General features: G+C 33.7%; 28 protein-coding genes, 1 tRNA gene and 1 pseudogene (1 of these 30 cut by a window edge). 20 read left to right on the top strand and 10 right to left on the bottom strand.

Features of this window, described 5'->3' with window-relative positions; all coding sequences use genetic code 11:
* The 11 genes and pseudogenes from PQO00_RS17115 to PQO00_RS17165 all read left to right on the top strand — a co-directional run.
* Positions 1 to 56 (top strand): annotated as a pseudogene (locus tag PQO00_RS17115) (DUF4202 family protein) (its annotated part extends 88 nt beyond the left edge of the window); the annotation flags it as partial.
* Between the two features lie 477 nt (positions 57 to 533).
* Positions 534 to 1112, top strand: a complete 579-nt coding sequence (locus tag PQO00_RS17120) for an RNA polymerase sigma factor (RefSeq protein ID WP_274186081.1) — start codon at positions 534 to 536, stop codon at positions 1110 to 1112.
* Between the two features lie 131 nt (positions 1113 to 1243).
* Positions 1244 to 2380 (top strand): FecR family protein, encoded by a 1137-nt coding sequence (locus tag PQO00_RS17125; RefSeq protein WP_274186082.1) that lies wholly within the window; start codon positions 1244 to 1246, stop codon positions 2378 to 2380.
* Positions 2381 to 2586: 206 nt separating this feature from the next.
* Positions 2587 to 6063, top strand: coding sequence for a TonB-dependent receptor (locus PQO00_RS17130; protein WP_274186083.1), 3477 nt, complete (start codon positions 2587 to 2589; stop codon positions 6061 to 6063).
* A 16-nt stretch (positions 6064 to 6079) separates the two neighbouring features.
* Complete coding sequence (locus tag PQO00_RS17135) at positions 6080 to 7963, top strand: RagB/SusD family nutrient uptake outer membrane protein (RefSeq protein ID WP_274186084.1); 1884 nt, start codon at positions 6080 to 6082, stop codon at positions 7961 to 7963.
* 27 nt (positions 7964 to 7990) lie between these two features.
* Positions 7991 to 9226, top strand: a complete 1236-nt coding sequence (locus PQO00_RS17140; protein ID WP_274186085.1) for a DUF4959 domain-containing protein — start codon at positions 7991 to 7993, stop codon at positions 9224 to 9226.
* 46 nt (positions 9227 to 9272) lie between these two features.
* Positions 9273 to 10433 (top strand): DUF4998 domain-containing protein, encoded by a 1161-nt coding sequence (locus PQO00_RS17145; RefSeq protein WP_274186086.1) that lies wholly within the window; start codon positions 9273 to 9275, stop codon positions 10431 to 10433.
* Positions 10434 to 10583: 150 nt separating this feature from the next.
* The gene (locus tag PQO00_RS17150; RefSeq protein WP_274186087.1) at positions 10584 to 12086 is read left to right on the top strand and encodes a trehalase family glycosidase; all 1503 of its coding nucleotides are present in this window, start codon (positions 10584 to 10586) and stop codon (positions 12084 to 12086) included.
* 75 nt (positions 12087 to 12161) lie between these two features.
* Positions 12162 to 13004 (top strand): T9SS type A sorting domain-containing protein, encoded by an 843-nt coding sequence (locus PQO00_RS17155; protein WP_274186088.1) that lies wholly within the window; start codon positions 12162 to 12164, stop codon positions 13002 to 13004.
* 343 nt (positions 13005 to 13347) lie between these two features.
* The gene (locus tag PQO00_RS17160; protein ID WP_274186089.1) at positions 13348 to 16752 is read left to right on the top strand and encodes a LamG-like jellyroll fold domain-containing protein; all 3405 of its coding nucleotides are present in this window, start codon (positions 13348 to 13350) and stop codon (positions 16750 to 16752) included.
* A 270-nt stretch (positions 16753 to 17022) separates the two neighbouring features.
* Entirely contained in the window at positions 17023 to 20610 is a 3588-nt protein-coding gene (locus PQO00_RS17165) for a glycoside hydrolase family 2 TIM barrel-domain containing protein (RefSeq protein WP_274186090.1), read from the top strand.
* Between the two features lie 358 nt (positions 20611 to 20968).
* On the opposite strand, the gene PQO00_RS17170 is transcribed toward PQO00_RS17165, so the two are convergent.
* Both PQO00_RS17170 and PQO00_RS17175 read right to left on the bottom strand, forming a co-directional pair.
* Positions 20969 to 23347 carry a TonB-dependent receptor gene (locus PQO00_RS17170; RefSeq protein ID WP_274186091.1) on the bottom strand — a complete coding sequence of 793 codons (2379 nt, stop codon included), beginning with the start codon at positions 23345 to 23347 and terminating at the stop codon, positions 20969 to 20971.
* A gap of 515 nt (positions 23348 to 23862) precedes the next feature.
* Positions 23863 to 23935, bottom strand: a tRNA-Lys gene (locus tag PQO00_RS17175).
* Between the two features lie 140 nt (positions 23936 to 24075).
* On the opposite strand from PQO00_RS17175, the gene PQO00_RS17180 reads away from it, so the two are divergent.
* Positions 24076 to 24597: a shikimate kinase gene (locus PQO00_RS17180; RefSeq protein WP_274186092.1), complete on the top strand. Its 522-nt coding sequence runs from the start codon at positions 24076 to 24078 to the stop codon at positions 24595 to 24597.
* Here PQO00_RS17180 and PQO00_RS17185 read toward each other — a convergent pair.
* Positions 24589 to 25092: a phosphoribosyltransferase domain-containing protein gene (locus PQO00_RS17185; RefSeq protein WP_274186093.1), complete on the bottom strand. Its 504-nt coding sequence runs from the start codon at positions 25090 to 25092 to the stop codon at positions 24589 to 24591. The two genes, PQO00_RS17180 and PQO00_RS17185, sit on opposite strands and share 9 nt — an antisense overlap.
* A gap of 382 nt (positions 25093 to 25474) precedes the next feature.
* Positions 25475 to 25861 carry an RNA-binding S4 domain-containing protein gene (locus PQO00_RS17190; protein ID WP_274186094.1) on the bottom strand — a complete coding sequence of 129 codons (387 nt, stop codon included), beginning with the start codon at positions 25859 to 25861 and terminating at the stop codon, positions 25475 to 25477.
* 197 nt (positions 25862 to 26058) lie between these two features.
* On the opposite strand from PQO00_RS17190, the gene PQO00_RS17195 reads away from it, so the two are divergent.
* Positions 26059 to 27081 (top strand): FKBP-type peptidyl-prolyl cis-trans isomerase, encoded by a 1023-nt coding sequence (locus PQO00_RS17195; protein ID WP_274186095.1) that lies wholly within the window; start codon positions 26059 to 26061, stop codon positions 27079 to 27081.
* A 76-nt stretch (positions 27082 to 27157) separates the two neighbouring features.
* Here PQO00_RS17195 and PQO00_RS17200 read toward each other — a convergent pair whose 3' ends face one another.
* Positions 27158 to 27802: an outer membrane beta-barrel protein gene (locus tag PQO00_RS17200; protein WP_274186096.1), complete on the bottom strand. Its 645-nt coding sequence runs from the start codon at positions 27800 to 27802 to the stop codon at positions 27158 to 27160.
* 208 nt (positions 27803 to 28010) lie between these two features.
* Between PQO00_RS17200 and tgt the strand changes: the two genes are divergently transcribed.
* From tgt to PQO00_RS17230, 6 genes are all read left to right on the top strand, one after another.
* Positions 28011 to 29141, top strand: coding sequence for a tRNA guanosine(34) transglycosylase Tgt (gene tgt / locus PQO00_RS17205; protein WP_274186097.1), 1131 nt, complete (start codon positions 28011 to 28013; stop codon positions 29139 to 29141).
* Between the two features lie 5 nt (positions 29142 to 29146).
* Complete coding sequence (locus tag PQO00_RS17210) at positions 29147 to 30223, top strand: LptF/LptG family permease (RefSeq protein WP_274186098.1); 1077 nt, start codon at positions 29147 to 29149, stop codon at positions 30221 to 30223.
* Between the two features lie 130 nt (positions 30224 to 30353).
* Positions 30354 to 31265 carry a DMT family transporter gene (locus PQO00_RS17215; protein ID WP_274186099.1) on the top strand — a complete coding sequence of 304 codons (912 nt, stop codon included), beginning with the start codon at positions 30354 to 30356 and terminating at the stop codon, positions 31263 to 31265.
* 246 nt (positions 31266 to 31511) lie between these two features.
* A complete protein-coding gene (locus tag PQO00_RS17220) occupies positions 31512 to 32465 on the top strand; it encodes an acetyl-CoA carboxylase carboxyltransferase subunit alpha (protein WP_274186100.1) in 954 nt (317 codons plus the stop codon).
* A gap of 168 nt (positions 32466 to 32633) precedes the next feature.
* Positions 32634 to 34172: a replicative DNA helicase gene (gene dnaB, locus PQO00_RS17225; protein WP_274186101.1), complete on the top strand. Its 1539-nt coding sequence runs from the start codon at positions 32634 to 32636 to the stop codon at positions 34170 to 34172.
* Positions 34173 to 34528: 356 nt separating this feature from the next.
* Positions 34529 to 35713 (top strand): asparagine synthetase B, encoded by a 1185-nt coding sequence (locus PQO00_RS17230; protein WP_274186106.1) that lies wholly within the window; start codon positions 34529 to 34531, stop codon positions 35711 to 35713.
* A gap of 11 nt (positions 35714 to 35724) precedes the next feature.
* Here PQO00_RS17230 and PQO00_RS17235 read toward each other — a convergent pair whose 3' ends face one another.
* Positions 35725 to 36156 (bottom strand): hypothetical protein, encoded by a 432-nt coding sequence (locus PQO00_RS17235; protein WP_274186102.1) that lies wholly within the window; start codon positions 36154 to 36156, stop codon positions 35725 to 35727.
* Positions 36157 to 36282: 126 nt separating this feature from the next.
* Here PQO00_RS17235 and PQO00_RS17240 point away from each other — a divergent pair, with 126 nt between their 5' ends.
* On the top strand, positions 36283 to 36705 hold the full coding sequence (locus PQO00_RS17240) for a secondary thiamine-phosphate synthase enzyme YjbQ (protein WP_274186103.1): 423 nt from the start codon (positions 36283 to 36285) through the stop codon (positions 36703 to 36705).
* A 777-nt stretch (positions 36706 to 37482) separates the two neighbouring features.
* Here PQO00_RS17240 and rplT read toward each other — a convergent pair.
* The 4 genes from rplT to thrS all read right to left on the bottom strand — a co-directional run bounded on the left by rplT (position 37483) and on the right by thrS (position 40818).
* Complete coding sequence (rplT, locus tag PQO00_RS17245) at positions 37483 to 37827, bottom strand: 50S ribosomal protein L20 (protein WP_109308747.1); 345 nt, start codon at positions 37825 to 37827, stop codon at positions 37483 to 37485.
* 147 nt (positions 37828 to 37974) lie between these two features.
* Positions 37975 to 38172, bottom strand: coding sequence for a 50S ribosomal protein L35 (gene rpmI, locus PQO00_RS17250; protein ID WP_019388182.1), 198 nt, complete (start codon positions 38170 to 38172; stop codon positions 37975 to 37977).
* 123 nt (positions 38173 to 38295) lie between these two features.
* Positions 38296 to 38805 (bottom strand): translation initiation factor IF-3, encoded by a 510-nt coding sequence (gene infC, locus PQO00_RS17255; protein ID WP_274186107.1) that lies wholly within the window; start codon positions 38803 to 38805, stop codon positions 38296 to 38298.
* Positions 38806 to 38883: 78 nt separating this feature from the next.
* On the bottom strand, positions 38884 to 40818 hold the full coding sequence (thrS, locus tag PQO00_RS17260) for a threonine--tRNA ligase (RefSeq protein WP_274186104.1): 1935 nt from the start codon (positions 40816 to 40818) through the stop codon (positions 38884 to 38886).
* Positions 40819 to 41730 lie beyond the last annotated feature (912 nt).

Raw genomic sequence — 41730 nt, forward strand, 5'->3', positions numbered from 1 at the left:
TAAAGCTAAAACTTTCAGATAAAAGCTCATCACTTATAAAACAAGCTATTTCATAAAAACATATGATCTGATTAAAAATGGTAGTTCATGAGGCCAACGTACGGTTTATATGCCAAGCTGTTTATACATAACTATTTTAAGTACTATTGTACTTTCAGTCATGTTTACTAAAAGCAGGCTTTTTATAGTTTATTACTATATCTTTTATTACGATAATTGAAGAAAATTTGACTTCCGATTATAGCAATTAAAAACCCAAAAGATCATTCAATGGTTCATTGCTCAACTCGACTGCTTTTTGTTTAAATTCTAAGGTGTAATGTTTTGATTTTCTTCTTACTAATAGCTAAATAATAAATAGTAAACAGATGCTCTCATCTTTATGTCCAGTCTAATATAGGAAGTCCAAATAATAAATGTGTTTTATTAATGAATTGATGGCAAAAGGACCGTATATTTCTCTTTACCATCAACCTATTAATAAAAATTACTTAATATTGTACACACTTCAATAATAATTTTTCAGTTCAAAAATGTTAAAATCATATAGCGACAAAGAGCTTCTTGAACAAATATCCCTTGGTAACTCGCATGCTTTTAGAGAGTTACATTACAGGTATTCGGCTAAAATGTTTACATATGGATTTAATGTTTTAAGGAACAAAGAAATTTGCGAAGACCTTGTTCAAAACATATTCATAGATTTTTGGACAAAACGTAAAAACAATAAAATAAAAAATATTAAGTCCTATTTATTTGGAGCTGTAAAATACCAATTGTTCAATTATTTTAGGGACCAAAAAATGACCTATGAGGATATAACAAGACTTAATATTATTGATGTATCGATTGGTGTTTCAAAAGAAATGGAATATCAAGAACTAGAAGAAGCCATTCGTACATCATTTTGCAAGTTACCAAATCGATGCAAGGAAATTTTTGAATTGAGCAGATACCAAAATAAATCCCATAAAGAAATTTCAGAAGAATTAGAAATCTCAATCCAAGCAGTTAAAAACCAAATCTCAAAAGCTATTTCCAGTATAAAAAAGGATCTTCATAAGCATGGGTATGTTATCAGCGTTATTTTCATTTTAGCAATTTTAAAATAAAAAAACCTTCATTTTAGCAGTTTTAAATACACTTTTTTAAAGAAAAATTAAAAAAAGTATGTTTTTAACGTGTACCATGTCCTCTATTTTGTTACTTAATAATAACAGCACAACCTTTCTAATAGATAAAAATGAATAAAAAAGAAGTAAAAGAGCTTTTTGAAAAGTACATCAACAACAAGTGTTCAGCTGAAGAAAAGAAACTTTTGAACAACTTTTTAGACTCTTACCAAAATAAAGAAGATTTATGGAACAGTTCTATATTGGGTGAAAAGGATGAATTTATAAAAACATCATGGTCAAAAATTGAAGCTAAAATTAATGCTGAAAATAAGAAAACCTATTCATTGCTGCCATATTTAAAATATGCAGCTGTAGTTGTTGCTTTTTTAAGTTTGGGTTATTTTCTACAGCAAGCATTTTTCTTAAAACAAACAGAATTAATAGTGCCCAATGAAAATATAACCATTGAATTGGACAATGGAAATATTGAAATAATTGATGAACAAGGGGCTTTGGACATTGTTGATAATAAAGGTAACTTGGTTGGCACCCAAAAAGGCAACAAAATAGTTTATGCTAATAAATTGAATAGCCCAGTAAAAGAAGAGCTGGTCTACAATACCTTAACAGTACCTTATGGAAAACGTTTTGAACTATTACTTTCTGATGGTACTGCGGTTAATCTAAATGCAGGTTCTTCATTAAAATACCCTGTTAAATTTATTAAAGGGGAAAATCGTAAAGTGTTTTTAAATGGAGAGGCATATTTTAACGTAAAAAAAGATACCGAACACCCTTTTATTGTAAACTCTGATGAAATTAATGTTAGAGTTTTGGGTACACAGTTTAATGTAACATCATATCCAGAAGACAAGAGCATAAATACAGTATTGGTTGAAGGTTCAGTAAGTATTTATGAAAAAGATTTAGAATACAACTCTGAAACGTCAAATATGCTAGCTCCAGGTTTTAAAGCAGTTTGGAATAAAACCAATGACGATTTAAATATTGAAAAGGCTGATATTGAAATGAGTACTGCATGGCTGGATGGTAGAATTATTTTTCGCCATACATCATTTAATAATATTATTAAAAAATTAGAACGTCATTATAATGTTGAAATTATTAATAACAATGTAGCTCTAAACAAAAAAAATATAGCGGCCAGTTTTGATATTGAAACCATTGACGAAGTGTTTGAGGTATTTAAAGAATATTACGGAATAAGTTATACCATAAACGACAACAAAATAATAATTAACTAAAACAAACAAGTGCCTATGCAATAAATACGAAAACGAACTAAACACAATCAATTGTAAAAAAAGACAACCACTATTTTATCTACTTATTCACTATAAGTTCAACAATTAGGTTTTAGAGATAAAAAAAATCGAAAGATGCTGCGAACATCTTCCGATTTATGAGTAGTGGTTAATTAAACTAAACCACATAATTACATTACAAAAATATGAAAAAAATACTTGGGTTAAAGAGGATTATTTCTTATCCACTAAACTTTGAATTAAAAATGAAGTTAACCACCTTATTTTTATTGATTTCTTTGTTTCAACTACAAGCAAAAGAAAGCTATGCTCAAAAAACAAAAATAACCTTAAACCTTGAAAACGTTAGCATAGAAAAAGTATTAAATGAAATAGAATCTAAAACAGATTTTAAATTCATATACGATTACGATTACGTTAATCACAAAAAAATAGTATCTATAAATGCCAATAACGAAAAACTGTCTTCAGTTTTAGAAAGGCTTTTTAAAGGCACTAACATTTTGTATAAAACTGTTAAAAAGCAAATAATACTAAAGCAAAACGAAAACCCTTTTCCAAAAGAAAACAAACCAACAAATGAAAATAAACCGCCTCAGCAAGATCTAATAGTAGAAGGTGTAATAACAGATACCGAAGGAGTACTGTTACCTGGGGCAAGTATTCTAGAAAAAGGCACCAAAAATGGTACACAAACGGATTTTGATGGCAGATTTTCATTAAAACTATTTAACGACGATGCTATATTGGTTATTTCATACATTGGCTACAAAACAAAAGAGATTTCTGTAAAAAACCAATCAAGCCTAACTATTGTATTGGAGATAGATACCGCGAACCTTGACGAGATAGTAATTGTTGGGTTTGGAACCCAGAAAAAAAGAAATCTTGTAGGTTCAGTGCAATCAATAAGTCCGTCGGAAATTCGAATACCTTCAAGTAACTTAACAACAGCTTTAGCAGGAAGGCTTTCTGGATTAATTTCTTATCAAAGAACTGGTGAGCCAGGTGCAGATAATGCAGAATTTTTTATAAGGGGTGTTACAACTTTTGGTTATAAAAAAGACCCTCTTATATTAATTGATGGCGTTGAATTATCAGTAGATGATCTGTCAAGGTTACAAGTCGAAGATATAGCAAGCTTTTCTATTCTTAAAGATGCCACTGCAACGGCCATTTATGGTGCTAGGGGCGCAAATGGAATTATATTGGTTACAACAAAATCTGGTGTGGCAGGCAAAGTAAAAGTTTCTGTTCGCTACGAAAATTCAATTTCCTCTGCTACAAGAAATATAGATTTTGCAGACCCGATTACTTATATGAGATTGCATAACGAGGCCGTGAGAACTAGAAATGCTCTACCTGGTAATAGTTTTTTGCCTTTGCCCTATACCGAGAAAAAAATCCAAAATACTATCGCAGGCACTAACTCAATGGTTTACCCTGCAATAGATTGGCAAGAAGAACTATTAAAGGATTACACACAAAACCAAAGAGTTAATTTAAACCTTAATGGTGGTGGTGATAAAGTTAGATACTACCTGTCTTTATCTTACACTAATGACACGGGATTACTTAAAGTAGACAAAAGAAATAACTTTAACAACAATATTAATCTTAACAAACTATCTGTTAGATCTAATATCAATATAGATTTAACTCCAACTACCGAAGTTATACTTAGATTCAATGGTGCTTATGACGATTATACCGGACCACTTTTTGGAGGAGCAGATATTTATACCAGAATAAGAGAGACAAACCCAGTCTTGTTCCCTAAATATTTTGAACCAGATGAAGCTAATCTAGAAACCAACCATATTTTATTTGGTAATGCCGGTGATGGAAATTATTTAAACCCATATTCAGATTTAGTAAGAGGTTACAGGCAATATAGTAAAACAATACTTTTATCCCAATTTGAGGTTAAGCAAGATTTGTCCATGATAACAGATGGTCTTAAAGGAAGGATGTTGTTAAACACAACCCGTAATTCTGATTTTGATGTTAACAGACAATACAATCCATACTTTTATAGAATTAACTTTTATAACGAAGATACCAATGAATACACATTGGCACCTCTTAACATAGAAGACGGGACTGAATATCTAAGTTATGGTGAAAATGCTCCAAATGTATCCACATCTTTTGACTTTGTTGGTACAATTGATTATAACAGAACATTTAATGAAAAACATGAAATTGCTGGGTTATTGGCTTTAAATGCAAGATCATCTTTAAGAAACAATACAGGCAGTCTTCAAAACTCATTACCTTACAGAAACTTGGGAGTTTCCGGAAGGTTTTCGTATGCTTTTAACCGAAAGTATTTTGTAGAATTTAATTTTGGCTATAATGGTTCTGAAAGATTTGATAAAAACCACAGGTTTGGCTTCTTCCCCTCAGCAGGTATTGGGTGGACTATATCTGAAGAACCTTTTTTTAAATCTTTAAAACCAACTATTAGTTATCTTAAAGCTAGATTAACCTATGGCGAAGTTGGTAACGATGCCATTGGAGACATAAACGATAGGTTTTTCTATCTATCAAGAGTGAATGTTGATAACGGGGGAAGAGGGTATACATTTGGTACTGATTTGGATTATTTCAGACCTGGCGTAAGTATTGACAGATATGAAAACAGTTTGATTACTTGGGAGCTTGCCAAAAAAACCAATTTAGGTCTAGAGCTCAATCTGTTCAACGATAAAGTAAAAATCTTAGCTGATGTCTTTTCCGAACAAAGGGAAAATATTTTGATGGACAGGGCTTATATACCACCTAGTCTGGGTCTAGAGGCTGCTGTTAGGGCAAATGTTGGTAAGGCCGAAAGTGAAGGAATAGATTTCTCTATTGACTATAACCAAGATTTTGGAAATTCACTTTGGTTTTCTAGTAGAATTAATTTTACATATGCCACAGGAAAATTTAAAGTATATGAAGAACCTGATTATTCAGATATGCCTTGGTTACAAAGAGCTGGTCAATCTATAAATCAGCAATGGGGGTATATTGCAGAAAGATTATTTGTTGATGAAGCTGAAGCACTCAATTCTCCTCAACAATTTGGAATATATGGTGCCGGAGACATTAAATATAAAGACATTAATGAGGATGGTATTATAGATTTTAGAGACCAAGTTCCTATTGGTTATCCTACTGTTCCCGAAATTGTTTATGGAGCAGGGTTTTCAATGGGCTATAAAAATTTCGATTTATCAGCATTTTTCCAAGGAGCAGATAGAGTGTCTTTTTGGATCGATTCCAATGCCACTTCCCCTTTTGCTGGGGAGGAAAATGTTAGAAATAATGCGTTGTTAAACGCCTATGCCAATAGCCATTGGTCTGAAGCAGATCAGGATGTGTATGCATTGTGGCCAAGGCTATCTCCACAAGCTGTTGAAAATAATACTGTAAGAAGTACTTGGTTTATGAGAAATGGCGCATTTCTTAGGTTAAAACAAGTAGAGTTGGGTTTTTCATTGCCAAGAGAGTTAATTGTAGACAGGTGGGGTATGCAAAGATTTAGGATTTATTTCTCTGGCACCAATTTGTTTTCGCTCAGTAGGTTTAAACTGTGGGATACAGAAATGGGAGGAAATGGATTGGGTTACCCTACCCAAAAAGTATATAACATAGGGCTACAAGTATCACTTTAAAAAAATTAATAGAAAAATGAAAAAAATCATATTTATAGCTTTTATCTGTTTAACATTTGTTTTTTCTTCATGTGAAGATTATTTAGATGTGGTTCCAGATAACGTTGCTACAATAGACAATGCCTTTACTGATGAGGTACAAGCCGAAAAATACCTGTTCACTTGTTACAATTATTTACCTCAACAAAACAACTTATGGGAAACACCAGGTTGGTTTACAGGCGATGAGTTGTGGTTAAATGATAATCAGGCCCAAAATTTAATAAGCCCAGTAACCATTGCTAGAAACGGACAAAATGCAAATGATCCTATATTAAACTATTATGAAGGATTTAGAGGCGGAAAAGACCTGTTCCAAGGCATAAGGGTTTGTAATATTTTTATCGAAAGAATTGATGATGTTAGAGGTATGAGCAACCTTAGTAAAAGAAGATGGAAAGCCGAAGCAAAATTCTTAAAGGCTTATTACCATTATTATCTATTGAGAATGTATGGTCCTATTCCATTAATTGATGAGAACATTCCTGTTAGCGCATCTCCAGAAGAAGTAAAATCCATAAGACAACCTTTTGATGATTGTGTAAATTTTATAGTAGACCTTTTAGATGAAGCCGTAGTGGATTTACCAAGTATAGTTCCAAACCCACTGGAAGAAATGGGAAGAATAACAAAATCTATTGCACTAGCTATTAAGTCTGAAGTTTTATTAACAGCTGCAAGTCCACTTTTTAATGGTAATCCTGACTATTCAAACTTCTTAAATTACGATGGTACACCATTTTTTAGTGAATACGATAACGAGAAATGGAAGTTGGCTGTCGATGCTAGTTTGGAAGCTATACAAGAAGCCGAAAGTGCTGGCCATGTTTTATATCAATTTTCTGATTTGATACCCTCTGGTCCTTCAGACAGAACACTTCAAAAAATGACTCTTAGAGGTCGTGTTACAGAACGTTGGAATAATGAGGTTATTTGGGGCAATAGTACCAGTGATAACAATCAAGGGCGTGCCCAAGCGAATTTTTATGCAGGAGGACAATCCAGAGTGGGACAATGGATGGCGCCTACATTCAAAATAGTTACTCAGTACTATACAAATAATGGTGTTCCAATCAGTGAAGATAGTAACTGGATTGGTAAAAATATTTTAGAAATGAGAACAGCTACTTTTGATGAATCTCTAGATATAAAGCAAGGTGAAACTATACCTTTGGTGCATTTTGATAGGGAACTACGCTTTTATGCCGATTTAGGATTTAATGCTGGTACTTGGTTTGGACAGGGCAAATTGGATGAAAATGACCAACATGTAGTAAACGCTATAGATGGCCCTTCATCATCAAAAACTAGTATTCAAAACTTTTCAATAACTGGATATTTCCCCAAAAAACTGGTTAATTACAAAAATACATTTTCTGATAATGGGGAATATTCTTCTAATAGATATGCCTCACCATATATACGTTTAGCAGAGTTATATCTAAATTATGCTGAAGCCTTAAACGAATATCAAGGACCGACCGCAGAAGTTTATGATAATATAGACAAAATAAGGTTAAGAGCAGGTTTGGAAGGTGTTGTTGAAAGCTGGAATAGCTATTCAACTACCCCTACCAAACCATCTACTAAAGAAGGCTTAAGAAGCATTATACAAAACGAAAGACTCATTGAGTTTTCGTTTGAAAACCATAGATATTGGGATTTAAGACGTTGGAAATTATTACTAAGCTATATGAACGCACCAATAAGAGGTTGGAACGTATCTGCTGAAACAGAAAATGATTTTTATTCTCTTACTACTTTATACAATCAAAAATTCTCGTTTAGAGATTATTTATGGCCATTAAGAACAGAGATACTTTCAATCAACACAAGCTTGGTGCAAAATCCAGGGTGGTAATCGTAAAAAATTAAAATGAAAAAAATTATGAAATTTAAAAATAGTTTTATGGTGGTTCTTTTAGCGGCTATTATCCAAATTAGCTGTTCAGAAGAAGAAAAACATGGACCAATTGAAAACGATTCGGTTGTCCCAGGATTAGTTACAAATGTTGAAGTAACCAATATTTCTGGTGGTGCCGTATTTAGATATGATTTGCCAGATGGTGATGACGATTTGTTATACATTGAGGCAAAATACAGCACTAAAACAGGAAAAGAGTATAAAGTAAGATCTTCTATATATACTGATTCGTTGGCTATTGATGGATTTGGAGATACCGATACTTATGATGTCAATCTATTTACTATTGATAGAAGTGAAAACAGGTCAGAACCTTTAACAGTTCAAGTAACTCCACTAACTCCTCCTATTACTAAAATTTTTGACAGTTTTACCATTACCGAAACTTTTGGTGGAGCAAAGTTACAGTGGGAAAATGAAACACGGGAACAAATAGTAATTACAGTAACAGCAACTGATTCCATATCGGGTGTTGATGGACCATTAAAAGAAATAGAAACCATTTATTCTGCTTCATCAATTGGCGATATATCAATTCGGGGTTATGATCCTCAAGAGTATCGTTTTGCAATACAAATACGCGATAGATGGGACAATGTATCCCCTACTAAAATAGTGACCATTGTTCCACTTTTTGAACAAGCTTTAGATAAAGATTTATTTGAAGAAATAATACTTCCAGGTGATACCCAACAAGTTGAGCCATGGAACACTAATGGACCTTCCAGAATCCCTTTGTTGTGGGATGATGAGCATGGTGGAGGTTCTAGTGGAGATTATCGAATAGTTGGCATTAATGGTGATATGCCAGACAACTATTATTACACTTTTGATTTAGGGGTCGAAGTCAAATTAAGTAGAATGAAATTCTGGCAATTTACTCAAGAAAATCAAAAATGGTTATACTTTGATGCACAATATAAAAAGTTTGAAATATGGGGTGCTTCAATGTTAGATACCAGTGGTAATTGGGATAATTGGGTAAAACTTAGAGATTGTGAAATTATAAAACCTTCAGGTCTTCCTTTAGGAGAGGGGAATTTTACCGATGAAGATAGACAAGCTGCATTATTGGGTCATGATTTCGATTTTCCATTTGATACTCCAAGTGTACGGTATATTAGAATTAAAGTAAACGCTACATTTTCGGGGTTAAACTGGTGTGCAGCAGGGGAAATATCCTTATGGGGTGATTACTAATATTAATTTTTTGTAATAACAAAATCTAATTTAAAAAGTATTAACGATGAGAAAATTAATAAATATAAAAAGCACCATACCACTACTAACACTAACTATTATGATGGTTTTTTGGTTAGGTTCATGTGATAAAATGGATGATAACTATCAGCAATATATTGAAAACGGTGAAACATTATACACTCCAAAACCAATAGACTTAATTGGAAAAACAGGTAACCAAAGAATACAGTTAGAATGGGATATAACCAGCAACGCCAATACAGATGAATGGGTGGTTACGTACAATGATGTTGAATTAACTTTTACAAATACCAATACCACTCATAAAGAATATATTGTAGACAATATTGAAGAAGGTGATTATATTTTTACCATATGGGGGAAAAGTAATTCAGAAGGCGCATCATTAAAAGAAACTATAATTGTCCCGGTATTTGGTGAAACCTACAGGCAATCATTAAATCCCAGAGAAATAAGTTCCTTTTATTTTGATGGCACAAACGCTAAAATAATCTTCAAGAACAGTTTAGCACTAGCAAAAAGTACAGAAGTAAAATACTTTAACACTAGTGGTACTGAAGTAACTACAGTGTTAGAAAAAGATGAATTTGAAATTGACTTATTGGATCTTGATTTTGATAAAGAAATCCAATACAGAACATTTTATTTACCAACAGCACCAATTGAAATAATTGACGAAGAAACTTCCGAAATAATATTAGTAGAAACTTCAATTGATGAGTTTGATTCAAATTGGGAAATTGTACCAACAAGTCCATTTTCTGCTCCAAACTTAGATAGAAGCAGTTGGGTGGCCATTGAAGAATCCTCTATAGCTTTTGATGGGTGGAATATTGAAAGAATGTGGGATAATGATATAAACAGTGCGTGGCATACTCCTTGGGATGGCACTAATTATCCACATCACTTTGTTATAGACATGGGTGAGGAAAAAATACTCACAGGATTTGAAATTGCCAGAAAATGGGATTGGAGGGTAACTACAAAAACAAAGTTTGAAGTAAGTACAGATAATACTAATTGGACAGATTTAGGCGAATTTATAAATCCTAACCCTGATAGTGATGACCCTCAAGTTTTTGATTTTACATCAAATCCAAATGCAAGGTATTTTAGAGTTACCTTTTTAGAAGGTAATGGATCAGAAGCAATCATTAGAGAGTTTTATGTTAAAGGTATTTAAAACTTTACAGCTTAATTCAACAATGTCAAAAAGTTTAATATATAGACATTTTCTTGTAAGTAGTTTTTTTGTTTAAACTATTTATAATTGCTGGAGAAGGAAGGGACTTCGATCCCTTCCTTTTTAATTATTAAAAATTAGTGTAAAAAAATGGAAAAAAATAACAGAATCTTTTTAATTATATTTTTCTTATTAATTATAAGCCATCTTCCTGCTCAAAAGCAACCATTCAATAAAGAACAGATACCACAGCCAATTTTTGAACAAAATCCAGAGCTTGTAGATTTATATTGGAAAACATGGGAAATGGCATACGACCATATTAAGGAGCAAGAAGATATTCCTCAATCTCCCTACATGGACGAAGCATTTTGGGACGACACTATTTGGATTTGGGATACTGAGTTTATGGTTTTGTTCTGTAAATATGCACCTAATCTTTTTCCGGGCATTGAAAGTTTGAATAATTTTTACAAATCTATCCTTGATAAAGAAACAAGTTCATTAAAAATTCAACATCCCGATAACCCTCCATTTTTTGCTTGGGTTGAATCAGAATATTTCAATCTTACAAATGACAAAATACATTTAGAATCTGTAATAGAAAAGAACAAATACTTACAGCGCCACTATGATTGGTTTGAATCTTTAAAACCTAACACAAAACTTCATTTTGACCACGCTTATATTGCCTTGGACAAAAAAGGTATTGGCTATAAATGGGGCGGTATTCAAAGCGGTATGGACAACACCCCCCGTGGTAGGAACAAACAACATGAAATTTTATGGGTTGATGCTATTGCACAACAAGCCTTATCGGCATTGTATATCTCTCGGTTGGCTAGCTATATGGACGACAATGAAACAGTATTAAAATTCAAAAAGCAATATGAAACCAAAAAAGATATAATCAACACATATTATTGGGACAAAGAGGATGGCTTTTACTATGATATACTTGAAGGCAATAATACGTTTGTAAAAGTAAAAACACCAGCGTCATTTTGGGTTATGCTTGCTGAGGTTCCTAATAAAAAACAAGCTAAAAAGCTTATGGAATATGCAAAAGACCCTATGGAATTTGGTGGAGAGTATCCTTGGCCAACGGTTTCAAAAAAAGATAAGGATTTTAATGGTAACTATGGAGATTATTGGAGAGGTGGCATTTGGGTGCCCACAGCATACATGGCAACAAAAGCACTTGAAAAATACGGGTTTTATGAAGTAGCAGACGAAAATGCATACCATTTGCTTATGCTTATGCTCAACACATATAAAACTTACGAGCCCGCTACAATATGGGAATGTTACAACCCAACTAAACCTGAACCTTCGCAGAGAGTACACGGTTCAAACCTTGAAATAGTAAGGCCGGATTTTTGTGGCTGGTCTGCACTAGCCCCTATATCTATGTTCATTGAAAATGTTTTAGGTTTTCATGAGGTTAATGCACAAACAAAAACAATAGAATGGCGCAAATACAGAATAGGTAAACACGGTATTAAAAATTTAATGTTTGGCAATATCAAAACAGATATAATAGCTTATGACGATTATATTGAAGTTACAAGTAATGCCAATTATACCCTAAAAATAAACGGTAAAAAATATAAAGTTAAAAAAGGAAATCAAAGATTGAAAAACTCTAGTTAGAAGAGTTTTTACAGATTATGGATAGAACAATACAAACATCATTAAATATAAATTAATAATTAAAATTATTAAGTCATGAAACAAATTTACATTTTATTTATTGCAATTTTTACTTTGGGGCATTCTCATGCTCAAGTAGAAGATTTATTAGGCGGAGCAGATTATGCTAATTTATCAAATTGGTATAATATTTCAGGTGATTTTACAAGTTCAGGAGGTATAATTTCAACTGAAGGTGCAAGTACAGATTCGTCATTTGGTTTTATTGATTTCACCAGAGCAATTGGAGCAGGAGATGTTTTAGAGGTTTCGTTTAGTAGTAATACCGTTGCTAATTTTGCTACAAATGGATGGTGTGGGATGAGTCTCTTTGATGCAGATGATGAAAGATTATTTATAGGCAGTCCATGGAATGTTACTAATTGGGGGGCTGAAGGTGCAGCTCTTGGTAGTAGTTTCCATTTTGCTGAAACTAGTCCTGTAGCTACGGTTGTATTCACTTATAATTATGATACTGGTGCTTGGTCTTTAGATATTAATGGAGAAGTGCAAAGTGGAACTACTACTGGGGCCTATGCATTTGAAACATTGAGAATTTCTGCAGGAAACAATGGCGGCGATGTTACTGATATAGCAGTGTCAAACCTTGTAGTTCAGGAAATTTCAAATACATTATCAGCTTCAAATTTTGATTTTAGTGGGGTAAAGGTTTATCCTAACCCAACAACAGATTATGTAAAAGTGACTGGGTTGAAAAATGATTTTGAATATGCTGTTTATAATGTTTTAGGAAGCAAGATACTTGAAGGTGTTGTTTCTGCTAACAATGATACTGTTGACACAAAAAACCTAATGAATGGTTTGTATTATATGGTTTTTGAAGGAGAAAAAACAGTCAAGTTGGTTAAAAACAACTAATACCAATTATGAATTAAAAATACGCAATTCAAACTCATTCATTAATTCGTTTTATCACTTTACTCGTCATTTCCATAGCTTAGGCTATGCAAATAACACGCAGCAGGCAAAAACAAATAAGCAATGTCGTTTTCTGTAGCTCATTTTAATTCATAATTGGTATAAAACAAAAGTAGAGAAGTACAATTTGTTTAAAGTTCAATAACTTACTTTATAAAAGCACTTACTTCAATTCAAATCAAAAGGTTAGTGCTTTTATTTTGCTCAACATTTAGCTATTGCTCTATTTTTTTCAACAATAAAATTCCTAGTACTAATCAGTATTTAGACTAAAAACCTACATATGAAAAAACAATTTCTATTAGTAACACTATTTTTTAATTTATTAGGAGCTATCTTTTTTTCAAGTGCCCAAAACAAGGCATTACAGTTTGATGGAGGTGGGAATTATGTTTCGATACCTCATGTAAATGTTTCAAATCAGTTAACAGTAGAAGCATGGATAAAAACTACCCAAACAGGGACAGGAACCATTATATCTTGGAAAAATGTTGCTGGTGGAGGCGATGGAGATGCATTACTTTTTAGAATTTCAAATGGTAAATTGCAGTTTGGGGAGTGGATTGGAACAGATTGGAAAGAATATAACTCTATTGACAATGTGAACACTGGAGAATGGACTCACGTTGCTATAGTAAGAGATGGATTAACCACTACTGGCTATATTAACGGTCAAGAAATTATAGGAAGCGGTACTTTGCATGATTCCCCCATATGTTCTACAGATACTCTTACATTTGGAGCTATTACTGCCAATTGGGCCGAATCTTTTGTTGGGGCAATAGATGAAGTTAAAATTTGGAATGTTGCACGCTCAGGGCAAGAAATTCAAGATAATTATAATACTGCTTTAAATGGCAGTGAAACAGGTTTACAGGGCTATTGGCAATTTAATGACCATGTAGATGATTCAACCCCAAATGGCAGAAATGGCGTCTTAAATGGACCTTACTATGTCCTTTCAGACTTGTTCGATGCAACTCCTCCAGTTATAAATAATATTTCTTTTTCGGAAAGTACATCAAAAATCCCAACCATTGATGTAATAGCAAACCAAATAGGTACTCTATATTGGGCTGTTTTAGAAGATGGAGCTACTACACCAACACAATCAGAAATAATAAATGGTTCACCTTCAATTATTGCAAAAGATAGCGGTTCTTATAACTCACCAACTTTTGCACAAGGGTTTATTTTCACTGATACCACTTTAATAATTGGAAATGATTATAAAGTTTATGCTGTTTCTGAAGGAAATAATGCTCTTTTTTCTAATGTAGCAGAATCCATAACATTTACATATCAAGGTTTATCAAGCCTGCCTTTGGGATGGTTTAATACGGACATTGGAAATACCGGATTAACCGGATCAACAACTTTTTCCAGCAATACATTTACAATAAAAGGATCTGGGTCAGATATATGGGGGAGTAATGATGCTTTTCAAATGGCTTTTAAAAAAGTGAACAGTGATATAGAAATAATTGCAAGCGTCAATTCTCAAACCAATACTGATGCATGGGCAAAAGCAGGAGTTATTGTTAGAGAAAGTTTGGACAACAATTCAAAACATGTTTTTGCAGCAATAACACCAGAAAATAACGGAGGTGCATTTTATAGAAGCAATACAGGTAATGATACCAGTTATTATCCCGCAAGCACACTCTCCACGCCTTGTTGGTTTAGATTAATTAAAATTGACAATCTAGTGCAAGCATCTTATTCTACTAATGGTACAGATTGGATAAAAATAGCTTCTTCGTTTGATATATCTATAGGCGACGAGTATTATGTTGGTTTAGCGGTCAGCGCCCATAACAATTCACAACTTAGTACAACCGTGTTTGAGAATGTAATTGTAAGAGAACCTGCTCTTGATTTAAGCATTGTTGATAAGGGGCTTTATTTTGCTAAAACAGCATATACTCCAACCTCAATCCCAGTATATAATGACGAAAAAGACAACCTTCCCAAACCTATTTTAGAAGGAACACCTGGCTGGGTTGATATGTATTACAGAGCCTGGGAATTGGCTTTTGATCACATAAGGGCACCGCAAGCAGGGTCCCCATTTGTCTCAAATTGGTACGATGAAGCATTTGATAATAGCATTTATCAATGGGATATAATTTTTATGACAATGTTTGGTCGTTATGCAGACCATATTTTTCCTGGTATTCAGTCATTAGATAATTTTTATTGTCGTCAGTTTGAAAGTGGTATCATTACACGTATCATAAATGAAGCAACAGGAGCATGTTATGGAGATGAAAATTCACCATCCAATATTAATCCACCTCTTTTTAGTTGGGCAGAAGTAGAAAACTATAACATCACTGGAGATACTTCACGGTTTGCTTTGGTGTTACCTGCATTAGAGAAATACTTTGAATTTGTTGAAGCTTATCGAAAAGGAAGTGATACCCCCCATGAATTATATTGGAGTAATGGACAGGCATCAGGTATGGATAATACCCCTCGAGATGAAGGGCGACCAGGAGGGCATTTTGCGACAGACCATCAAGGATGGGTTGATATGTCTAGCCAAATGGTAATTCAATGCAATAACATTGCCACTATATGTGATGTGTTGGAGCAGACGGATAAAGCAGATATGTATAGGCAAAAGGCCCAAGATATTGGAGATAAAATCAATGCATTTTTGTGGAATGATACAGATGGATTATATTATGATGTAGATATTAACGGAAACCAAACAAACTGGAAAACCGCTGCCTCTTTCTGGCCAATGTTGGCAGGTATTACCACCCCGAGCCAAAATGAAAAACTGGTGGCCAATTTGAAAAACCCAAATTCTTTTTGGCGCGACTTTGTATTCCCAACACTAGCAGCCGATGAACCAAACTATAATCCACAAGGTGGATATTGGCTTGGTGCTGTATGGGCTCCTACAAACTATGCCATTATAAAAGGTCTGGAAAAAATAGGCGAAGATGAATTTGCCAAAGAAGCTTCAGAGAAATACTTAAATGGTTTATATCAAGTTTACCTAAATACTGGCACATTATGGGAAAATTATGCCCCTGAGTTGATTAATGGTGATTTCTTGTATGGTACTAGCGACAATTTAAATGACCCATGTAGAGACGATTTTGTTGGATGGACTGGCTTAGGGCCAATATCCCTACTAATTGAAAATGTACTTGGTTTTAGATTGAATGGTGCAGATAAACACATTATTTATGATTTAAGGAGGCTTGATTATCATGGTATAGAGAATCTAAGAATGAATGATGTAACGACATCCATTGTTTGCCAAGAACGTACAGACTCAAGCGCTACTGCTTACATTACTGTTACAACAGATAACCCTTATACATTGGAAATTTGGAGAAATGGAGAAATTCATACATACGAAATTGCTTCTGGTACAAACAATATTGTGTTAGGGGCTTTAGGGGTTTCAGAAGAAAATATTTTTGAGTACAATGTTTATGTTGATCAATCAACTAGAATGTTGAACTTGGATTTAAATGCCTATGAAACGTCAAACATTGAGATTAAATTATTCGATATGAAAGGAGTTGAAATAATAAATATTTCAGATTCCATAAATAATTCTGGTTTATATAAAAAGCAAGTTAATGTTTCAAATTTATCTAAAGGTGTATATATTATTTTTATGGAAGTTAATTCAAAATTAGTCACTAAAAAGATAATTATATAACTTATTATCAAATAATTAAACGAGTAATAAATCTTTAATAGTGAGAACTTTATTAATTTAACACATTCTAAACTTGCTTAAAAACCTCTCAACACACCGTTGAGAGAAATAATCGATAAGCTTTTTTAATATACCATAAAAAGCTTACATGTTTTGGCACGAAAGGTGTCAAACAATAATTTAATAATTTTTTTATAAAAAGTAATTAAAAACGTTATTTTTACGTAACTAAAACGATTTACTAAAGCTAAATATTTAATTTTTACCCGCATGAAACTTAATAAAAATATTTCATTACTTACTACATTGCTATTAGCATTCATACAAATAAATGCCCAAGATTTTTCAGAAAAAGTACTTTACAAAATTGAAACAGGAAATCAACTTGTTTTAAGTAACAAAGGCAATATGGGGAATAATGCCAATTTACATTTGGAAAAACCTGACGAAAAAAAGGACAGTCAATTGTGGCAAATTATTAAATTAGATAATGGCTACTATAATATAAAAAACCCAATGTCTAAAAAAAGTCTTGACAACGTTGGGATTACTAGCGGAAAAGATGGCAACCCAATAATTCAGTGGGATTCAGACTTTGGAAATCAAAACCAACAGTGGAAAATAACACGAACCGGAACAGGGGCTTATGTAATTACGCATAGAAACAGTACCATGTCTCTGGATTTTAAACAGGATAAAGAAGGCGAAAGGGTTTACCAAATACCCAACTCTATTCAAGAATGGGAAATTGTTCCTACCACTACCAAGGTTAAAAAATTCTATGAAAACAAGAAGAGTAAAAACGTTTGGGAAAACCAATCTATTTTTGCCATAAACAAAGAAAAAGGTCATGTAACCTACTATCCTTATCCTAACCAACAGGCTTTAATGAACGACACTACATTTGAAAAGCCTTGGTTAATGCCAAACTCCTCTTACTATAAAACATTGAATGGTACTTGGAAATTTAATTGGGTAAAAGATCCGTCTGAACTCCCAGAAAACTTTTATAAAAACGACTATAATGTTAATGGTTGGGAAGATATAGAAGTTCCTTCAAACTGGGAAATGAAAGGTCACGGAACGCCTATATACACCAATATAACCTATCCTTTTAAAAACAATCCACCATTTATTGAGCCACAAGAAGGCTATACCAACGAGAAAGAAACAAACCCTGTAGGCTCATACAAACGTGAGTTTGAAATACCAGCCGATTGGAGAGACAAAGAGATATTTGTTCATTTTGACGGGGTTTACAGTGGTATGAACCTTTGGGTTAACGGTAAAAAAGTGGGATATAGCCAAGGCGCAAACAATGATGCCGAATTCAACATTACCAAATACGTTAAACCTGGAAAAAATAATATTTCTGCACAAGTTTTTAGATGGACAGACGGTAGTTATATTGAAGACCAGGATATGTTCCGTTTAAGTGGTATTCACAGGGATGTTTACTTGTTTGCAACTCCCAAATTATCCATCAGGGATTTTATTTTTGATGCTGATTTTAAAAATGATGATCTAACCAAAGTAGATTTTTCAATACATGTTAAGTTAAAAAATTTCAATAGAAAAACCATCAAAAACAACCAACTGGAAATTACATTAATTGACCCAAACGGTAACATAGTTTTTAAAGCTGAAAAGCCTCTTCAAAAAATAAAATCTAAAAAAGATCACCAAATAACAATGACACAAGAGGTCATTAACCCTAAACTATGGTCGGCCGAAACGCCACATCTTTATAGTGTGATTTTAACTCTAAAAGATGAAGATGGCAATGAAAATCTAGCATTATCTAACAAATATGGCTTCAGAAAAATAGAGGTGAAAAACAATAGGGTTTATGTTAATAATAAGCAAGTGTTTTTTAAAGGTGTAAACCGACACGACACGCATCCTATTTATGGTAAGGCCATCCCCATTGAATCTATGATTCAGGATATTGTGCTAATGAAACAACATAACGTAAATATGGTGAGAACCAGCCATTATCCAAACAGTCCTAAAATGTATGCTATGTACGATTTCTACGGTTTATACATTATGGACGAAGCAGATTTGGAAAACCATGGCAACATGTCGATAAGTGATGACCCTACATGGATTCCTGCATTTAACGACCGTTTGGAAAGAATGATTAGAAGAGACAGAAACCATCCTTCTGTTATATTTTGGTCTTTTGGTAATGAAGCTGGTGGTGGAAGAAACTTTGAAGCTATGCGAGAAGTGGCAAAACAAATGGACCCGTCTAGACCCATTCACTACGAAGGTAAAGATAGTGCAGCCGATATAGATTCGCATATGTATCCATCTATGTCCCGTATGGAAGATTTTGATAAAAACAACACTAATAAGCCTTATTTCCTTTGTGAATATGCGCATGCCATGGGTAACTCTATAGGAAACCTAAAAGAGTATTGGGAGTACATAGAAAACGAATCTGATAGAATGATTGGTGGTTGTATTTGGGATTGGGTAGACCAAGGTATCATAAAATTTGGTGGACCTACCGACCAATTCCATTACGGTGGCGATTTTGGGGACAGACCCAATGATTCAGATTTTTGCGCCAATGGTATTGTAACTTCGGACAGACAAGTGACCTCTAAACTTCTTGAAGTAAAGAAAATTTACCAATACATTAAGTTTGAGGCAAAAGACTTGAAAAATGGTATTGTAACCATTAAAAACGCTTACGATTTTATTAATCTAAATCAATTCAACATAAAATGGGAAGTTATTAAGAATGGTATGACTTCAGAAAAAGGAAGCGTTCCTTCTATTAATGTGTTTCCTGATAGCAGTACAGACATAACCATCCCTTTTAATGGAAATTACACAAACGACCACGAGTACTTTTTAAATATTTATTTTGAGCTTACAGAAGATACATCATGGGCAAAGGCTGGTCATGTTATGGCTTCGGAACAGTTGCCACTTACAAAACGCGTTGCTCTACCTAACTTTACAATCGACTCTAATAATGATATCATTTATCAAAACACAAATGATGGCGTTGTTATTGGCGGAGAAAACTTTAAAACTGTTTTCAATAAAGGAAAAGGGATGTTTACTTCATTACAATATCATGGTGAAGAAATAATAAACGATGAAAAAGGATTCGCTTTTAATTGGTATAGAAGTGTATCAAATGATGGATATACCAACCGAAATTACTATCCAACTCATGAAAAAGTAATGGAATCAAATTATATACTTAATCCAGATAAAAAATCAGTATCGATAAGCCTGAAAAAGGAAGTGACCATAGAGCGTAATAGCAAACCTGTTAGCGTTAATTATACGGTTAACTATACTGTATATGAAAATGGATATATTGATGTTGATGCCACATTTGAAAAACCAGAGAACGAACCATTAATTCGTAGGTTAGGACTTCGTATGGAATTAAACGAAGACTTAGAAAATGTTACATGGTACGGTAGAGGACCTAATGAAAATTACAATGACAGGAAATCTTCTACTTTTATTGGTATGTATTCAAAAACCATTTCTGAAATAGAAGAAGAAAACGATTATTTAAAAAGTCAAAGTATGGGTAACAGAGAAGATGTTAGGTGGTTGAGCATTTCTAGCCCTTCTGGTAAAGGCTTAAAAATAATTTCAAAGGATAATTTATCGTTTAGTGCTTTACATTACTCCGATAAAGATTTATGGGAAACCAGACATAATTTTGAACTGGATAAAGTTAAAAAACCATATTCTTATTTAAGCTTGGATAGCGCACAGCAAGGTTTGGGAAATGCCAGTTGTGGTCCATTACCTTTAGATAAATATATGATTCCTGAAAATGAACCTGTGAGTTACTCTTTTACAATTGCACCTTTGTAAAATGATAATGTTTAATACATAATCTTTGTTATCCTAAAACAGAGTTCGTTGCAAGTTTTAAATAAAATCAATGAAGCCGTTGAAGTTATATTCAGCGGTTTTTTGTTGTATTTAGAATCATTTTTTTTTTTTTGATTGTCCGTAATTTGTCATAAACCTAAAAATATATTGAATTTGTCATCCCGAAGAAACGAGGTATCACATTGATTATCAATATATTCACTGCCTGACGGCAGGCAGGTTCACTTCGTTCTGAATGACAAAAATATCATTATGCATGATTACGGACATTCAGTTTTTTTTCATGAACTTAAATCATGACTTGCCATATGCACGAATTTGCCATTATCTATGTTTCTTATCTTCTTCTGCCTGAATACGTCATCGCTTCACCTTTTCCAAAACCATAGCTTATTCCAAAAGTGAAGAAGCGTCCACGCTGACCAAAATCATAGGTTTCAAATGTTGGCTGATTTACAAACCGCTCTTGAATTCTTGAGGAAAACACATCTCTGATGCCAAGGTTTGTAACTATTTTCCCTTTGAAGATTTTTTTACGCAATCCCAAATCCATAAATGCAAAGCCACTTTGTTCGCCTTGTACCGTTTCGAAACCTGAACGGTAGCTACCGGTCAATTCTAAATCTATATCGGCGGGTAACCCTATTTTAGAACCCAATTGTGTTGACCACTGGCTACCTGTGAAATCAAAGACTTGTGCTTCAAATGTTCCTTGCCGGTCAAAATAATTGAGATTAAAATCACCCGTCAATGTAAGCCACTTTGCAGGGCTGTATTTTCCGTTGGTCTCAAAGCCTATGGAAGAATTGGTTCCAATGTTCTGTGGCGTTGTTAGAGTGACATTGTCGTTAAAGGTCGAGACACGCTCAACGACATCGGTAGTGTATCTGTGGTAGAGACTGGAACTTAAAGAGGCTTTCCCTATTTTATAAATACTTGTCAACTCGTATGAATTTGTAAACTCTGGTTGCAGGTCTGGATTTCCAACTCTAATATTAAAATTGTTCCGGATATTGAAGAATGGATTTAAATCCCATAATCTAGGTCTGAAGATACGTTTTGAATAGCCCGCTTGAAGCGAAAAGTTTTCGCCCGTTTTATAGGAAGTGTGGAGTGTTGGAAAAAGATTTGAGAAATTTTGTGAATTGGCCTCATTCGTATTGGTCAATAATGTATTAAGGGCCGTATGCTCTATACGCAACCCTGCCTTTATGCCCCAACTATTGTTTTCATAGGCCCCAGTAGCATATACACCCAGTACTTTTTGATTCCACTCAAAGTTATTGGTGAGATCTTCGTTGGTCATATAATCCCCATCGACAAAATCCTGAACTTCAAAATCATTGCTTACATCGTTAATAACATATTGTGCACCGGTTTCAATCGTATATTCTTTGGAAAGTGGATTAACATAATCTACCTTAAAGGTGTAATCTGCCTGCTGAAAATTGGTTGCAGTACGCTGGTTGCTATCTACATCGTTGCCTTCTAGGGTTGTATCGGTAAATTGTGAAGATTGGTCTTTTCCAAAAAATCGCCCCAATGCACTTACTTGCAGTGTATGGTCTTCATTATTCTCAAATATTTTCTTCCAGTTGAATTCATATTGCCATTTAGGGTTTGTGGCCTCGGTAGTTTCATTTCGTATCCATCTGGAAAATAATCCATTAGTGTTAAAAAAACTAAAATTTGTTTCAGAAGGCTGGTCTTCTATTTCGTATGCAAAATTTCCCGAAAGGGTAAATACATTGTTTTCGTTCAAATGGTAGTCTGTTCCTAATGTGATATTAAAAAAAGTTTCATTTCTAAACTCTTCACCGTTGCTGAATATCGTTTCATTATTGGTTAAATTTCGGTTGATGGCTTCCGTATCTTCGGGGAGCGAACGATAGCCTACACCAAACTGGGTAAACAAGTTGAATTTTTCAGTTCTCCTATTTAAGCTACCACCAATACTGTGGTTATCGGGAATACCAGTATTAATCGATATAGAACCATTCCATCCTTCTTTATCTTCTTTTTTAAGAATGATGTTCAAAATACCTGATGTACCCGAGGCCTCATATTTAGCCGAAGGATTGGTAATGACTTCAATACTTTCTATCATATCTGCGGTAATCGTGCCCAGTGCATTGCTAGATTGGTCTGCCAGAACAGAAGGCTTCCCGTTGATCAATATTTGTACTCCAGAGCTTCCGCGCAAGCTTATTGCTCCTTCTATGTTTACATTCACAGATGGTACGTTATTTAATACTTCTAAAGCACTTGCACCTGTGCTACTTATATCTTTGCCAACATTGAATACACGTTTATCGAGCTTGAAAACGGTTTTGGAAACTTCGCCGGTTACTACAATTTCATCTAGAGCTTGATTGTCGGGCGCTAGTTTAATAGTGCCCAAATCTACTTTTCCATTTGAAACCGAAACGTCTGCGATAGTTTCAGTTTTGTATCCCATAAAACTTATTTCTATATAAAAATTGGAAATAGAAGTAACCAGACTAAACTTCCCTTCGTCATTAGATGTCGTTCCTGTTATGGTTTTGTTGGTGTTTTTGTCATTAAGAGCTATGGTTGCATACGGAACGGACTGTAAAGTTTCTTCTTCTATTAACGTACCCGTAATGGTGATATCATTTTCCTGCTGTGCATTAACAAAAGGACTTGTTGCTAAACAACACAAAACATAGATTGTCTTTTTAAAAAAAGCTGTCATTGTAAATGGATTACCTTTTAATTGATTTTTTAGAGAACAAAGGAAATAAAATGGTACCTATAACTACTAACTACATCTTTATTCCGTAATTATTTCAGCACATAATAATAGCATCGTCATTCCTAAATATCGTTTCTTAAACTTTAGTGATTTATGACGCCTAAGCGTTGGTGTAAAGAAAGTATGGGGTTGTTAACTACCGGTTTTCCTTCAGAAAATTGCAGATCACAAACCGATCACAATCGTTACAATTAACAGCGTAAAAATAGTGTTTTTACACATGGTACTTGTTGCGGAAGTTGTTAAATATAATTTAAAATTTTAAGACTAACTAACCGTATTTTGCTAAATAACAAGCGGTCGATAAAGAGAAAATCCAGAACCAATTTATTACGATTTTATGTTTTGCTACCTTTTTGATTCATTTAATTGATAGCAATAGGTATTAAATAAAACATAAAAGTCCATAAACATTGTGCTTATGGACTTTTTGAATAATCTTAAAAAGATTTTTGTGACCGGGCTGGGGCTCGAACCCAGGACCCTCTCCTTAAAAGGGAGATGCTCTACCAACTGAGCTACCAGGTCATTATTTCAGTACTAACGTTGTTGTTAGCGGGTGCAAATATAAAATGTTTTATTAATTAAACAATACTTTTTTTAAAGAAATTTTTGTTTTTTTGCACCACTAAAACGTATGTTTTTAATAATCAATTTATAACAAGAAAATGATTGTAGTTTTAATTGGATACATGGCTTCAGGAAAGTCGACTCTAGGTAGGATTTTGGCAAAAAAATTAAACTATGATTTTTTGGATCTAGATGATTATATAGAAGAAAAGGAGCAGTTATTAGTGAGCGATATATTTAAATCCAAAGGTGAAATATATTTTAGAAAGGTAGAGACATTATATTTAAAGATGCTTTTGGAAAACAACACTAAATTAGTTTTATCGCTAGGAGGAGGGACACCGTGCTACAGTGATAATATGAACTTTATTAGGAATACGGTCAAAGCAAAGAGTATTTATTTAAAAGCTTCCATACCTACTTTAGTATCTAGACTAAAAACAGAAAAGAGCAAGCGTCCGCTAATTGCCCATCTGGAAACAGACGAACTACTTACAGAATTTATAGGCAAACACCTTTTTGAGCGTTCTCAATTTTATAACTTATCAGAAGTTACTATAACTACCGATAATAAAACAGAAGAAGCTATTATTGAAGAGTTGGTGTTGAAGTTATTCTAAAACAGCTTCATAAGCTTTGCCCTCTAAAACCACATGCACATGTTCATGTAAGGAAGTAGATAAAGAAATGCCTTTAAAATCTGCTTTCACAGGATATTTTTTATGGTTTCTGTTTACCAAAACAGCTGTTTTAAATTGTTTTAGTGGCACATTTAAAAAATGCCTAACCCCATAAATTAAAGTAGTACCGGAATTTAAAACATCGTCGACAAGTACTAAAGACTTATTTTTATAATTATCTGTAGAAATAGAAGTCTTGATTTCTGCATGAGGATTTTTTTTATCCATAATCACTTTACAAAGTATAGGATTTATGTCGGATATTTTTTGAAGAACAGTTTTTAATTTTTTTGCAAATACATAACCATTCTTATCAATACCAGCAAGAATAACTTCTTTTTCATTGACATTGTTTTCATATATCTGAAAAGCAATACGTCTTATTTTATGATTGATTTCGTTATGATTAAGGATCACATTATTCTTAACAGCCATAATAATTGGTTCTAAAATTAAAGCATAAAATTACTCATTTTTATTTGTTTATTAGTGAAACTCTGTTTTGAAAAATTGCGAAGCAATGAATTCAAAACAGATAGTTGAACTAATCCCGCTTTTTCAGCGGGATCTTAAGTTTGATACCTCAATTTTGAAAAGTTGCGAAAGCAATACATTCAAAACAGATAGTTGAACCACGCCTTTGTCGTGGCAGGCTAATCCCGCTTTTTCAGCGGGATCTTTGGATTTAATACGATGAGGGTTGTCTCTTTTTTATTTTTTTGAATTTGGAATTTTCTTTTTTTTTGGAATTTAATACCTCGTGGCTTGCCCTGAGATAGTTTATTTTTTTTCAATAGTGATATTGAACATCCAATAATTAGCCATCTTTGTGATTAAAATTTTCATCTGTAAAATCATCAATATCCCTTCTGTCTTTTTTTGTGGGCCTACCAACCCCTTTTTTTCTATAATAATCTTTAGAATATTTTAAAAGTTCCTGAGCCTCGAATTGTTCTTTGGGCGTGGTGTCCGTTCTATAAATATCAACCAACTTAGCACCGACTCTACTTTCTGGAATATCATTTACAGTAAGTTTATAGTTTATTTGATTTTTTCTTAATTCAATAGTGTCTAGTGCATAAACTTCCCTACTGGGCTTAACAATTTCCTGGTTTACGCGTACCTGACCTTTTTTACAGGCAGTTGTGGCAAGCGTTCTTGTTTTATAATACCTAATACACCATAAATACTTATCAATTCGCATACAATTATTCTAAAAACTACGTTAATGTTCTTGTGCAAAATTATTTTAAAATTGTATCTTGCGCACCAAAAATAAGCAATAAAGAAACATTCAGAGTCTTAAAAATTTAATTTGAAGGCTCATTGATTAATTGAATGTGACATTTGTATTCGGCACAGTATAATAGGGGCCGTTCAAAATAGCAAATAAAAATAAATATGAAATTAAGAAAAATAGCTTTAATTACGTTATGTTCTGTTACGTGTTATTTATCCTGTAATAAAGATGATGATGGTGGACTCGTTACTGTTGAAATTAGGGATAGAGCTGAACAGCAGGTAAAAGATAAAGATTCATTGTTGGAATATTTAGCAACACATTATTATAATTCCAGCGAATTTGAAGCGATTGCAAATCCAACGATCGGTGATTTAAAAATCACAGAACTTGCTGAAGGAACAGATGTTCCCGATGGGAGTACGCTTCTTAATGCATCTACAAAGTTAGAGACATTGGAAGTGGATTTTGCAGATGTAAAATACGAGTATTATATACTAAAGCTAAAAGCAGGAGGAGGCACTGAATCACCAACATTTGCAGATAATGTCGTAGTGAAATATGAAGGTTTTACTTTAGATGACAAGGTTTTTGATAGTGCGGTAAACCCAGTAGGTTTTGACTTAATAGCATTAGTTCCTGGTTGGAGAAAAGTACTTCCTCAATTTAATGTAGCAGAAAGTTTTGTCGAAAATGGAGATGGCACTGTTAGTTTTATAGATCAAGGTATAGGCGTTATGTTTTTGCCTTCTGGCCTGGGGTATTTTTCGCAAGCTCAAGCTGGAATTCCAGCTTATGCACCAATTGCTTTTAAATTTGGATTGTTACAAATGTCACAAAACGACCATGATAATGATGGTATTCCTTCTTATTTAGAAGATTTGGATGGCGATGGAGAAGTCTTTGACGAAAATACCGATGGGGACTTTAGTCGTACAGGAAGCTTTATATACAATTATATAGACCCGGACGATGATGGAGATGGTATCTTAACTAAAGATGAAATTACCATAACCACAGAAAATAGGGACACTATCGAAGCAGTTAAAGCGATACCCTTAGAATCAAATCAAAAGCTTTCAAATTACATTGTAGAAGAGGAGAATGGAACCTTTACAGGTACAATTATAACGTTCACTGATTCTGATGGCGATGGCGAAGCAGACTATTTGGATGCAGAATAAAACAATCTAGTTTTAAAAAATAAAAAACCTCGCATTGGCGAGGTTTTTTTATATCAGTGTTTTTTAACAAAAGAACTTACAATATAATAGATAAACTCAATATCAATTGATCAGGTCTGGTGTCTAGCCTACTTGTATCCACATTGTTATTATTTAAAAAGGTGGCTTCATTTTTACTAAAGCCTCTTTCATAGCGTACATCTATCCCCACTTTGTTAAGATTAAATCCAATACCAAAATTAAGCCCAACGGAGAAATCATTTTTAATATTATCGATAGAAATACCATCAAATTCAGAATCTAAAATATATTGAAGCGAAGGGCCGCCAAATACACTAAAAGGGCCTAATATTCTTGTCCCAACCAATAAAGGGGCATCAATTTTTTTCATGTTAAACGCGTCGTCTGCATAATCACTTTTAGTAGCTGTATATACTAATTCTGGTTTAAAATAAAGTCTACTGTTTCCAATTTTCCCAAATAAGCCAATGTGGTATCCAATATTTCTATCGGGATTATCGGCATTCGTACTAATAGATTCAAAATACTTGCCATTAGCATTGTAATTTAATCCGGCTTTAACCCCCATACCAGTGACCATTTGACTCTGGGCCATTGTTGTAAATGGAACGATCAAAGCAATAGCCAAAATAAAGATTGGATTTTTACTCACGTCACTTTTATTTTTAAGGTGTTCGTGTAAGTTTTTTAAGCTTTTCATAATATTCGTTTTAAGATTTTGATTCATAATATCAAAAACGTTGCCAAAGACATATTATTTCTTTTTCAAGGATTATTATTATAGATTTATTTTTACTTCCATTTTCATTTCAATAAATTGGAGCCAATGAGCGACATTAATTTGATAGAATAAAACTAATTTAGAATTAAAAAAATATGTAGGTTTGCCAACTTATAATGATGTAGAGATGAAATTTGAATTAAAAGCTAAAGATGCCCAAAGTAAAGCAAGAGCGGGTAAAATAACCACAGATCATGGTATTATAGAAACGCCCATTTTCATGCCGGTTGGTACCGTTGCTACAGTAAAAGGGGTGCATCAACGCGAGCTAAAAGATGATATTAATCCTGACATTATTTTAGGCAATACGTACCATTTGTATTTGCGTCCTCAAACAGATATCATTGAAAAGGCAGGTGGACTCCATAGGTTTATGAATTGGGATAGAAATATCTTAACAGATTCTGGCGGATATCAAGTGTATTCTTTATCAGCAAATAGGAAAATTAAAGAAGAAGGCGTTAAGTTTAAATCTCATATAGATGGAAGTTACCATACTTTTACACCAGAAAATGTTATGGAGATTCAACGAAGTATAGGAGCAGATATTATAATGGCTTTTGACGAATGTACCCCATATCCCTGTGACTATAACTATGCAAAACGCTCTATGCACATGACGCATCGTTGGTTAGATAGATGTATTGATCACTTAGAAAAAACACCTTTAAAATACGGTTATGGCCAAGCGTTTTTCCCCATAGTACAAGGAAGTACCTATAAAGATTTGCGGATGCAATCTGCAGAATATATTGCAAATTCTGGTGCCGTTGGCAATGCCATAGGCGGATTGTCGGTTGGTGAGCCAGCTGAAGAAATGTATGCCATGACCGATGTGGTCTGTTCTATTTTACCAGAAGATAAACCACGTTATTTAATGGGGGTAGGGACACCAATCAATATTTTAGAAAATATTGCGTTAGGAGTAGACATGTTTGATTGTGTCATGCCAACGAGAAATGCTAGAAACGGTATGTTATTTACAGCCCATGGCACCATCAATATCAAAAACTTGAAATGGGCGGACGATTTTTCACCTATTGATGCTATGGGAATAACATTTGTCGATACCGAATATACTAAAGCTTATTTAAGACATTTGTTTACAGTTAATGAGCTGTTAGGTAAACAAATAGCAACCATACATAATTTAGGATTCTATTTATGGTTGGTTCGAGAAGCAAGAAAACATATATTAGCAGGAGATTTTAAAACATGGAAAGACAAAATGGTGAAGCAAATGGATAACCGGTTATAATATTTATGAAAATTCTTGACTGGTACATATTAAAACGTTATTTATTTACATTTTTAATGATGTTGCTTCTGTTTATTCCCATAGGGATTACAGTACACCTCGCTGAAAAGATTGGTAAAATATTGGAGAATGAAGTGCCTTTTGCAGAGGTCATGATTTATTTTTTAGACTTTACAATCTATTTTGCGCATTTACTTTTTCCGTTATTTTTATTCCTGTCGGTTATTTGGTTTACCTCTAAACTTGCGAATAATACAGAAGTTATTGCCTTTTTAAGTTCGGGTGTTTCATTTACACGTTTTTTAAGACCTTATATGATTGGAGCCTCTGTAGTTGCTATATTGGCGATTGTCCTGGGGCTATTTTTGGCACCCAAAGCAAGTGAAGGCTTTAATAATTTTAGCTATAAATATTTAAAAAAAGGTAAGAGCGCGGTAGATAACAAGAATGTATTTAGGCAAATAAATGATGATGAGATTATTTACGTGAGCAGTTTTGATGTTAAAAATAAAGAAGGGAGAGATTTTACATTAGAACATTTTGAAGGAAACGAACTTGTTACTAAAATTACAGCAAATAGAATAAAGTATATAGAAAAGGACACCATATACACATTAACCGATTATGTTAAAAGAGATATAGGTAAGGATAATGATAGCATAGAAAAAATCAAAAAAAAAGACACTCTTTTTTCTTTTCATGTAGATGATCTTATTCCAGTAATTTATGCCGCAGAAACTAAAATGTATGGTGATTTAAAACGCTTTATAGCAAAAGAAGAAGCCCGTGGATCTTCCAATGTAGGGCGATTTCAATTGGTTTTATACAGAAAATGGAGCTTGCCGGTCTCGGTATTCATTTTAACGATCATAGCAGTGGCAGTTTCGTCAATAAAAAGGCGGGGAGGTATGGGCGTTAATTTAGCCGTTGGTATTTGTATCGCTATGGTCTTTGTGTTTTTCGATAAAATTTTTGGTGTGATGGCAGAGCAATCTGATTTTCCACCACTAGTTGCAGTATGGTTTCCTAATATCATTTTTGGTATTTTAGCAGCTTATCTTTTGTACAATGCCAAACGCTAGAAGTGTAGAAATAATAATGTAAAAAATTAACGAACGTTTTTTTTTGCAGTTAAAAAGTAAAAAAAGTAGATACAACCATAACTAAATGGAGGCTTTTTAACGAAATTAGTGTACAAAAGAGCAGGTCAAAATGTATAGATTTTTTCATGATAAACCTCGATTAAATAATTATCTACACCTTCATTTTTTAGTTTTTATAGCTGGCTTTACTGCCATTCTTGGGGAGTTAATTACAATAAAAGCGATTCCTTTGGTTTGGTATAGAATGGTCATAGCGTCTATTTTAATGTTTATTTATATTAAAGCAGCCAAAGTTAAATTAAAGATCGCACTAAAATCTCTTTTTAGACTTTCGGTAGCAGGAATCATAATAGCCTTGCATTGGATTACCTTTTTTGGTGCTATAGAAGAATCTAATATATCCATAGCATTGGCCATGTTTTCAACAGGCGCCTTTTTTGCTTCTTTTATAGAACCTATAATTTACAAAAGAACCATTATTTGGTATGAAATTCTTTTTGGCGTTATAGTAATAATAGGCGTTTTTATAATTACACAAAGCGAAATAAAATACCTTACAGGTATCCTTTTAGGAATATCATCAGCTTTTTTTTCTTCATTATTTGCCGTTTTGAATGGCAAATTTTTAACACAACATACTGCAACAGTTATTTCGTTTTACGAATTTTTAAGCGGCGTATTGTTCATTTCTATCTATATTCTATTTTTTGGTGAAGGGTTTTCTTTAGACTTTTTCAATTTATACATATCCGATTTTGGGTACCTTTTTATATTAGCATCCATTTGTACTGCCTACGCTTTTATTGCATCCATTTATGTCATGAAACTTATTAGCCCTTATACAGTTGTATTAACTTATAATTTAGAACCTGTTTACGGTATCATTATGGCTATTATATTGTTTCCGGAAAAAGAGCAAATGAGTGTATCGTTCTATTATGGTGCTATAATGATTATAGCTACCGTAATTATAAATGGCATCTTAAAAAACACAAGAAAATTAAAAAGAAAGCATAGTTAACAGTTTAACCCGAACTATACACGGTTATTCTATTCCAAAGCCAAACTGCCTGCTACCTTTGGCGATGCTCTTAATTTTTATGCCTCAAAAGTGGGTAACAATTTATCCTTTAAAAATTACTGTGCTTCCCAAATCTATTGGCATTTTGACTTTTCATAACGAAAACCATGAATAGTTCGGGTTAAGAAAATTAAAGTTTTTATATTTGTACGCTAACCTTAAATTAATGGCTAAAATAAAATTCTTATGGAATATTTAGAATTTGAACTCCCTATAAAAGAACTGGAAGAACAACTACAAAAGTGTAGAGTGATTGGGGAAGAAAGTGAAGTAGACGTTACAGAAACTTGCTCTCAAATAGAAAAGAAACTAAAAGAGACCCAAAAAGATATTTATAAAAACCTATCACCGTGGCAACGCGTGCAATTATCCCGCCATCCAAATAGACCCTATACATTAGATCATATAAAAGCGATCTGTGGCGATTCATTTTTAGAATTACATGGAGACCGTAACATCAAAGACGATAAAGCAATGATTGGTGGTTTAGGGAAGATAGGCGACCAAAGTTTTATGTTTATTGGTCAGCAAAAAGGCTATAATACTAAAACCAGACAATATAGAAATTTCGGAATGGCAAACCCCGAGGGTTACCGTAAAGCATTACGGTTAATGAAGTCTGCCGAAAAATTCGGAATCCCTGTAGTCACTTTAATTGATACACCAGGTGCATATCCCGGTTTAGAGGCAGAAGAACGCGGGCAAGGAGAAGCTATAGCCAGAAATATTTTAGAAATGACACGCTTAAAAGTTCCTATAATCGCTATCGTGATTGGTGAGGGAGCTTCAGGCGGCGCCTTAGGGATTGGTGTTGGAGATAAAGTGTTGATGTTAGAAAATTCTTGGTATTCTGTAATATCACCAGAGAACTGTTCTTCAATTTTATGGCGTAGTTGGGAGTATAAAGAACAAGCAGCAAAAGCTTTAAAATTAACCGCTACAGATGCTAGGAAAATAAAAGTGGTCGATGGCGTCATTAAAGAACCACTTGGAGGCGCACATAGAGATCGTGAAAAAACATTTTTAGCAGTAAGTAACGCTATAGTAAAATCTTATGAGGCACTTAAAAACTTATCACCAACAGATTTAATATCCCAACGGATGGAAAAATATGCAAATATGGGAGTGTATAAAGGGTAAGCCTTTCAAAACCATAGCATCATAAAATCTGAAACTTATAGTTTTGGATTTTTTTATGCTTATTAACAATATTTTTAAGTTGTTAACAGTTAAATTGTTAATGACCTGTGAGCAATCCTAATTCAATTTTTGTTTTAAAACCTTTTCTTTTTAATTACTTTCGTATATATGAAACAACCTAATCAAATTCAAGGATATAAAGTAGATAAGAGTACTATTATTAATCTTGAAAAGGGGAAAATACCTCCTCAAGCACTTGATTTAGAGGAAGTTGTGCTCGGAGCGATGATGATTGATAAAAAGGGGGTTGATGAAGTTATAGATATTTTAAGCCCCGATGCATTTTATAAAGAAGCACATCAGCATATTTTTGAAGCTATTTTTCAGTTATTTGAAAACAGTGAGCCTATTGACTTATTAACCGTTTCAACACAGTTAAAGAAAAATTCCAAACTGGAATTGGTCGGAGGTGATTTTTATCTTATTTCTTTAACCCAAAAAGTGTCTTCTTCAGCGCATATAGAGTTCCATGCTCGTATTATTTTACAGAAATTTATTCAGCGTAGTTTAATAAAAATATCTAGCGAAATTATTGAAGATTCTTATGATGAAACTAAGGATGTTTTCGATTTATTGGATAAAGCTGAAGCAAAATTATACGAAGTTACCCAAGGAAATATTAAAAAATCGAGTGAAACAGCTCAAGATCTGGTCATTCAGGCTAAAAAGAAAATTGAAGAAATTTCAAATAAAGAAGGGCTTAGTGGTATTCCAACAGGATTTAATAAATTAGATAAACTAACCTCCGGTTGGCAGCCATCCGATTTAATTATTGTAGCGGCACGTCCAGGGATGGGTAAAACGGCCTTAACACTTTCTATGGCAAGAAATATAGCCGTAGATCAAAATATACCTGTAGCATTCTTTTCTTTAGAAATGGCATCAGTACAATTAATAACCCGTTTAATTTCTAGTGAAACTGGTTTGTCTTCCGAAAAATTACGTACAGGTAAATTAGAAAAACACGAATGGGAACAACTTAATGTAAAAGTAAAAGGATTAGAAAAAGCACCTCTTTTTATTGATGATACACCATCGCTATCCATTTTTGATTTAAGAGCCAAAGCACGTCGTTTATCATCACAACATGGTATTAAATTAATCATGATTGATTATTTACAGTTAATGACCGGAGGTAATAGCCATGGAGGAAACCGTGAACAAGAAATTTCCATGATTTCCAGAAACCTAAAAGCATTAGCTAAGGAATTAATGGTTCCGGTAATAGCCTTATCGCAATTATCACGTGCTGTTGAAACCCGTGGAGGGAGTAAGCGCCCCCTGTTATCAGATTTACGTGAATCTGGAGCCATTGAGCAAGATGCTGATATTGTATCATTTATTTACAGACCGGAATATTATAAAATTGATGAATGGGATGATGAGGAGCGTTCTCCAACAGAAGGTCAAGCAGAGTTTATTGTCGCAAAGCATAGAAATGGCGGTTTAGAAAATATACGCTTAAAGTTTATTGGTCACTTAGGGAAGTTCGATAATTTAGATGATTTTGACTCTCCTTTTGAGTTTCACTCTAAAATGAATGCAGCAGCTAACGATGATACATTTAAGACGGATAATTTTAAAGCAAGTCCAGATCAAGCTTTCGGGAGCTCATTTAATGATGATGACGATGATGTACCATTTTAATTAATAATCTGTCATGCCTCTTAGAAATCTACTTCTATTTTAAATGTTCAAGAAACAGAAACATAGATAAAAAGAAAAGGTGAAAGTGGATTGGAAGTCATTGATATTCATTTTGGGATTTACATTTGAAAAATATTGCTTGAACAAAATGTTAAATCATTTTAATCGGAATAAATTTTAAGTATCTTTCAACTTCAATAAGAGTTTCTGTTATTTCGAACCTGCCTCAATGGTAGACAGGGAAGGAACGACCAAGAATTCTCATAAAGTTTCGCTTCAAATTGAAAAAGTTATTTATAAGTTTACTCTTTATATTAATTGGTATTAATACCTATGCATCCTATATTCTTATACCTATGGATGCAGAAAGTCAAAAGAACCATCTAAAAGCTTATGGCATTACCTATTGGACACTCAGTAAGGAATTAAAAGTAAAATGGCTTTTAAATTATAGAGGCGGTTCTTTTTTATTACCAGACACAGAAGATATTCAGCGAGAATGCCAGATTCGAGGTATTTCTTTCGAAGTCATTTCTAATTCTAAAGTAGAAAGTATCTTAGAGGAAATAAGCAGTCCAAGTAAAAATATGGAAGCAGTAATTTTAGAAAAAGCCCCTAAAATTGCAGTATATACACCCAAAGGTAAGTTGCCTTGGGATGATGCCGTAACTATGGTACTACAATATGCTGAAATTCCTTATGAAACTGTTTATGATGAAGAAGTATTAAATGATGGTCTGTTACTGTTCGATTGGTTGCACTTGCACCATGAGGATTTTACGGGACAATATGGTAAATTTTATGGTGCTTATAGAGCGACTCCCTGGTATATTCAAGAAAAAAAAGATGCAGAAGCATTGGCAGCAAAGCTAGGTTATAATAAAGTATCCCAAGAAAAATCAGATGTTGCCCTAAAGATTAGGGATTATGTTATTGGTGGCGGCTTTATGTTTGCGATGTGTAGTGCCACAGATAGTTTTGATATTGCTTTATCTGCAGAAGGTGTCGATATTTGCGAACCCATGTTTGATGGTGATGGTAGCGATCCTGCTTATCAAAATAAAATCGATTATAATAAAACCTTTGCGTTTACTAATTATACACTAGAACGAAGTCCAACCGTATATGAGTTTTCTTCAATAGATATGACAAACAAGCGCAGAGTACCGCAAACAACCGATTATTTTTCCTTAATGGAATTTTCAGCAAAATGGGACCCTATCCCTACCATGTTGTGCCAAAATCATACAGCTTTGCTGAAAGGCTTTATGGGGCAGACAACCTCTTTTACAAGAGATGAAATAAAATCGAATGTATTAGTTCTGGGGGAAACAAAATTGAATGGAGAAGCGAAATACATACACGGTATAAAAGGAAAAGGTTTCTTTACTTTTTATGGCGGCCATGACCCGGAAGATTATCAGCATAGAGTAGGGGATGCCAAAACAGAATTGGATTTACATCCTACATCCCCAGGGTATAGGCTTATTTTAAACAATGTCCTATTTCCAGCCGCTAGGAAAAAGAAACAGAAAACATAGTAAAATATAAATTATTCAACAACTTCAGTTGTTCTTTGGAACGTGTATACAAAGCCATCTGCTCCACTACCTTCAGATAAATCATTTTGATCTATTACTAGTTGATTAGATGTGGTTTCAAAACCACCAAATTCATTCGTACTAATATTAATATAAGTTTTGTTGTTCTTTTCTGTTACAGAATACGCATAAGTTCCAGAATCCAGGGCATCCTGCTTAGTGTCATCGGTATTATTGTTTACGATTGTAAGTTTTAGGTTTACTTCATCAAAAGTCCAAATAACGGTTTTTAAGGGAAATGTATCATTAACACCAGCTATACCACCAGTGGTTTTAATTAAATTCCAATGGGTGATAATAACTTGTGGGGTGTTATTATCATCTGTAGAGCATCCTGTTAATAATAATAGACCAAATATAACAGTCAGAAAATACTTTTTCATGCATTTTAAATTATAGGATTCATTTATATATATAGACGAAAAAAGACTAAAATGGTTGCGTTATAATTTTAATAAAAGTATGATAATATATAATTTGGTAATAGCTAAGCGTAAAAATTATTTAATATGAAGTTTTTTCAAAAGGAAATAAAATTGCAAGCCCATTCAAGAGGTTTTCATTTAATTACAACTAACATTTTAGATGCTATTCCAGATATAAGGCAGATAAATATTGGGCAAATACAAGTATTTATTAAGCATACGTCTGCCAGTTTGACTATAAATGAAAATGCGGACACTACAGTAAGAACCGATTTTGAATCCCACTTTAATGTTATGGTTCCAGAAAATGCACCTTATTATAGGCACACCTATGAAGGACCAGACGATATGCCTGCCCATATAAAGGCATCATTGTTAGGGGCATCAGTGCATGTGCCTATTACAAATGGAGCATTAAATTTAGGAATCTGGCAAGGCATTTATTTGTGCGAACATAGAAATCATGGAGGTTCGAGAACAGTTGTTATTACGGCTTTTGGGATTTAAACAAATAACTAATTCAAGGAGGGGCAAAAACGGATCAAGAACAAAAGTTGTGTGCGATATGAAATCATTTATAACGAGCCATGACCAAGTGCATAATAACCACTTCACGGTAAATCCAGATGGCCCAAGTATACCTAGCGTACCATAAAATAAAACGCCTCTTTCTTCCAGTTTTAAGCTTAAAATTGAAATTCTTCTCCTCTTTTTTAAATTTAAGAAGAGCCCCCAGCTGGATCAACATATGGGGGTAATATTAAAAACTGTACCTGAAAATACAAATCGGACTTGCTCCTCACTTTTGAAAAGGGAGGATAATTTCGACTTTGTCGAAATTTAGGAGGGTTAAACCTGGATAGGTCTATGGCAGGCCTTCTTTTCAGATCGACTAAAACTTTTACCTAAACAGAACTTTTGTGCATGATCCGGCAAAACGTTATACCAATTATTATTTAAAATGAGCTATAAATAATTTGAATTATATTTTGATCAGATAAGATAGAAAATTCAATCATAGCCTTAGTTATGTTTTTATACCAGTCAAGCTGAGCACATGTTTAATATTGAAATATGAGCAAAATAGAAATCGAAGATTCATGAATTCCTATTTATCAAATTAGATCTGTGAACTAAACAAATTATATGGGTTGTTTTGAGTCATAATTGGTATTACTTGTTCTTTAGCCATTTGGAGGTTGAGAAAAACAAAAAAATCCGATTCAATTAAGAACCGGATTTTTTATTAAGCGAATAATATGTTTTACAATAGGCGAAAACGCCTTATTTTACTTTCTCTATAACAGCTTTAAAAGCCTCAGGGTTATTCATAGCTAAATCTGCTAAAACCTTACGGTTTAATTCAATATCATTAGCTTTTAATTTCCCCATAAATTGAGAATAAGATAACCCATGTTCTCTGGCTCCTGCGTTTATACGCGTAATCCATAAAGCACGGAATGTTCTCTTTTTGTTTCTACGGTCTCTGTACGAGTATTGCATCGCTTTGTCGACCGCATTTTTTGCTACTGTCCAAACGTTTTTACGTCTTCCAAAGTAACCTTTTGCTTGTTTTAGTACCTTTTTTCTTCTGGCTCTTTTTGCTACAGAATTTACTGATCTTGGCATAATTTTAATTGTTTTTTGTAGTAGGCGTCCCGAACTTGTTTCGAGAACTTTTTTATTTTTTTAATCGTAAATCATAAATCTACAATCGTTAATCAATAAGCCTAACTCCAGGGTTTATAATTTATTTAATAACCGATTAAAACCATGTTACTTTAAACGTAACATGGTTTTAATGTTGTCCTCGTCTGCCTTATGTACTAATGTATCATGAGTTAGAGCAAGTTTACGCTTTTTAGACTTCTTTGTTAAGATGTGACTTTTAAAAGCGTGTTTTCTTTTAATCTTTCCAGTACCCGTTAACTTAAAACGTTTTTTGGCACTAGATTTTGTTTTCATTTTAGGCATTTTCTTTTCCTAGTTTTAATTATCTCGCTTAATTACTTTAGAGCTGAACTTGTTTCAGCATCTTTATCTTTTTTATTAATTCTTAATATTGCTGCTTACAGACCGCTAGACGGGTTCGAAGCATTATTTTTTTGGAGCAATAAACATGGTCATACGCTTACCTTCTAAACGTGGCATCTGCTCAACTTTACCAAGTTCTTCTAAATCTTGCGCTAAACGTAGTAATAAAATCTGACCTTGTTCTTTAAATATAATAGATCGTCCTTTAAAAAATACAAAAGCTTTAAGCTTAGCACCTTCTTTTAAGAACTTTTCTGCATGCTTCTTTTTAAATTCATAATCATGATCATCTGTTTGAGGACCAAAACGAATTTCTTTAATGATAACTTTGGTAGCTTTAGATTTTAAAGCCTTATCACGTTTCTTTTGTTCATAAAGAAACTTTTTATAATCCATAACCTTACAAACAGGAGGATCAGCTTTTGGGGAAATCTCTACAAGATCCAATCCTTGCTCATCAGCTATTTTTAAAGCATCTCTGGTAGAGTATACACCAATTTCAACGTTATCTCCAACAAGACGTACGTTATGTGCTGTAATTTTTGAGTTTATTTTATGTTTATCCTCTTGTATAACCCTTCTATTGGGTTGATTTCTTCTTCGAATTGCTATGACGTTATGGTTTTAAATTAAACTTTATTTTTATTATTTTTAGAACGATTTTAACGTTTTATTTATTTCTTCTTTTATAATTTCGGAGAATTTTTCAATGGAAATCATTCCTAAATCTTCTCCACCATGCTTACGCACAGTTATTTTGTTTTCTTTCTCTTCTTGCTCTCCTATGATAATCATATACGGGTGTTTTTGCATTTCAGATTCCCGAATCTTCTTTCCAATAGTCTCATTTCTATGATCTACAAGGGCGCGAATTTCGTCATTTTCTAGCAAATTTAAAACTTTTTCCGAGTATTTTTCATATTTCTCGCTAATTGATAATATTACAGCCTGTGTTGGCATTAACCAAAGCGGAAAATTACCAGCCGTATGTTCTAACAAAATAGCGATAAAACGTTCTATACTCCCAAAAGGAGCTCGGTGTATCATTATAGGTCTATGTAGCTCATTATCACTGCCTTTATAAGTAAGGTCAAAACGTTCGGGTAAATTATAATCTACCTGGATAGTTCCAAGCTGCCAGCGTCTTCCTAAAGCATCTTTCACCATGAAGTCCAATTTAGGACCATAAAAGGCTGCTTCGCCTTCTTCAATAACATAGTCTAAACCTTTATCTGAAGCAGCATTTATAATAGCACGTTCTGCTTTTTCCCAATTTTCAACATCCCCAATATATTTGTCGGGGTTTTCAGGATCCCTTACAGAAACTTGGGCAGTAAAGTTTTCAAACCCTAAAGCATCAAATACATAAAGCACTAAATCGATAACATCTTTAAACTCTTTGTCTAATTGATCTGGTGTACAAAATAAATGGGCATCATCTTGTGTAAAACCTCTAACCCTTGTTAAACCATGTAGTTCACCACTTTGCTCATATCTATATACGGTGCCAAATTCAGCGTAACGCTTGGGCAGGTCCTTATAGCTCCATTGAGCACTATTATATATTTCACAGTGGTGTGGACAGTTCATGGGTTTTAATAAAAACTCCTCATCTTCTTTTGGTGTATGTATTGGTTGAAAACTATCTTCACCATACTTTGCATAATGACCAGAAGTAACATATAGCTCTTTTTGTCCTATATGTGGTGTAACAACCATTTCATAACCGGCTTTTTTTTGTGCGGTTTTTAAAAAGTTTTCCAAACGTTCACGTAAAGCAGCACCTTTTGGCAGCCATAAAGGTAAGCCTTGTCCAACTTTTCTCGAAAATGTAAACAGTTCTAATTCTTTACCTAGTTTTCTATGATCACGTTTTTTAGCCTCTTCTAATAATTCTAAATATTCAGTAAGTTCTTTTTGCTTTGGAAATGAAATTCCATAAACACGTACTAATTGCGGATTATTCTCATCACCTCTCCAATAGGCCCCGGCAACCGATAAGATTTTTACAGCTTTGATAATGCCGGTATTAGGAATGTGACCTCCGCGACATAGATCTGTAAAAGAGGAATGATCACAGAAGGTAATGGTGCCATCCTCCAAGTTTTCGATCAATTCAGTTTTAAATTCATTATCACTATATAAAGATAGAGCTTCGGCTTTTGTAGCGGAACGCATTTTAAAATCATGTTTCCCACGTGCAATCTCCAACATTTTAGTCTCAATAGCTTTAAAGTCTTTTTCAGAAATGGTATGTTCTCCAAAATCGACATCATAATAAAACCCATTTTCAATCGCAGGACCAATCGTAAGTTTTGCACCAGGGTATAATTCCTCAATAGCCTGTGCCAATACATGCGCAGAAGAGTGCCAAAAAGCAGTTTTGCCTTCATCATTATTCCATGTGTATAAAACTAAAGACCCATCAGTGGTTAAAGGGGTAACGGTTTCAACAGTTGTACCATTAAAACTTGCCGAAATCACATTTCTGGCAAATCCTTCACTGATGCTTTTAGCAACATCCATAGGTGTCACGTTTTTTTCAAACTGCTTGACACTTCCGTCGGGTAATGTTATATCTATCATAAAATAATTTAAAATCAGAATGCAAAGATAATAGTATAAACAAATCCACACAATATATATATATGTAATAATTTTATATGTAATTAATTTGGGGCATTTCCACATTCATGATGTAGTTGAACCATTCATTATAGCTGTTTGTTGACAGGCGGCTCTTTTTATGTTAAGCTAGTTTTAGCGCTTTCTTTTAAACATAGTACTATAATATTATGAGCGATCAAATGAGTTTGATATTTGGGATCCTTAAAATAAGAGAAAAAGAGCAGAAGAGTTATGAAAGAAAGTAGTCATAATAATAAGGACAGTCGTATAGAGAACGACAAGGAGGATCTGGGTGTCGTTCAAAGTAAAAAAACAAAAAAAATACATGCCCTAACCTCTTAATTTTCAGGGTCTAAAAAACGGACCAAAAAGAATCTTGAAAAAAGGCTAGGAAATGTCGCAACGAGTAGTATCTTTGCACCCGCTTAGCAGAGAGGATCGGACAGATCGGGATGTTGGCGAAGTTCATATAGATACGGGGATCCGAACGGGAAGAGAGTTCAGGAAATTTTTTCAAAAAAAAGATCAGGGAGGCATTGCGGGAACAAAAAAGGTTGTATGTTTGCAGCCGCCAAAACGGACAGCGTTCCGGGGGTAAAAGTTCATGCGGCCCCATGGTTTTAAGGTACAGAAAAAGGATCTGAATTTTTTTTTCAAAAAAGATCAAGAAAGTATTGCGGGAACGAAAAAAGGGTTTTATATTTGCACCCGCTAAACGAGGAAACGAGATTAGAGAAGACAAGAAAGAGTTCATAGACATATTGAATTGACAGCGTAAGGCCCCTGCCGGAAACGGCAGGGGCCGGACAAAAGAGAATAGACCATTTTGAGCATTAGAAATTCCTATTGGTCGTTAAGAGCTGCCCCCTA

Origin of the sequence: Flavivirga sp. 57AJ16 (genome assembly GCF_028736925.1) — a bacterium.
In the GTDB taxonomy this organism is placed as follows: domain Bacteria; phylum Bacteroidota; class Bacteroidia; order Flavobacteriales; family Flavobacteriaceae; genus Flavivirga.

What these genes read in the sequence shown, in the direction of transcription:
- PQO00_RS17120 (WP_274186081.1), top strand. Translation starts at nt 534, where the DNA reads ATGTTAAAATCATATAGCGACAAAGAGCTTCTTGAACAAATATCCCTT.
- PQO00_RS17125 (WP_274186082.1), top strand. Translation starts at nt 1,244, where the DNA reads ATGAATAAAAAAGAAGTAAAAGAGCTTTTTGAAAAGTACATCAACAAC.
- PQO00_RS17130 (WP_274186083.1), top strand. Translation starts at nt 2,587, where the DNA reads ATGAAAAAAATACTTGGGTTAAAGAGGATTATTTCTTATCCACTAAAC.
- PQO00_RS17135 (WP_274186084.1), top strand. Translation starts at nt 6,080, where the DNA reads ATGAAAAAAATCATATTTATAGCTTTTATCTGTTTAACATTTGTTTTT.
- PQO00_RS17140 (WP_274186085.1), top strand. Translation starts at nt 7,991, where the DNA reads ATGAAATTTAAAAATAGTTTTATGGTGGTTCTTTTAGCGGCTATTATC.
- PQO00_RS17145 (WP_274186086.1), top strand. Translation starts at nt 9,273, where the DNA reads ATGAGAAAATTAATAAATATAAAAAGCACCATACCACTACTAACACTA.
- PQO00_RS17150 (WP_274186087.1), top strand. Translation starts at nt 10,584, where the DNA reads ATGGAAAAAAATAACAGAATCTTTTTAATTATATTTTTCTTATTAATT.
- PQO00_RS17155 (WP_274186088.1), top strand. Translation starts at nt 12,162, where the DNA reads ATGAAACAAATTTACATTTTATTTATTGCAATTTTTACTTTGGGGCAT.
- PQO00_RS17160 (WP_274186089.1), top strand. Translation starts at nt 13,348, where the DNA reads ATGAAAAAACAATTTCTATTAGTAACACTATTTTTTAATTTATTAGGA.
- PQO00_RS17165 (WP_274186090.1), top strand. Translation starts at nt 17,023, where the DNA reads ATGAAACTTAATAAAAATATTTCATTACTTACTACATTGCTATTAGCA.
- PQO00_RS17170 (WP_274186091.1), bottom strand. Translation starts at nt 23,347, where the DNA reads ATGACAGCTTTTTTTAAAAAGACAATCTATGTTTTGTGTTGTTTAGCA.
- PQO00_RS17180 (WP_274186092.1), top strand. Translation starts at nt 24,076, where the DNA reads ATGATTGTAGTTTTAATTGGATACATGGCTTCAGGAAAGTCGACTCTA.
- PQO00_RS17185 (WP_274186093.1), bottom strand. Translation starts at nt 25,092, where the DNA reads ATGGCTGTTAAGAATAATGTGATCCTTAATCATAACGAAATCAATCAT.
- PQO00_RS17190 (WP_274186094.1), bottom strand. Translation starts at nt 25,861, where the DNA reads ATGCGAATTGATAAGTATTTATGGTGTATTAGGTATTATAAAACAAGA.
- PQO00_RS17195 (WP_274186095.1), top strand. Translation starts at nt 26,059, where the DNA reads ATGAAATTAAGAAAAATAGCTTTAATTACGTTATGTTCTGTTACGTGT.
- PQO00_RS17200 (WP_274186096.1), bottom strand. Translation starts at nt 27,802, where the DNA reads ATGAAAAGCTTAAAAAACTTACACGAACACCTTAAAAATAAAAGTGAC.
- tgt (WP_274186097.1), top strand. Translation starts at nt 28,011, where the DNA reads ATGAAATTTGAATTAAAAGCTAAAGATGCCCAAAGTAAAGCAAGAGCG.
- PQO00_RS17210 (WP_274186098.1), top strand. Translation starts at nt 29,147, where the DNA reads ATGAAAATTCTTGACTGGTACATATTAAAACGTTATTTATTTACATTT.
- PQO00_RS17215 (WP_274186099.1), top strand. Translation starts at nt 30,354, where the DNA reads ATGTATAGATTTTTTCATGATAAACCTCGATTAAATAATTATCTACAC.
- PQO00_RS17220 (WP_274186100.1), top strand. Translation starts at nt 31,512, where the DNA reads ATGGAATATTTAGAATTTGAACTCCCTATAAAAGAACTGGAAGAACAA.
- dnaB (WP_274186101.1), top strand. Translation starts at nt 32,634, where the DNA reads ATGAAACAACCTAATCAAATTCAAGGATATAAAGTAGATAAGAGTACT.
- PQO00_RS17230 (WP_274186106.1), top strand. Translation starts at nt 34,529, where the DNA reads ATGGATGCAGAAAGTCAAAAGAACCATCTAAAAGCTTATGGCATTACC.
- PQO00_RS17235 (WP_274186102.1), bottom strand. Translation starts at nt 36,156, where the DNA reads ATGAAAAAGTATTTTCTGACTGTTATATTTGGTCTATTATTATTAACA.
- PQO00_RS17240 (WP_274186103.1), top strand. Translation starts at nt 36,283, where the DNA reads ATGAAGTTTTTTCAAAAGGAAATAAAATTGCAAGCCCATTCAAGAGGT.
- rplT (WP_109308747.1), bottom strand. Translation starts at nt 37,827, where the DNA reads ATGCCAAGATCAGTAAATTCTGTAGCAAAAAGAGCCAGAAGAAAAAAG.
- rpmI (WP_019388182.1), bottom strand. Translation starts at nt 38,172, where the DNA reads ATGCCTAAAATGAAAACAAAATCTAGTGCCAAAAAACGTTTTAAGTTA.
- thrS (WP_274186104.1), bottom strand. Translation starts at nt 40,818, where the DNA reads ATGATAGATATAACATTACCCGACGGAAGTGTCAAGCAGTTTGAAAAA.